The organism is Paenisporosarcina macmurdoensis (assembly GCF_042658845.1).
Lineage (GTDB): Bacteria > Bacillota > Bacilli > Bacillales_A > Planococcaceae > Paenisporosarcina > Paenisporosarcina macmurdoensis.
Genome location: NZ_JBHSRI010000025.1, coordinates 346,029 through 403,013 on the forward strand (window position 1 = coordinate 346,029; position 56,985 = coordinate 403,013).

60 protein-coding genes and 2 pseudogenes (2 of these 62 running past the window's edge) are annotated in these 56,985 nt (G+C 38.1%); 37 read left to right on the forward strand and 25 right to left on the reverse strand.

Annotated elements, in window-relative coordinates; translation table 11 throughout:
* Positions 1-691, reverse strand: partial view of a branched-chain amino acid aminotransferase gene (locus ACFPYN_RS15345; RefSeq protein ID WP_377735370.1) — the 5' portion only. The gene continues 434 nt to the left of window position 1, outside the view; 691 of the gene's 1,125 nt are visible here — the first part of the coding sequence; its start codon is at positions 689-691; its stop codon lies off the left edge, out of view.
* Between the two features lie 310 nt (positions 692-1,001).
* Here ACFPYN_RS15345 and ilvD point away from each other — a divergent pair, with 310 nt between their 5' ends.
* Positions 1,002-2,687: a dihydroxy-acid dehydratase gene (gene ilvD, locus ACFPYN_RS15350; protein ID WP_377735371.1), complete on the forward strand. Its 1,686-nt coding sequence runs from the start codon at positions 1,002-1,004 to the stop codon at positions 2,685-2,687.
* A gap of 60 nt (positions 2,688-2,747) precedes the next feature.
* Here the strand turns inward: ilvD and ACFPYN_RS15355 are convergent, their stop codons facing one another.
* Together ACFPYN_RS15355 and ACFPYN_RS15360 are read right to left on the reverse strand one after the other, a co-directional pair.
* Positions 2,748-2,903 (reverse strand): hypothetical protein, encoded by a 156-nt coding sequence (locus ACFPYN_RS15355; RefSeq protein WP_377735372.1) that lies wholly within the window; start codon positions 2,901-2,903, stop codon positions 2,748-2,750.
* Between the two features lie 404 nt (positions 2,904-3,307).
* Positions 3,308-4,146, reverse strand: a pseudogene (locus tag ACFPYN_RS15360) (alpha/beta fold hydrolase).
* Positions 4,147-4,383: 237 nt separating this feature from the next.
* Here ACFPYN_RS15360 and ACFPYN_RS15365 point away from each other — a divergent pair.
* The 3 genes from ACFPYN_RS15365 (at position 4,384) to ACFPYN_RS15375 (ending at position 5,820) form a co-directional block, all read left to right on the forward strand.
* Positions 4,384-5,028, forward strand: coding sequence for an alpha/beta hydrolase (locus ACFPYN_RS15365; RefSeq protein WP_377735373.1), 645 nt, complete (start codon positions 4,384-4,386; stop codon positions 5,026-5,028).
* A 16-nt stretch (positions 5,029-5,044) separates the two neighbouring features.
* A complete protein-coding gene (gene lepB / locus ACFPYN_RS15370) occupies positions 5,045-5,572 on the forward strand; it encodes a signal peptidase I (RefSeq protein WP_377735374.1) in 528 nt (175 codons plus the stop codon).
* Between the two features lie 65 nt (positions 5,573-5,637).
* Complete coding sequence (locus tag ACFPYN_RS15375) at positions 5,638-5,820, forward strand: hypothetical protein (protein ID WP_377735375.1); 183 nt, start codon at positions 5,638-5,640, stop codon at positions 5,818-5,820.
* 28 nt (positions 5,821-5,848) lie between these two features.
* On the opposite strand, the gene ACFPYN_RS15380 is transcribed toward ACFPYN_RS15375, so the two are convergent.
* The 3 genes and pseudogenes from ACFPYN_RS15380 to ACFPYN_RS15390 all read right to left on the reverse strand — a co-directional run bounded on the left by ACFPYN_RS15380 (position 5,849) and on the right by ACFPYN_RS15390 (position 7,801).
* Positions 5,849-7,132: an S-adenosylmethionine decarboxylase related protein gene (locus tag ACFPYN_RS15380; protein WP_377735376.1), complete on the reverse strand. Its 1,284-nt coding sequence runs from the start codon at positions 7,130-7,132 to the stop codon at positions 5,849-5,851.
* A 165-nt stretch (positions 7,133-7,297) separates the two neighbouring features.
* A pseudogene (locus tag ACFPYN_RS15385) lies at positions 7,298-7,636 on the reverse strand (YhcN/YlaJ family sporulation lipoprotein); the annotation flags it as partial.
* An 18-nt stretch (positions 7,637-7,654) separates the two neighbouring features.
* Positions 7,655-7,801 carry a hypothetical protein gene (locus tag ACFPYN_RS15390; protein ID WP_377735377.1) on the reverse strand — a complete coding sequence of 49 codons (147 nt, stop codon included), beginning with the start codon at positions 7,799-7,801 and terminating at the stop codon, positions 7,655-7,657.
* A gap of 551 nt (positions 7,802-8,352) precedes the next feature.
* On the opposite strand from ACFPYN_RS15390, the gene ACFPYN_RS15395 reads away from it, so the two are divergent.
* Both ACFPYN_RS15395 and aceA read left to right on the forward strand, forming a co-directional pair.
* Positions 8,353-10,518, forward strand: coding sequence for a malate synthase G (locus tag ACFPYN_RS15395; protein WP_377735378.1), 2,166 nt, complete (start codon positions 8,353-8,355; stop codon positions 10,516-10,518).
* A gap of 405 nt (positions 10,519-10,923) precedes the next feature.
* Positions 10,924-12,231 (forward strand): isocitrate lyase, encoded by a 1,308-nt coding sequence (gene aceA / locus ACFPYN_RS15400; RefSeq protein WP_377735379.1) that lies wholly within the window; start codon positions 10,924-10,926, stop codon positions 12,229-12,231.
* Positions 12,232-12,290: 59 nt separating this feature from the next.
* On the opposite strand, the gene ACFPYN_RS15405 is transcribed toward aceA, so the two are convergent.
* Genes ACFPYN_RS15405 through ACFPYN_RS15415 form a run of 3 tightly spaced genes read right to left on the reverse strand, consistent with a single transcriptional unit; the run spans position 12,291 to position 14,508 of the window.
* Positions 12,291-13,013 (reverse strand): amino acid ABC transporter ATP-binding protein, encoded by a 723-nt coding sequence (locus ACFPYN_RS15405; protein ID WP_377735380.1) that lies wholly within the window; start codon positions 13,011-13,013, stop codon positions 12,291-12,293.
* On the reverse strand, positions 13,000-13,665 hold the full coding sequence (locus ACFPYN_RS15410; RefSeq protein ID WP_377735381.1) for an amino acid ABC transporter permease: 666 nt from the start codon (positions 13,663-13,665) through the stop codon (positions 13,000-13,002). Before ACFPYN_RS15410 ends, ACFPYN_RS15405 begins: the two co-directional genes overlap by 14 nt.
* A gap of 60 nt (positions 13,666-13,725) precedes the next feature.
* Complete coding sequence (locus ACFPYN_RS15415; protein ID WP_377735383.1) at positions 13,726-14,508, reverse strand: transporter substrate-binding domain-containing protein; 783 nt, start codon at positions 14,506-14,508, stop codon at positions 13,726-13,728.
* A 364-nt stretch (positions 14,509-14,872) separates the two neighbouring features.
* Here ACFPYN_RS15415 and ACFPYN_RS15420 point away from each other — a divergent pair, with 364 nt between their 5' ends.
* The 3 genes from ACFPYN_RS15420 (at position 14,873) to ACFPYN_RS15430 (ending at position 16,780) form a co-directional block, all read left to right on the forward strand.
* On the forward strand, positions 14,873-15,235 hold the full coding sequence (locus ACFPYN_RS15420; RefSeq protein WP_377735384.1) for a rhodanese-like domain-containing protein: 363 nt from the start codon (positions 14,873-14,875) through the stop codon (positions 15,233-15,235).
* 122 nt (positions 15,236-15,357) lie between these two features.
* Entirely contained in the window at positions 15,358-16,026 is a 669-nt protein-coding gene (locus ACFPYN_RS15425; RefSeq protein WP_377735385.1) for a peroxiredoxin, read from the forward strand.
* Positions 16,027-16,501: 475 nt separating this feature from the next.
* A complete protein-coding gene (locus ACFPYN_RS15430; protein ID WP_377735864.1) occupies positions 16,502-16,780 on the forward strand; it encodes a YqhV family protein in 279 nt (92 codons plus the stop codon).
* A gap of 96 nt (positions 16,781-16,876) precedes the next feature.
* Here the strand turns inward: ACFPYN_RS15430 and ACFPYN_RS15435 are convergent, their stop codons facing one another.
* A complete protein-coding gene (locus tag ACFPYN_RS15435; protein ID WP_377735387.1) occupies positions 16,877-17,611 on the reverse strand; it encodes a BsuPI-related putative proteinase inhibitor in 735 nt (244 codons plus the stop codon).
* A 224-nt stretch (positions 17,612-17,835) separates the two neighbouring features.
* Here ACFPYN_RS15435 and ACFPYN_RS15440 point away from each other — a divergent pair, with 224 nt between their 5' ends.
* A complete protein-coding gene (locus tag ACFPYN_RS15440) occupies positions 17,836-18,501 on the forward strand; it encodes a GNAT family N-acetyltransferase (protein ID WP_377735389.1) in 666 nt (221 codons plus the stop codon).
* A gap of 46 nt (positions 18,502-18,547) precedes the next feature.
* Here the strand turns inward: ACFPYN_RS15440 and ACFPYN_RS15445 are convergent, their stop codons facing one another.
* The 3 genes from ACFPYN_RS15445 to ACFPYN_RS15455 all read right to left on the reverse strand — a co-directional run bounded on the left by ACFPYN_RS15445 (position 18,548) and on the right by ACFPYN_RS15455 (position 19,189).
* Positions 18,548-18,676, reverse strand: a complete 129-nt coding sequence (locus tag ACFPYN_RS15445) for a YvrJ family protein (protein ID WP_081697192.1) — start codon at positions 18,674-18,676, stop codon at positions 18,548-18,550.
* 63 nt (positions 18,677-18,739) lie between these two features.
* A complete protein-coding gene (locus tag ACFPYN_RS15450; protein ID WP_377735390.1) occupies positions 18,740-18,949 on the reverse strand; it encodes a DUF2922 domain-containing protein in 210 nt (69 codons plus the stop codon).
* 21 nt (positions 18,950-18,970) lie between these two features.
* On the reverse strand, positions 18,971-19,189 hold the full coding sequence (locus ACFPYN_RS15455) for a DUF1659 domain-containing protein (protein WP_377735391.1): 219 nt from the start codon (positions 19,187-19,189) through the stop codon (positions 18,971-18,973).
* Positions 19,190-19,439: 250 nt separating this feature from the next.
* Between ACFPYN_RS15455 and ACFPYN_RS15460 the strand changes: the two genes are divergently transcribed.
* Positions 19,440-20,600, forward strand: a complete 1,161-nt coding sequence (locus tag ACFPYN_RS15460) for a DUF2268 domain-containing putative Zn-dependent protease (RefSeq protein ID WP_377735392.1) — start codon at positions 19,440-19,442, stop codon at positions 20,598-20,600.
* A gap of 14 nt (positions 20,601-20,614) precedes the next feature.
* Here ACFPYN_RS15460 and ACFPYN_RS15465 read toward each other — a convergent pair whose 3' ends face one another.
* Positions 20,615-20,944 (reverse strand): CHY zinc finger protein, encoded by a 330-nt coding sequence (locus ACFPYN_RS15465; RefSeq protein ID WP_377735393.1) that lies wholly within the window; start codon positions 20,942-20,944, stop codon positions 20,615-20,617.
* Between the two features lie 748 nt (positions 20,945-21,692).
* On the opposite strand from ACFPYN_RS15465, the gene ACFPYN_RS15470 reads away from it, so the two are divergent.
* From ACFPYN_RS15470 to ACFPYN_RS15495, 6 genes are all read left to right on the forward strand, one after another.
* The gene (locus ACFPYN_RS15470; RefSeq protein ID WP_377735394.1) at positions 21,693-22,559 is read left to right on the forward strand and encodes an AraC family transcriptional regulator; all 867 of its coding nucleotides are present in this window, start codon (positions 21,693-21,695) and stop codon (positions 22,557-22,559) included.
* A 123-nt stretch (positions 22,560-22,682) separates the two neighbouring features.
* Positions 22,683-22,979 (forward strand): DUF3817 domain-containing protein, encoded by a 297-nt coding sequence (locus ACFPYN_RS15475; RefSeq protein ID WP_377735395.1) that lies wholly within the window; start codon positions 22,683-22,685, stop codon positions 22,977-22,979.
* A 271-nt stretch (positions 22,980-23,250) separates the two neighbouring features.
* Positions 23,251-23,580, forward strand: coding sequence for a PadR family transcriptional regulator (locus tag ACFPYN_RS15480; protein ID WP_377735396.1), 330 nt, complete (start codon positions 23,251-23,253; stop codon positions 23,578-23,580).
* The gene (locus tag ACFPYN_RS15485) at positions 23,577-24,698 is read left to right on the forward strand and encodes a DUF2812 domain-containing protein (protein WP_377735397.1); all 1,122 of its coding nucleotides are present in this window, start codon (positions 23,577-23,579) and stop codon (positions 24,696-24,698) included. Before ACFPYN_RS15480 ends, ACFPYN_RS15485 begins: the two co-directional genes overlap by 4 nt.
* Before the next feature lie 193 nt (positions 24,699-24,891).
* A complete protein-coding gene (locus ACFPYN_RS15490; protein ID WP_377735398.1) occupies positions 24,892-26,079 on the forward strand; it encodes an exonuclease SbcCD subunit D in 1,188 nt (395 codons plus the stop codon).
* Positions 26,076-29,168 carry an AAA family ATPase gene (locus tag ACFPYN_RS15495; protein WP_377735400.1) on the forward strand — a complete coding sequence of 1,031 codons (3,093 nt, stop codon included), beginning with the start codon at positions 26,076-26,078 and terminating at the stop codon, positions 29,166-29,168. The genes ACFPYN_RS15490 and ACFPYN_RS15495 overlap by 4 nt, the downstream gene beginning before the upstream one ends.
* Before the next feature lie 62 nt (positions 29,169-29,230).
* Here the strand turns inward: ACFPYN_RS15495 and ACFPYN_RS15500 are convergent, their stop codons facing one another.
* A complete protein-coding gene (locus tag ACFPYN_RS15500) occupies positions 29,231-29,896 on the reverse strand; it encodes a GGDEF domain-containing protein (RefSeq protein ID WP_377735401.1) in 666 nt (221 codons plus the stop codon).
* Positions 29,897-30,104: 208 nt separating this feature from the next.
* On the opposite strand from ACFPYN_RS15500, the gene ACFPYN_RS15505 reads away from it, so the two are divergent.
* The 3 genes from ACFPYN_RS15505 (at position 30,105) to ACFPYN_RS15515 (ending at position 33,084) form a co-directional block, all read left to right on the forward strand.
* Positions 30,105-30,644 carry a GNAT family N-acetyltransferase gene (locus tag ACFPYN_RS15505; protein ID WP_377735402.1) on the forward strand — a complete coding sequence of 180 codons (540 nt, stop codon included), beginning with the start codon at positions 30,105-30,107 and terminating at the stop codon, positions 30,642-30,644.
* A gap of 842 nt (positions 30,645-31,486) precedes the next feature.
* Positions 31,487-31,984 (forward strand): NlpC/P60 family protein, encoded by a 498-nt coding sequence (locus ACFPYN_RS15510; protein WP_449295461.1) that lies wholly within the window; start codon positions 31,487-31,489, stop codon positions 31,982-31,984.
* 107 nt (positions 31,985-32,091) lie between these two features.
* Complete coding sequence (locus ACFPYN_RS15515; RefSeq protein ID WP_377735404.1) at positions 32,092-33,084, forward strand: HNH endonuclease domain-containing protein; 993 nt, start codon at positions 32,092-32,094, stop codon at positions 33,082-33,084.
* 92 nt (positions 33,085-33,176) lie between these two features.
* On the opposite strand, the gene ACFPYN_RS15520 is transcribed toward ACFPYN_RS15515, so the two are convergent.
* Entirely contained in the window at positions 33,177-33,338 is a 162-nt protein-coding gene (locus ACFPYN_RS15520; RefSeq protein ID WP_377735405.1) for a hypothetical protein, read from the reverse strand.
* 131 nt (positions 33,339-33,469) lie between these two features.
* Between ACFPYN_RS15520 and ACFPYN_RS15525 the strand changes: the two genes are divergently transcribed.
* The 4 genes from ACFPYN_RS15525 (at position 33,470) to ACFPYN_RS15540 (ending at position 36,251) form a co-directional block, all read left to right on the forward strand.
* The gene (locus tag ACFPYN_RS15525) at positions 33,470-33,769 is read left to right on the forward strand and encodes a hypothetical protein (RefSeq protein WP_377735406.1); all 300 of its coding nucleotides are present in this window, start codon (positions 33,470-33,472) and stop codon (positions 33,767-33,769) included.
* Positions 33,770-33,927: 158 nt separating this feature from the next.
* On the forward strand, positions 33,928-34,833 hold the full coding sequence (locus ACFPYN_RS15530) for a DNA/RNA non-specific endonuclease (RefSeq protein ID WP_377735408.1): 906 nt from the start codon (positions 33,928-33,930) through the stop codon (positions 34,831-34,833).
* A gap of 172 nt (positions 34,834-35,005) precedes the next feature.
* On the forward strand, positions 35,006-35,707 hold the full coding sequence (locus ACFPYN_RS15535) for a hypothetical protein (protein WP_377735409.1): 702 nt from the start codon (positions 35,006-35,008) through the stop codon (positions 35,705-35,707).
* Positions 35,708-35,879: 172 nt separating this feature from the next.
* Complete coding sequence (locus ACFPYN_RS15540; protein ID WP_377735410.1) at positions 35,880-36,251, forward strand: VOC family protein; 372 nt, start codon at positions 35,880-35,882, stop codon at positions 36,249-36,251.
* 105 nt (positions 36,252-36,356) lie between these two features.
* On the opposite strand, the gene ACFPYN_RS15545 is transcribed toward ACFPYN_RS15540, so the two are convergent.
* On the reverse strand, positions 36,357-36,761 hold the full coding sequence (locus ACFPYN_RS15545) for a DUF2177 family protein (protein ID WP_377735412.1): 405 nt from the start codon (positions 36,759-36,761) through the stop codon (positions 36,357-36,359).
* Positions 36,762-37,057: 296 nt separating this feature from the next.
* A complete protein-coding gene (locus ACFPYN_RS15550; RefSeq protein ID WP_377735866.1) occupies positions 37,058-38,422 on the reverse strand; it encodes an aspartate kinase in 1,365 nt (454 codons plus the stop codon).
* 127 nt (positions 38,423-38,549) lie between these two features.
* Between ACFPYN_RS15550 and ACFPYN_RS15555 the strand changes: the two genes are divergently transcribed.
* Genes ACFPYN_RS15555 through thrB form a run of 3 tightly spaced genes read left to right on the forward strand, consistent with a single transcriptional unit; the run spans position 38,550 to position 41,802 of the window.
* Positions 38,550-39,842: a homoserine dehydrogenase gene (locus ACFPYN_RS15555; RefSeq protein WP_377735413.1), complete on the forward strand. Its 1,293-nt coding sequence runs from the start codon at positions 38,550-38,552 to the stop codon at positions 39,840-39,842.
* Positions 39,839-40,900, forward strand: coding sequence for a threonine synthase (thrC, locus tag ACFPYN_RS15560; protein WP_377735415.1), 1,062 nt, complete (start codon positions 39,839-39,841; stop codon positions 40,898-40,900). The genes ACFPYN_RS15555 and thrC overlap by 4 nt, the downstream gene beginning before the upstream one ends.
* Positions 40,897-41,802, forward strand: a complete 906-nt coding sequence (thrB, locus tag ACFPYN_RS15565) for a homoserine kinase (protein ID WP_377735417.1) — start codon at positions 40,897-40,899, stop codon at positions 41,800-41,802. Before thrC ends, thrB begins: the two co-directional genes overlap by 4 nt.
* Positions 41,803-41,886: 84 nt before the next feature.
* Here thrB and ACFPYN_RS15570 read toward each other — a convergent pair whose 3' ends face one another.
* Positions 41,887-42,513: a YfbR-like 5'-deoxynucleotidase gene (locus ACFPYN_RS15570; RefSeq protein WP_377735418.1), complete on the reverse strand. Its 627-nt coding sequence runs from the start codon at positions 42,511-42,513 to the stop codon at positions 41,887-41,889.
* Positions 42,514-42,815: 302 nt separating this feature from the next.
* On the reverse strand, positions 42,816-43,019 hold the full coding sequence (locus ACFPYN_RS15575) for an alpha/beta-type small acid-soluble spore protein (RefSeq protein WP_377735419.1): 204 nt from the start codon (positions 43,017-43,019) through the stop codon (positions 42,816-42,818).
* A gap of 238 nt (positions 43,020-43,257) precedes the next feature.
* Here ACFPYN_RS15575 and ACFPYN_RS15580 point away from each other — a divergent pair, with 238 nt between their 5' ends.
* Positions 43,258-43,680 (forward strand): hypothetical protein, encoded by a 423-nt coding sequence (locus ACFPYN_RS15580; RefSeq protein ID WP_377735420.1) that lies wholly within the window; start codon positions 43,258-43,260, stop codon positions 43,678-43,680.
* A 54-nt stretch (positions 43,681-43,734) separates the two neighbouring features.
* On the opposite strand, the gene ACFPYN_RS15585 is transcribed toward ACFPYN_RS15580, so the two are convergent.
* Complete coding sequence (locus tag ACFPYN_RS15585; RefSeq protein ID WP_377735422.1) at positions 43,735-44,652, reverse strand: S-layer homology domain-containing protein; 918 nt, start codon at positions 44,650-44,652, stop codon at positions 43,735-43,737.
* Positions 44,653-44,848: 196 nt separating this feature from the next.
* Positions 44,849-45,823 (reverse strand): proline dehydrogenase family protein, encoded by a 975-nt coding sequence (locus tag ACFPYN_RS15590; RefSeq protein ID WP_377735423.1) that lies wholly within the window; start codon positions 45,821-45,823, stop codon positions 44,849-44,851.
* Between the two features lie 400 nt (positions 45,824-46,223).
* On the opposite strand from ACFPYN_RS15590, the gene ACFPYN_RS15595 reads away from it, so the two are divergent.
* Together ACFPYN_RS15595 and ACFPYN_RS15600 are read left to right on the forward strand one after the other, a co-directional pair.
* Positions 46,224-47,183 carry an aldo/keto reductase gene (locus ACFPYN_RS15595; RefSeq protein ID WP_377735425.1) on the forward strand — a complete coding sequence of 320 codons (960 nt, stop codon included), beginning with the start codon at positions 46,224-46,226 and terminating at the stop codon, positions 47,181-47,183.
* 94 nt (positions 47,184-47,277) lie between these two features.
* Entirely contained in the window at positions 47,278-48,285 is a 1,008-nt protein-coding gene (locus ACFPYN_RS15600; RefSeq protein WP_377735426.1) for an LLM class flavin-dependent oxidoreductase, read from the forward strand.
* Positions 48,286-48,548: 263 nt separating this feature from the next.
* On the opposite strand, the gene ACFPYN_RS15605 is transcribed toward ACFPYN_RS15600, so the two are convergent.
* A complete protein-coding gene (locus ACFPYN_RS15605) occupies positions 48,549-49,610 on the reverse strand; it encodes a saccharopine dehydrogenase family protein (RefSeq protein ID WP_377735427.1) in 1,062 nt (353 codons plus the stop codon).
* Positions 49,611-49,865: 255 nt separating this feature from the next.
* Between ACFPYN_RS15605 and ACFPYN_RS15610 the strand changes: the two genes are divergently transcribed.
* Positions 49,866-50,051 carry a Spo0E family sporulation regulatory protein-aspartic acid phosphatase gene (locus ACFPYN_RS15610; protein ID WP_377735867.1) on the forward strand — a complete coding sequence of 62 codons (186 nt, stop codon included), beginning with the start codon at positions 49,866-49,868 and terminating at the stop codon, positions 50,049-50,051.
* A gap of 297 nt (positions 50,052-50,348) precedes the next feature.
* Positions 50,349-51,467, forward strand: a complete 1,119-nt coding sequence (locus tag ACFPYN_RS15615) for an NAD(P)/FAD-dependent oxidoreductase (protein ID WP_377735428.1) — start codon at positions 50,349-50,351, stop codon at positions 51,465-51,467.
* A gap of 643 nt (positions 51,468-52,110) precedes the next feature.
* Here the strand turns inward: ACFPYN_RS15615 and ACFPYN_RS15620 are convergent.
* Entirely contained in the window at positions 52,111-52,437 is a 327-nt protein-coding gene (locus ACFPYN_RS15620; protein ID WP_377735429.1) for a winged helix-turn-helix transcriptional regulator, read from the reverse strand.
* Positions 52,438-52,717: 280 nt separating this feature from the next.
* Between ACFPYN_RS15620 and ACFPYN_RS15625 the strand changes: the two genes are divergently transcribed.
* Complete coding sequence (locus ACFPYN_RS15625; RefSeq protein ID WP_377735431.1) at positions 52,718-53,923, forward strand: MFS transporter; 1,206 nt, start codon at positions 52,718-52,720, stop codon at positions 53,921-53,923.
* Between the two features lie 136 nt (positions 53,924-54,059).
* Entirely contained in the window at positions 54,060-54,236 is a 177-nt protein-coding gene (locus ACFPYN_RS15630) for a YfhE family protein (RefSeq protein ID WP_377735433.1), read from the forward strand.
* A gap of 224 nt (positions 54,237-54,460) precedes the next feature.
* Here ACFPYN_RS15630 and ACFPYN_RS15635 read toward each other — a convergent pair whose 3' ends face one another.
* A complete protein-coding gene (locus tag ACFPYN_RS15635) occupies positions 54,461-54,640 on the reverse strand; it encodes a hypothetical protein (protein WP_377735435.1) in 180 nt (59 codons plus the stop codon).
* A 228-nt stretch (positions 54,641-54,868) separates the two neighbouring features.
* Between ACFPYN_RS15635 and pxpB the strand changes: the two genes are divergently transcribed.
* The 3 genes in view from pxpB to ACFPYN_RS15650 are tightly spaced (at most 3 nt apart) and all read left to right on the forward strand, a layout consistent with a single transcriptional unit that may run on beyond the window.
* Positions 54,869-55,567 (forward strand): 5-oxoprolinase subunit PxpB, encoded by a 699-nt coding sequence (gene pxpB, locus ACFPYN_RS15640; protein WP_377735437.1) that lies wholly within the window; start codon positions 54,869-54,871, stop codon positions 55,565-55,567.
* Complete coding sequence (locus ACFPYN_RS15645) at positions 55,554-56,564, forward strand: 5-oxoprolinase subunit C family protein (RefSeq protein WP_377735439.1); 1,011 nt, start codon at positions 55,554-55,556, stop codon at positions 56,562-56,564. Before pxpB ends, ACFPYN_RS15645 begins: the two co-directional genes overlap by 14 nt.
* 3 nt (positions 56,565-56,567) lie before the next feature.
* On the forward strand, positions 56,568-56,985 hold the 5' portion of the coding sequence (locus ACFPYN_RS15650; RefSeq protein WP_377735440.1) for a LamB/YcsF family protein. The gene runs 353 nt beyond the window's last position; the window shows 418 of its 771 coding nt (coding positions 1-418); it begins with the start codon at positions 56,568-56,570; its stop codon lies beyond the right edge, outside the window.

Consider the following 56,985-nt stretch of genomic DNA (forward strand, 5'->3'; position numbering starts at 1 on the left):
TATATTTACGCTCAACACCATCAAGCCATAGAACTTGAGAATAACCTTTTTCACCAGATTGTTGTTGTGCTTTTAAACTAGAGGCATAGTTACCACCCGTTTTTGCTGTTCCGGTGCCACCTGCAACTGCGCGAACAAATTCATTTTCAACAGAAATCTTAATAGGTGAAAGTCCCTCTTTGTAATATGAGCCTACAGGAGACAGGATAATAATGAATTGATAATGTGTAGATGGTGCTACGCCTAAATAGCTTTCAGTTGAAATGATAAATGGGCGAATATATAAAGAGGTATCTGCTGCTTTAGGAATCCATTCACGATCAACTTGAATGAGCTGCTTTAGTGCTTGTAATGCAAGATCTTCATCAATATGAGGAATGCATAAACGATCATTTGATTGATTAAATCTCTTAAAGTTTTGATCAGGTCTGAATAATAGTACTTGCTCTTTTTTTGTCAAATATGCCTTTAAGCCTTCGAAAACCGACTGTCCGTAGTGGAAAATAGCTGATGCAGGATCTAATGAAATATTTTGATATGGAATGATACGGGCGTCATGCCAACCGATGTCAACTGAATAATCCAATATAAACATATGATCGGTAAATGTTTTACCGAATTGCAGTTTCTCAGCTTGCGGTTTTTCCTTTTTCGCAGTGCTTAAAGTTACATTAATATTGTAAGTCGTCATAGTGCCATCTCCTTGTTTTTGTAATTACGGGGATTCAGATAACCCACAATAGTTAAACTGTATTATACATCTTTTCAGAATATTTTCACAAAAAATTTTTTTGAAATAAAATGGACAAGTTTTTGCTGGATTCTTTCTGAGTAAAAACTTGTTAAAACAAAGATAAAAATGATTAATTCGAGTGAAATAAGAAAATTTAGTTAAAAAGAACTGTTTTTCATGAAACCCACATGTGAAAATTAAATTTTAAATTAATTGAATTATAGGAAAATACCTTTATAATGGAAAAAACGAAAGGACAGGATGCTGTATGAAAAAGGATTTGAGGATTAATAGTAAGGTATTTAGTGAGGGCGCGATGAAGGCTCCAAATCGTGCCATGTTAAGAGCAGTGGGTGTAACAGATGAAGATTTTAAGAAGCCGATGATTGGTGTCGCTAGCACTTGGAGTGAAGTAACACCGTGTAATATACATATTCATGATTTAGCTGTCAGTGCCAAAAAAGGTGCTAGGGAAGCGGGCGGCGTACCGTTTATCTTTAATACAATCACAGTATCGGATGGCATTTCTATGGGAACGGAAGGTATGCGTTATTCATTGCCTAGCCGGGATGTTATCGCAGATTCTATTGAAACGGTAGTCGGAGCAGAGAGTCTCGATGGACTCGTGGCAATTGGAGGCTGTGATAAAAATATTCCTGGCTGTTTAATCGCAATTGCGAATGCAGATGTGCCATCGGTATTTGTTTATGGAGGAACCATTTCTCCAGGTATACATAATGGTGAAAATATTGATATTGTTTCCGTTTTTGAAGGCGTTGGTCGTCATAATAATGGAGACATAAGTGATGATACACTTCGGAAAATCGAATGCAATGCATGTCCTGGAGCGGGTTCTTGCGGTGGGATGTATACAGCAAATACGATGGCATCTGCTGCAGAGGCCATGGGTATTAGTCTCCCAGGCAGTTCTTCGAATCCTGCAGAGTCCGAGTTAAAGCTACAAGATTGTGCCGCTGCTGGAGCTGCTGTTTATAACTTGCTAGAGAAAGAGATTTATCCGAAAGATATTATGACAAAAGAAGCTTTTGAAAATGCAATTACCGTTGTTATGGCTCTTGGCGGTTCAACGAATGCTGTTCTGCATCTACTGTCCATTGCACACGCCATTGAAGTGGATTTAGACATTGATGATTTTAACCGAATTCAAAAGAAAACACCTCATATTGCTGATCTGAAGCCAAGTGGTAAATACGTCATGGAAGATTTGCACAGGGCTGGCGGGGTTCAAGCCGTGATGAAAGCGTTGTTAGAAGCTGGCTATCTTCATGGAGACTGCATGACCGTTACCGGTAAAACAATGGCTGAAAACTTGAAGGATGCACCAAGTCTGACAGAAGGACAGCAAGTCATTTTACCGTTTGATAAGCCATATAGAGAAGATGGACCACTGATTGTTATAAAAGGTAATTTGTCTCCTAGCGGTGCAGTAGCAAAAGTATCTGGCGTAAAAGTAAAACAACATACGGGACCAGCTCGAGTTTTTAATACAGAAAAAGCAGCAACAGCTGCAGTTATGGCCAATGAAATTAACGAAGGGGATGTTTTAGTCATCCGCTATGTAGGTCCAAAAGGTGGTCCAGGAATGCCTGAAATGTTGTCCATATCGGCCATTCTTGTCGGAAAAGGTATGGGTGAAAAAGTTGCCCTCATAACTGATGGTAGATTCTCTGGTGGAACGCACGGGCTGGTAGTTGGCCATATTGCGCCGGAAGCCCAAGTTGGAGGACCTATTGCGTTATTGATAGAAGGCGATATCATCACGATTGATTCTGACAAACAAGAGATTTCCGTAGATGTATCAGATGCCGTACTTGAAGAGAGACAGAAACAATGGGTAGCCCCTCCACTTTATAAAAAAGGTGTACTCGGGAAATATGCTCACAATGTTTCATGTTCATCAAAAGGCGCGGTTACGGATTTTTTAAATAGATAGTTACTGCAGTGGATTCTAGAAAAATCATAAAGGAGCTTGGAGATTTTTATCCAAGCTCCTTTATTTCATTTTTTCATAGAGCCAAGGAATACCTTGAAAGAAAATGATACCTAGAATAACTGCGAAAAATAGTGATTTCTCAATAACATCTGTTAAATATAAACAAACCAAAACAAGTATAAAGAAAAGTCTCCAATACAAAACCATGTTGTTCAAAATATCCCTACTTCCACTGCTATATAAGAAGCTACTTCTTACTTGAATAAAAAAGACATTCCACTTTGATTAAGTTAGCTCGCTTAATTTCCTTCAGTTTGAATTTCATTTTTTCATTTAACATATGTGTAGAGTAATTGAACAATAAGTATGACAAATAATGCTGTAACCAGAATTAAGGTAGGTTGACTAGCATCCCCGACATTAACATTTGTATGGTTAAAAAAATAGTTACAGGTACCATCCATAAAGTTCTAATTAATTTCTTTTTATAATTCAACTTCCAATATATAAAACCACCATCACGACCATTTTTCATTGCAACAACTCACCTTATTATTAAGGATGTATATTCAGGTCATTTCATATTCGACTACCTAACCCGTTTCTGATTTTCCTATAGTTTAGGATTTAATCAAATTGTTAACCATGCATGCAAACTTGTCGGGTTCTTCTGTAAACGGGAAGTGGTTACTGTCGGTGAATATGATCAGTTTTGCATTAGGAATGGCATAGGCAATTTGTTTTGAAAAGACAAGAGGACATTGTGCATCATGTTCCCCACAATAGACTGTAGTTGGTATCGTAAAGTGGAGAGGTATGCAGTTAAATCATAGGTAGGAAGTTCTGTATAAGAATAATAATCAAGTCTAGCTGATACGACACTTCCACTATTAGGTACATTAAAATATTGGTCATACTTTTCAGGTTGATAAATTGACATTTCGGTCCATTCACGTCCAACTGCTCTTTTTATGTCTGTAGGTGTGTGAGGATTATTTAATAGACCAAATATTTCTAGCAGTCGTTCGTTATGAGGATTTTCTTTACAATAGATGCTGTCAAGGTGATTCATATACTCGTTTGAAGCTGCAGCTCCACCAATGACGATTTCACTGAGTGATTGTGGTAATTGAATCGCGTAAACGAGCCCTAACATACCTCCAGTGGAATGACCTGCAAATGCCCATTTTTTAAAATGAAGAGCTTCACGAATGGCATCCAAATCTTTGATTGATTCCTCCATACATAAATCATTTTTATGTAATGATTTTACCGAATTCCCAGCTCCTCGTAAATTAACGAGATAGACTGAGTATTGATTCGTAAATGAGTTAGCGAAAGTATTTCCATTTGAATTGAAGGCACTATATAGGTGGGTTACACAGATAGGTTCGCCTGATCCTTTCACAAAAAATTCAAAAGAACCTCTTTGCGTTTCAATAAAATGTTGAGTCCACATATTTATCCTCCTGATTGCTCTAAATTTTGAAGAAAGGTTAGATCTGTTTAAATTCAGTAGTCTTTTCTGTGTGGAGATGGTAATTCTTTTGTTCTCATCCATTATGCCATTTTATTACAATTATACGTTAAACTAAGTTAAAGTGCAGGTGAAATTATAAAATTCTAAATATATCCATTTTTTAGTTGAAAACTCATTGGGATATTATGTATAATAAAGAAATTGGAGGAGTTTAAATTGAAAAGCACAGGTATGGTTGTGGGATATAGAGATATGCAAGTGCCGTTTTCTTTAGTAAGTGAAGAAGAGAACTCAAAGAATTTAGTTGTATTTTTACCTGGCGCCGCGTATTCCGTTCAAAGCCCTGCGTTTCATTATTCACAAGAGATTTTCTTAGATCACTCCTTTGATGTACTACAGGTTAATTATCGATACAACGATAAAGCCTATAATGAATTCAGTAAAGAAGAGCTAAGTGAAGCTATTAAACATGATGTAAGAACAGTGTTGGATAAGGTTTTAACAGATATATCTTATGAGAAATTTTATTTTGTAGGTAAGTCACTTGGTACCATTGCGATGAGTTCGGAATTAAATCGGGCCATTTTTAGAGAAGCTCATGCGATTTGGTTAACTCCATTACTACATCGAGACGATGTTTTTGCAGCAATGGTAAATAATGAAAATCGAGGATTATGTATTATCGGAGACAACGACCGCTGTTATGTTGAAGAGAGATTCGATCAATTAAAAAACAAATCAAATCTCGTGGCGAAGTTGCTTCCAAATGTTAACCATAGTTTGGAGTACGACCACAATATGGTTGAATCTATCGATATATTGAAAGAAGTTATAAAAGATATTCAAGAATTTGTTGTTTAGTTGAGGGGATATTCTTATGAGTGAAAGCAGTAAAAAGGAAGTGTGGTCTTGGGTTAAAGCGGTTTTGTTAGGTTTAGCCATCGCTTTTATTTGCCGTGAATTTATTTTAGCGCCAGTAAAGGTTGAGGGGAAGTCTATGATGCCTACTTTTGAAGATAATAACCGAATTATTGTTTCCAAAATGAGCAAGGTTGAGCGCTTTGATATGATCGTCTTCCATTCTCCAGTTTCAAATGAAGATTATATAAAACGAGTCATCGGACTCCCAGGAGATATCGTCGAAGTGCAGGATGATGTTTTACATATTAATAACATCATATACGATGAACCTTACTTACAAGAGAATAAAGAAATGCTCTCAACACAAGAACAATTAACTGACGATTTTAAGGTGACAGTTCCTGAAGGGGCATTATATGTAATGGGAGATAATCGAAAGAAAAGCAGTGACAGCCGAGAAATCGGATTTATCACAGAAGATGCAATAGTGGGTGAAGTAAAGTTTCGATTTTTCCCTTTTACTGAATTTGGTACACTCGAATAACATGAGCCTTTTGTGATTTTGACAAGCAACATTAAATAATTATCCTCAAACAATGGAGGGGAAACATGAAAACGTCAACTGGATTATTAATTCTAATTGCCATTATGCATTTCATTACGCTTTCCAATATCACTCTTTTTGACGGGAGATGGAATGGTATAGCTATGTGGTTAAATACTGGACTTTTTATTGCAGCCATTGCGTTTTATTTTATGGAAAGAACAAATAGCAAAAGCCAAGTTCTTTGAGCAATAGTTCTATCTCCTCAATTCACATTTATTCCGTTTCTGTTTCACGATGATTTTTCATTCGATTGTGCAACAGGCCATCTGTCTGTTCATTTTCTCCAGTGATAAAATCAGTCATATAGTATGTTAAATACTTTCCGTAGTTGTTTTCAGTTTTCAACAACAGTTCATCGACATAATAAGCACCTTTTGGTAATTGATCTAAAAGCAATACAGAAAGAGAAGCATATACGCCACAAGCTACTTGAAAGTAAGTGGCATTTGTTTTGTATTTAGAAAAGGTGGCTTCATTGCTCAACACATTATACATGTATCGTTCTTTGTCTGAATATACGAGTAGGACACCTACTAAATCCTCCCCATCCAAAGCTGCATCTTGCGGGTCCAGTACCTTCTTCTCAAAATTCCACAATTTATCCACATCATCTAAATTGCTACGAATCAAATTAGTTGTATGGTCATTCACTTTGTACAAGAATCCGCCTTCCATATCAAATAGTTTGCCTAGCGTATACACTTCTTCATGTGCCATTAAACAACCATGAAATTTTATGTTGCCTAATGTTACCTTGAATTCAAGATCATAGACTTTTTCATATAAGAAGAGGGGGTTCTTGTGCTTCATAAACATTGGATAGCCCAGTATAGCTTCATCTAGGAAACATTCGGGTGCCCATGTGGTATAGATGACGTTCTTCTTAGCAAATTGCTTTTTCTTATAAAACGAGTTGTCATGCTCTACGATATAACAACCAATGGGTTGATTTTCTGTTGAATCTGTCTTTAAAAGTTCAAGAGCCATCCATTGCACAACACCTGGATTCATTCCCGACCCGATAATAGCTGTTGAATTTAAAATTTTGTCTTTATGTTTTTCTAGTTGCCTTAACCTTTCTAATAAGCCAAATCCTTCATAGAGTTCTTCATTTTCGTCAATCATCGTATTCTCTAATGCGGTATTGACATAGCTGATGCCAAGTTGATCGCAACAGTGAATCATCTCGATTGTGTCTGCCCAGGAAAGGTCGATGACAATGGATGTCTGGGTTTGTATTAGATGATTAGTAAAATGCGTAGTGTCTTTTAAATCGAATTCATGGTAAATAAATTTATCTTGTATATGTGGATAAGATAATGAATAGATCGATACGTCTTTCTGTTGATTGTCGATTAAATGTATGATGCAATTATTCACTTGACGATGAATTGGATCTTTCGCATCTTGTGCGGAGGTATTTAAGATAGATAGTATTCCGTTCGCCACACCACCTGCACTACCAAGTATTGTTATAATAATTTTATTTTGATTCATTACAAAACCTCTTTTTAGTTTTATACATAATCTATGTAATAAAAGAGGAATGCTATAGGTAGTTTATTAAAAATGAATGATTGCTATAGAAACGAAAAAACCTACAACTATGTGTAGGTTTTTCGTTTCTATAGGATTTCGTATTAGTATAAACAGGGAGTGGGGTTATTTAGCGTCAGGGAATATTCGTTGAGTAAGTTCACCAAATTCTTCAAATAATCCTTCAACAGGTTCACCTTGATCAACCTTATCACGATATTCGTTCATACGACTGACGAAATCGGGATTTACAGAGACATAAACGTTATCCACGGTGTCGTTTGTCTCTCTTACTTGTTCTCCTATTTTTTCTTCAATTTGTTCAAGTTCATCTGAACCCTCTGCTATTTCGGATCCATCTGAGTTTTTGTTTAACACAACTGCTACATATGCGTTGTTCTCTGTAATGATAACGGTGGAGCTATCTACTTCTTCTAATTCATCAATCTTACCCGAAGCTTCATCAGCAAGCTCTAAACTCTCTTAATCTTTTGCTTGAGTATCATCTTTTTGCTCGACTTCGTCATTTTTTTCCGTGTTGGTAGCAGTATCATTGTCTTCTCTATTGCCACATCCCGTTAATGCAATAAATAGAAGTGTAGCTGAAAGTAACATCCATATTTTTTTCATGATTTTCGATTCCTCCTAGGTTTGGCTGATGTATTAGCATTGTACATAAACATTTATTTTATTCATTTCATATTCAAAAGTATTACTGATTACCCTTGTAGCATTGAATGTTTAAACCGATTATTTGCTGTGTTGACTAGTTATTTTAAAACCCAACTATTTCAATGATTGCTATTTTTATGATAGAACAATCCATCTTTAAAGACAGTTGAGTCAATTTTATAATTCGTTAAGCAGTCTGGAATTACAATATTCTAAAATCTGATATTGTGTCGATACCCTTTTGGGGAGGACGCTCTCAGCGGGGGCACACCTGAACACAATTTTTTGACTATAATCGCCGCCTTCCGTTCCAATCAAATGACCGAGATTTTTAAGAAATTCAAAGCAATACACTTCAACTATTCGTGTATCATTTATCACAAGCATTTATGAAATTGACTCAGTTATGAGAATAATTAAAATTCTTTTTAAATTTTTCACAAAAAGTATTGTGTTGTAATACAATGTAAGATATAGTAACTGTTATATAACAACTAAGGGGCGATAAAGTGATTGAACGTAACGATTTAAAAATTGCCAATGAATTTTATCGGTTTGTTGAAGACGAAGCTTTACCAGGCAGTAATGTTTCCAATGAGGATTTCTGGAAGGGGTTCAGTCAACTAATTGTAGATATGGTTCCAAAAAACAGAGACCTGTTAAGGCAAAGAAATCTGCTTCAAGAAAAGATTGATCAGTGGCATGAGCATAATGACTGGTCAGAAAATCGAGTGGAATATGAAGTGTTTTTAAGAGACATTGGGTACTGGGAACCAACTGAGGAGCCGTTTAACATTACAACTTCAAATGTTGATGATGAAGTTGCCATTCAAGCAGGACCTCAGCTAGTCGTGCCAGTTAATAATGCTCGTTATGCACTTAATGCAGCTAATGCCCGATGGGGAAGTTTATATGATGCACTTTATGGAACTGATGTAATCGAAGAACAACATGGTGCTGAAAGAGGAACTACTTACAATCCACTAAGAGGCAAGAAAGTTGTTGATTATGCCCGTCATTTTTTAGATCAAATTGCACCATTAGAAAATGGCTCACACGCTACTTCAACACAATATCGAATTGAACAAAATCAACTTGTCGTTGTTCAAGGAACGAATCAAACCGTTTTAAGTACTACATCAAAATTTATCGGATTCACTGGAGACCCATCTTCGCCAACTGCGATTCTCCTTCAAAACAATGGGTTGCATGTAGAAATCCAATTTGATCGACAACATCCAATTGGCATGACTGATCAAGCAGGAATAAAAGACTTACTAATTGAGTCGGCTATATCGACAATTATGGATTGTGAGGATTCAGTAACTGCGGTTGATGCAGAAGACAAAGTAATCGTCTATCAAAATTGGCTTGGTTTGATGAACGGAACTCTACAGGCAACATTTAAAAAAGGTCAACGTGAAGTCGTGCGAACATTAAACACGGATAGAAAGTATCAAACGGTAAGTGGAGGAGAACTGACATTACGTGGTCGTTCGCTGTTGCTTGTACGCAATGTGGGTCACTTAATGACATCGAATATGATACTAGATCAGCAGAATCAAGAAGTACCAGAAGGAATCATAGATACAGTCATGACGAGTTTACTTGCAAAGCATGACCTCTTAGGAAAAGGCGATATACGCAACTCTGAAAAGGGTTCTGTGTATATTGTGAAACCCAAAATGCATGGATCAGCTGAAGTAGCATTTGCCAATGAACTGTTTAATCGAGTGGAAGATTTACTTGGGCTAGAACGCTATACGTTAAAAATTGGGGTTATGGATGAAGAGCGAAGAACTTCTCTTAATCTTGAAAACTGTATCCGTGAAGTAAAAAACCGAATTGTTTTTATTAATACAGGCTTTTTGGATCGAACGGGTGACGAAATTCATACCTCAATGCTAGCGGGTCCTGTCATTCGGAAAAATGAAATGAAAGATTCAAAATGGCTACAAGCTTATGAAAAATCAAATGTTGATACAGGATTAAATTGTGGTCTACCAGGTCGTGCCCAAATTGGTAAAGGGATGTGGGCAATGCCTGATCGTATGAAGGATATGATGGAGCAAAAAGTGGGCCATTTGAAAGCTGGAGGAAATACAGCATGGGTACCATCCCCAACGGCAGCAACTTTGCATGCTCTGCATTATCATCAAGTGTCAGTAACAGCAGTTCAAGAAATCTTGAAGCAGGAGACTCTAGACAGAAATGCGGACATCTTAACATTACCAATATCCACTGAAAAATGGTCTGCAAATGATATCCAACGAGAGCTCGACAATAATGCACAAGGGTTACTAGGATATGTGGTTCGGTGGGTTGAGCATGGTATAGGTTGTTCAAAAGTGCCTGATATTCATAATGTAGGGTTAATGGAAGATCGGGCTACGTTGCGGATTTCAAGCCAGCATATGACAAATTGGCTTCACCACGGGATTTGCACAGACAATCAACTACTGGAAACGTTAAAGAAAATGGCCAAAGTCGTGGATGAACAAAACAGTGAAGATCCATTATATCAACCTATGTCTTCAGATTTTGATCGCTCGATTGCTTTCCAAGCAGCTTGTGAACTTATTTTTCAAGGTAAAAACCAACCAAATGGTTACACTGAGCCTATTTTACATCGTCGTCGTCAAGAGTTTAAGAATCGCTTGTATGCAAAAAATTAGACCATGGCTTTTGTAAGAAGTTGTTGTTTAACATCAATTTGCGCTAGCAACTCGTTCCATATGAGCCAACAAGTATGAAAACTACATTCTTGTTGGTGTCGAGCATCAACAGCATTCTATAACGTGGCTTAATAAAAAAAAACAAAAAAATGGAGGGATTTACATGCAGGAGAAAAAAAGAGAATTCAATTCAAAAGATGATTCACAAGGAGTGTTTTTCAATTCGAAGAGTGACATAAGACTACTGAATACATGTCTAACATGCGGGCAAGATTTTACTAGTTTCAAAGAGTGCATTCAGTGTTGTGCAGATATCGATTAAATTTTTTTGGTCTATCTGTTATATAACAGGAGTATAATGTGTATGTGTATTAATACAATAAAATTAAAGGGGAGATTGAAAAAATGGGAAATCGCAAACAGCAAGCTGAAGCATTAACGAAAAGTTGGAGTGAGGATCGTTGGAATGGTGTAGAACGACCGTATACAGCTGAAGAGGTTATCAAATTAAGAGGTTCAATCGTAGTTGAACAAACACTGGCTACTTTAGGTGCTAACAGACTATGGGTTCTTGTGAATACAGAAGACTATGTAAATGCACTTGGCGCACTGACTGGAAATCAAGCGATGCAACAAGTAAAAGCGGGATTAAAAGCCATTTACTTGAGTGGTTGGCAAGTAGCTGCAGATGCCAATCTTTCAGGGCATATGTATCCAGACCAAAGCTTATATCCAAGCAATAGCGTACCACAAGTGGTGAAACGAATTAATCAAACATTGCAACGTGCTGATCAAATTCAGCAAGCGGAGGGTAAGGGCGATACATATTGGTATGCCCCCATTGTAGCGGATATGGAAGCTGGGTTTGGTGGAACACTGAATGTATTTGAATTAACTAAAGCGATGATTGAAGCGGGAGCAGGTGGAGTGCATTTAGAAGACCAACTTTCCTCTGAAAAGAAATGTGGTCACCTAGGAGGCAAAGTATTACTTCCTACTCAAACTGCCATCCGCAATCTGATTGCTGCAAGATTAGCAGCTGACGTAATGGGTGTACCAACCGTAATTATTGCGCGTACAGATGCAAATGCAGCTAATCTAATTACGAGCGATGTGGATCCATATGATCATTCATTTATTACAGGGCAACGCACGCCAGAAGGTTTCTATCATACGAATGACGGCATCGATCAAGCTATCTCTCGAGGTTTAGCTTATGCACCTTATGCCGACTTGATTTGGTGTGAAACGTCTGAACCGAATATTGATGAAGCTAGAAAATTTGCTGAAGCCATTCATGCGAAATTCCCTGGCAAACTGCTTGCATATAACTGCTCACCTTCATTCAATTGGAAAAAGAAACTGGATGAAGAAACAATTGCAAGCTTCCAACAAGAGCTTGGGAAGATGGGCTACAAATTCCAATTCGTTACACTTGCTGGCTTCCATGTATTGAATTACGGGATGTTCGAACTTGCGAAAGGCTATAAAGAACGTGGCATGGCAGCCTATTCTGAGTTACAAGAAGCGGAGTTCGCAGCTGAACAAGATGGCTATACAGCCACCCGACATCAGCGTGAGGTCGGAACTGGTTACTTCGATGAAGTTTCACTCGTTATTTCAGGTGGAACATCGTCTACAACAGCCTTGTCTGGATCAACGGAAGCGGAACAGTTTCAACAAGTGGAAGTAGCAGCAACAGAAGCTAAATGAAAGCTAAATTAGACTATGACAAAACCCAGTGGCACTTAGCCACTGGGTTTGTTTTCGAATTATAATATTTTATCCAGAAAGTCTTTTGCTCGAGCCGTTTTAGGGTTACTAAAGAATTCAGCTGGTTTGCCTTCTTCTAGTAAAACGCCATGATCGAGAAATAGGATGCGGTCTGCAACTTCACGTGCAAAGCCCATTTCGTGTGTTACCACGACCATTGTCATCCCTGACTTTGCAAGGTCTTTCATAACGTCCAATACTTCTTTTACCATTTCGGGATCTAAGGCAGACGTTGGTTCATCAAAAAGCATAAGCTCTGGTTCCATCGCAAGAGCACGAGCAATCGCGACACGTTGCTTTTGGCCTCCAGAAAGGCTATTTGGAAAGGCCGTTTCTTTCTCCGATAAACCTACTCTTTTTAGCAATTCGCGAGCTTTTTCCACGGCAACTTGTTTATTGACGCCTTTAGCTTTCATGGGTGCATATGTTAGGTTTTCAATAACCGTTAAATGAGGGAACAAGTGAAAATGCTGAAACACCATGCCAATGCGTTGACGCATTTTGTTTACAGGTGTTTTTGAATCGGTTAAGTCCTGATTATCAATCACAATCTTTCCAGACGTCGGAGTTTCCAACATATTTATGCAGCGAAGAAATGTAGATTTTCCTGAGCCTGAAGGACCAATGATAGAAACGACTTCTCCCTTTGCAATTACTGTAGAAATATTACATAACACTTCGTTTTTGCCGAATTTCTTGGTGAGATGTTCAACTTTGATCACTAACCTTCAACCTCCTTTCAAGCACTTTTCCAATCGTTGAAAGACCGAAAACCATTACCCAGTAAATCAAACCGACGAAAAGCAATGGTTCGAAATTCCGATAAATATCCGCACCGACCACTTGTGCACGACGCATTAAATCTAACACGGAGATGGTAGAAACAAGTGCCGATTCTTTTGTTAGTGTAATGACTTCATTCATAAGTGCTGGGAGAATATTTTTCAAAGCTTGCGGTAAAATGATGTCTTTCATCATTTGTCTATAAGGAACACCTAATGCCATGGCAGCTTCCGTTTGTCCTTTATCCACAGCTTGAATTCCAGCGCGAATAATTTCAGAAATGTATGCTGCTGAATTCAAACCAAAAGCGAGAACCGCTGATAAGAATGGTGAAATATCATAGCCGGTCAGCTGAGGGATGGCAAAGTAGAATGTCATTAACTGAAGAATTAATGGCGTTCCGCGAAAAATGGAAGTATAAGCAATAGCAAACCAATTTAATATCTTTATATTACCGATTTTAAACAGGGCCAAAACAGTTCCTAAAATAAATCCAACGATTAATGCAACTCCAACAAATTTTAACGTAACCCAAATTCCTTCTAACATAAAAGGAATATAAGGCGTGATTTGACCAAAGTCTAAATTCAAACCTTACACCTCATTTCATTTTTATATTCACAGTCATTCATTCGAAAAACGTGTGACTTCCTATTCTTCCGATAACCACTTGTCTTTTAGTTCTTGAAGTTTTCCACTTTCTTCTGCTTTTTTCAGGACAGCATTTACTTCTTCTACCAAATCACTGCCTTTAGGGAAAGCGATCCCCATTCCTGGTGAGCTAGAAGTCGGATCATCAAACCCGGCAAGATCTTGTTCAGCCATATATCCTTGTGCTACAGCTTTATCCATATAGGCAGCATCAATGCGGTTAGACAATAACTCTTGGATTAAAACGTTCGCGTTATCAACAGCTTTAATTTCAAAATCAACTGTATCTGCTTTGATTTTTTTCGCACCGTCTTCTTGAATTGTACCAAGCTGAACCCCAAGCGTTGTGCCTTCTAAGTCTTCAATAGTTTGAAGTTTTGAATCTTTTAATGTAATGAACATTTCCCCAGAGTGGTTATATTCAGTTGAGAAGTCGACGTTTTCTTTACGTTTATCGGTAGCGGACATTCCGGAAAGAACCATATCAACACGATCATTTTGCAATGCGCCAATCAACCCATCAAACTTCATGTCTTGAATTTTAAGTTCATATCCTAACTCATCGGCAATGTAGTTAGCTAAGTCAATATCAAAGCCTTCAAATTCGCCAGCCGTGTCCCTTGATTCAAATGGAGGAAAATCTGCTGAAGTTGCCATTTCTAACACTTTTTTATCCTCAGTGTCTGCTGTTTCTTTATCTGTGTTTTTCGCTGAATCATCTCCACATGCAGCAAGTAACATTGTTCCTAAAGCAAGTGAACCAATTAAATTCCATTTTTTCATAATGTATAATTCCTCCTATATGTGTATGTTTATGCGTTAAAATGAGTGTATCATGATATTTATAAGCTGTGAAGCATTTTTATACAAAAATATAAAAGTTTTATTTTTCTGAATTGTTTTGTGTTTTTGTACATATAAAGTAGTTTATAGAGGTGAAGGAGGGGGATTACTATTTACATTACTTTTTGTTTAGCAAGAGGAATTGCATGTTTATGCGATTATTTATGTATACTTATAAGATCTAAGCAATTTTATATTATTTTTAAACCCGTGGGGGTATAATGTTGGAAGGGAAATATTCCGCGATTTGATTAGTGTTGAGACTTAAAACAAAAATAGTAAACTACAGGAGTTGGCAGAGTATATGAAAAAGTTATTGGGATTGCTAGTGATCGCCATGTTGGTACTGACTGCATGCGGATCAGAAGAAAGTTACGAAACAATAGATATAGATGATGTACAAACGAAAATGGATGAAGGATATAAGGTTCTTGATGTACGTGAGCCTTCTGAATTTGAAGCGGGACATATTCCAGGAGCAGCTAACAAGCCCTTGTCTGATTTACAACAAGGAAACTTCGAAGGATTGAATACCGACGAGAAATACATTGTCATTTGTCAGAGTGGAAACCGTTCGAAACAAGCTAGTGACATTTTATTTGAAGAAAAACACACTATAGTCAATGTATCTCAAGGTATGTCTTCATGGACAGGAGAAATTGAATAAAGCATTTTCCGATTTACAGTTTAACCCTTTTCCTTTTTAGAAAATGTGAACAGCACGGAACCGTAACCATGAGCATATACATGAGAAGGAGTGCAATTCATGTATAGGGAGGAAAGAGAAGGTTGAAACAATCAGGTTGTCCACCTCTTTTAGGCGAACGGTTTCCCAGTGTAGAGGTTGATACTACATTAGGGAAAAAGAAGTTACCAGATGATTACGCCGGGAAATGGGTTGTGTTATTTTCACATCCAGGCGATTTCACACCGGTTTGCACAACCGAGTTTATTGCGTTTCAAAATAAAATAGAAGAATTTAAAGGGCTGAACACAGAGTTGATTGGGTTATCACTCGATGATGTCTTTGCTCATATGAAATGGATAGAATGGATTAGGGATCATTTCAATGTATCAATCACATTTCCCATTATTGCTGATCAACTTGGAAAAGTTGCCCTACAATTAGGCATGGTTTCACCTGAACTGGGATCTTCAACAGTCAGGACAGTATTCATATTAAATCCGAACGGCGTTATTGCATTAACGCTAAATTATCCTCCATCTGTTGGTAGAAATATCGATGAAATCCTGAGGGTTTTGAGTGCCCTCCAAGTTAGTGTGAAAAACAGTGTAGCAACGCCAGTAAACTGGCCGAATAATGAATATTTAGGTGATCAAGTCATCATTCCACCACCAAGAGATGTCATGGCAGCACAAAAACGTATGGAAGAAGCGGAACAAGGCGATGTGCAATGCTTAGACTGGTGGTTTTGTTATAAATCATTGGAGAAATAGCTCATCACGCAAAAAGCAGCATACTAGTAGAAGAAAATTCTACTCACAATGCTGCTTTTTACTGCGTTCATTTAGGAGGTAAATGGGTGAAGCGGAATAAACAGCAAATGAAGCGGAATAAATCAAGCTTGAAGCCGAATAAAACTAGTATCAAAGCATAGATTGATTTGATAAAACAGTTTCTGTCCATTCATTTGATGTTTTCGTCCATTCAGTCGGTCTTTCTGTCCATTCATTTTACATTCTGACCATTTAAAAGAGTTTCTGTTCATTTAAGTGTTGTTTTCGTCCATTCGCCTGGAGACGGACATTTTTTCTTCTCCAAAAATACAGACCGCTATTTAGCGTGGGATGAACTACTGATATAACAAGATAAGCATACATATACTTTACAAAGAGACAAGCTAAAGGAGGTTTTGGAAAGAAGGTAATAACGTTTGAGTTACATAGAATTTCCGAATAATTGTAGAGGGTGATCGTCGTCTTTAATATAGAAAAGGCACTTCTATTTATGATTGTATTTAGGCTTATTGGGGGGAGTATTGAGGTTACAGCAGCAATGTTGATGCTGAAGTTTAACGATTTAGAAAAAGCTTTTTATATTAACACCCTATTGGCCTTAGTGGGTCCTTTTATATTAATTGCAACAACTGGAATCGGAATGATAGGTCTTGCTGAAAAAATCTCATTAACAAGAATGATTTGTCTCTTTAGTGGTATCGTGCTCATTCTCATTAGTATGAGAGTGAATTGAGTCATGGGAAACTTTCCTATATATAAAATAAGGGCCACTTCAGTTGAAAAACCTGAATGGTCCTTATTTTTATACATGTAATATACAGCCCTGATGTTATTCGCTTGTCGCAAATTGGATGACTTTTTGTCCGTCGATGATGACGTAAGAAACAGTGATTTTTGTTCCTTCTACTAATTCATCAAAGAAAGGTTTTGCTACATCAGCTAATCTCATGGCTTCAGGTTCATTTTGTTCATTTGTGACTTCAATCGAGTTTAGATCTTGTCGTCCTACATAGGTAACAGTAGTTTCCTCTACTTTTAATTTACCGTTTGTTGTGGCTGAATCACTCTTTGCTGCTCCGTCCCATGTCACTTCCGTTGATGCCTTCCAATCCTCTGCTTCATTGGCAGTTGACCACGCCTCAAGCGTATAAGTTCCTGCTGGCAATTTAGCTAGTCCTTCTGTGGCGTCAAATTTCATTTCTAAGACTTCACCTGGTTTAAGTGTTTTTTCCTGCAACATTTGTGTATACATTTTGTTGTCTGAATCCTTGTAAACGCCCGTTCCTGTTGAGTCAATTAAGTGATAATCAAAAAACATGGAGCTATTCATCGTCAAGGTGACATTTTCTGCTTTGTCATTTTTAAGTTGAAATACATATTGGTGATTTCCATCTGTTACTTCTTCCGTAAGACTTGGAACGATAGAGCCAGCTACAATTCCACTGTTTTCATTGCCAGAGCCTGTGTTGGTATCTTCTTTTTCATTTGTGTCTGCCGCTGTTCCGCAACCTGCTAAAGCGATGGCGATAACTGTTGTCGATAGTACTTTCATCATCTTTTTCATCTGTAGACCACCCTTCATTTACCAAATTAGACTGTTCAATGTGTTGAAGAGTTACACTTTATGATTTAATAAATTATAGAGAGTGTTGCTGGAATTGCATCTTCAGTCGTATCTCATGTAAACCAAGTGAGTACTTTTTGAAAGTATGTCTGTTGAAGTTTGGTCCGTCGCTATTCTATAGTAGGTATATGGTGTAACAAATATCGAATAGAGGTGAAATGTCGATGTATCGAAAATCGCAGTATGTTGTTCAGGAAGGGAAGCTGATTTTAGCAACTTTGCGTAATTATAATGTGAATGATTTTGAAGGCTTGATTGAGATACAAAGGGAAAGTTTCCCGCCACCTTTTCCTTCCGAATTGTGGTGGAATCGGGAACAGCTGATGAGTCATGTAGAGCTATTTCCGCAAGGGGCGATTTGTGTGGAAATAGATGGCAAACTTGTGGGGTCGATCACAAGTTTACTGGTCGATTTTGATCCAGAAAACCCGCAGCATACATGGGAAGAAGTGACAGATTCAGGATATATTCGCACGCATCTGCGGGATGGTAAGACTTTGTATATTGTAGATGTTAGTGTAAAGCCTGCATTTAGAAAGTTGGATCTCGGGAAGCTTTTGATTCAGTCGATGTATGAGCGAGTTATTGAGGATAAATTGGATCGTGTGCTAGGAGGTGGGCGAATGTCTGGATATCATCGACATGCAGACGTGCATTCGCCAGAAAGTTATGTGGAGGCAGTCGTAGCAGGAGAGTTGCGAGATCCGGTCATTTCATTTTTACTCCGTTGCGGTCGGACACCAGTTGCGATTGTAGCCGATTATTTGGATGATGAAGAGTCTTTGAATTACGGGTTGTTAATGGAATGGAAAAATCCTTTTAAAGAGTGAGTACAGTAACAAAAAGGACCTTCCCGCTGAGGAAAGGTCCTTTTGGCTATGTGGTCTTCAACGAAATCAAGGCTTCATGAATCATTTGAAGTTTCGTTTCGACGCGGTGCATTAAATAGAATGACACGAAAATCGGAAACCCTACTTCTTGGATTACTGTCAGCCACTCGTTCATAAGTGGTCCCTCCTTTCCAAAAATGGCTGCACACAATGTAACTTGTGGCAGCCATTTTTCTTTTTATAATTCAGTTACGGTACGTTCAACAACACGAGCTTGGTAAGCGGAGACAAGATTCGCACCGTCTACGAAGAAAGCGTTGCTTGCGAGTAATGCCTGCATACCGCTGTCTACTTCAGCACCAGTCAAGTCTGCACGAGGCTCGTCCACAGAAATCGTGTACTTCTTGCCTTCTGCTGTATCAAACAGCATTTCTAATACTTTTGCCATTGGTCATTTCCCCCTTTCTAATTAGTTTTGGATGTCGCCTGTTTCAATCTTTTCAGCAGCAAGTATTGGTCGTGAAGAGAATCCAGACAAAATACTTACTACATCGCCCAACTGATCACTAGTTGCGCTTTGTTTCACATTTCGGTACGTTGAGGATTTCTTGATCACCTTGCCATCAAGTGTATAACCTGCCTCAAACGTCAAACGAACCACAGCTTGTTTAAAGTCGATGATTGCCATGTTTACCACCTCCTTTCAATGCTTATATAGAAAGGGGGTGTGGGAAAGTGGACACTCTTAGGGAACATATTACAGAGTTTTGAAAATAGTGAGGAATAATCCATGGCATTGAGATAAGATTATTAAAATCGCATTTGTATATTTATGGATTTAAAGGTAATTCCTCAGCTGCGATTTAACAGTTTCAATATCAGAATCTATGAAGAACTAAAGTGATAAAGCAAGAGTAGGGCCTTTAAAGGAGGCGAATATGATCAAGAAGAAAATTTTTTGGATTTCGGGGATTACATTAAGTGTACTAGCCATCTGCTTAGTAAGTGGATGGGTATTGGTTAAACAGAATAAAGATACATTGTTAAGTATTTATTTTGATACCGATCAAGAAAAAAACATGGGTTTCTTCACAGTGCATTATCAAAAGGGTGATGAAGCACTTGTGAAAAGATTGGAAGACTCGTGGCCTGAGATAGCAGCCCAGCAAGAACGTTGGTTTAATCAAGCTGAATTGGAATTGGCTAAAGCGGATTTAGATATTTACTTGTCTAATGAAATAAAGGAAGTAGACACTTCATCTGATGAGGGGAGTCTCTATTTAAAGATGTCTGAAATGATACACCTTAATAAAAATTATACGAATTCACAATTGGAGAATCTTTTTAGTCACGAAATGGCCCATTTTTATTTCGTGAAATACATAGAGGATCTCAAGGTAGACGTAGATGATATTCCTAATTGGGTTCATGAGGGGGTAGCGATGTCTTTTGCACAACGAGTATTTCCTGAGCACATTGAGCAAATAGCTGAAGTACAACCATTGATGGAGTTGGAAGTAATGGAAACTGAAGATGGTCACAAAGGCTACACGGAGGATAATTATCTCCAAATGTTATATGCAATAGAATACTTAATTTATAAACATGATGAAAATATCATCACAGATCTCGTATCAGAGACGAAAAAAGAAAAAGGTTTCACATCTGCATTTACCAAATTAACTTCACTAGATTTAGATACATACCATGAAATATTCGAGACTAATATGGAGGATATTAGTGGGTTTGAGAATCTGATGCTGGTAGATGAAGCAGAAGCGGAAAAACAAATGCTTTTATATATGGAAGAGAGAGGTGAATATTTTAACGAAGCTTCCCTTTTATATACGTATTTAGGGAATATGTATGTGAATCAAGAAAGATATTCAGAAGCCTTGGAAATATTAGAAAGACAACTCTTATATCATTTCGATCCCACAATGTATAAACATTTATCAGAAGTTGCCTTCCACGTCGATAAAGAAAAATCACTGGCCTATGCCAAAGAAGCTGTAGAGTCGGCAAGGAGAAATGAATGGAATGTAGAAGCATTCGAACAGTTTTTAAAGGAACAAGAAGCACTCCTTCAAAATAATTAAATTTGAATGTGACATTACACATCAAAATATAGATGTTTATGAAGGTTGCAACCTGGATTGAATGCCTTATGGCAACGAGAACAAACGGATTTGCAAGACAGATATTCATCAATGGTCAATTCATGTCCGCAAGAACCACACAAAACTGCCTTTTGATGGAATTGATCCTTTGGCCAAACTTGTGCAGAGTTGCAACCTGATTCTTCATGACAAGAGAAACAAGGATAATATGTATCGCAACAATAAAACTTGATGGCGATACGATCGATTTCACTATGATAGTGTAAGCAACGAGTTTCTTGGTCGATATCGTTTCCTTTAACTAGGTGTCCGTGAATGAGCATGGGTAATCTCCTTTACAAAGCTGTTGATGTCATTTAACCATAATTTGAACAAAGTGTCACACCACCTAAAAAGGGTTTTCAGAAGTCAAAGGCGAAAAGTCAGACGTGAACCGCTATTTTTCAGACGTCGATGCCCAAAAGTCAGACGTGAACGCTAAAAAGTCAGACTAAGATTCGATTCACTGACAGAAACGCCCACAGAGCATAGCGAGTGGGGCAAGTATTGAATGAAAGTGATTTAGAAACTTTATAATAGGGCTGCCAAAGAGTTGGTAGCCGTTTCTGTTAGCATAGGAGGAACTTTAATATGATTTTCAGACGTCAAAGGCGAAAAGTCAGACGTGAACCGCTATTTTTCAGACGTCGATGCCCAAAAGTCAGACGTGAACGCTAAAAAGTCAGACTGAGATTCGATTCACTGACAGAAACACCCACAGAGCATAGCGAGTGGGGCAAGTATTGAATGAAAGTGATTTAGAAACTTTATAATAGGGCTGCCGGAGAGACTGGCAGCCGTTTCTGTTAGCATAGGAGGAACTTTAATAGGGTTTTCAGACGTCCAAGGCGAAAAGTCAGACGTGAACCGCTATTTTTCAGACGTCGATGCCGAAAAGTCAGACGTGAACGCTAAAAAGTCAGACTGAGCATTCGCTCATACTGAAGAAATCTGTGCACCTGTCCGCAACGAGCAGGAAAAGACAGGATTCAGTGTCGAATTAGAAGTAAAGTAGGTTTACGAGGTGAAGAAATGAGTTGGATGGATTCATTACAACGGTCGATTGATTTTTTGGAGAATCATTTGGAATCCGCGTTTAAAATGGAGGATGCAGCAGCAGAAGCCAATGTATCCGTATTTCATTTTCAACGGATTTTCATGGTTCTGACGGATATGAGTGTGATGGAGTACGTGCGTCGCCGTCGGTTGACACTGGCTGCGCAGGAACTCGCTTTGACAGATGTCCGAGTAATCGATATAGCATTTAAATACGGCTATGAGACACCGGAATCTTTTGCGAAGGCTTTCAAGCGACAGCATGGGATGTCCCCTTCTGAAGCACGATCTTCGAACAAAGGGTTCACTTCCTACAATCGTTTAGTCATCTCTGTACAATTGAAAGGGGCATTACCGATGAAGGTGCGAATTGAAGAAAAAGAGGCTTTTCCGATTATTGGTGTGAAAAGAGAGTTCTCATGTGAGAACGGAGAAAATACACGCGAGATTCCAAAGATGTGGCAAGAGGTTCATCAAAACGGAGTGAATGATCAATTAACCTCGTTGAATAATGGCGTAGTGAAAGGGATGCTAGGGGTCTGTCGCATGATAGATACAGCAACAAGCACCATGGAGTATTGGATTGCTGCGGCTTATGAAGGAAACGAGATACCTGAACGTTATGAACGTTTGGAGATTCCCGCAGCGACTTATGCTGTATTTGAAGTAGTGGGACCGATGCCGCATGCGATTCAATCGATGTGGGAGAAAATCTATAGCGAATGGTTCCCATCGAGTTCTTATCGCCCTAGCGGGTCGGCTGAAATGGAAGTATATTCGAATGATGATGCTGGAAAGTCCGATTATTATTCAGAGATTTGGATACCTGTCATAAATAAGTAGAAGGCAAACTGTGACAAATCATTGAAGGCAATGTGAATAATAGCTACTAAACTCGACTGTTTGACTGTACTCATACCTGTAGGCTCTCTATAATGAAAAGTGTAGAAAGCAGGAGGGGTTATAATGTCTGAAAAACCACTTAAGCGGTTTCGATTTATGGGATTATTGGAAGGAAGCTCGCTATTAATCTTGTTATTCCTGGCGATGCCTTTAAAATATTTCTTTGGAATGCCAGAAGCAGTCAGTGTTGTTGGTTCGATTCATGGGTTCCTATTTGTCAGTTACTGCCTAATGATTGCATATATGACTTTTATCGTAAAATGGCCGTTTGTCTATAGCGTGATAGCTGTTATTGTTGCTTTTATTCCATTTGGTAATATCATTTTTGATCGAAAACTTGATAAGTTAGAAACAGTGTAAACACCTTAGGAATTGAATTCCTATAGGTGTTTTTTTGCATTTAACAGCAGGACACAAAGCAGATCATTATTGAAGTTTTCATGCCTACGGTAATTGATATTCAAACTTGATACTTGAAATGTATATATATTAACCTCCTCTCAATGTTGAATACCGAGGTTTTTTTGTGCCTTCAATAGTTTGTTGATTATTCCGAATACTAATTGACCATATATGTCACGTCGTGATATAGTCATGGTGTGACATAGTAAATAATTAAGCGGTGATACAGATGAAAATCGAAAAAATATTAAAATTATATATTCCAATGACGGAGACGGCATTTTATATTCTCTTGTCATTAACCATACCCCGCCATGGTTACGGCATTATTAAACATGTAGAAGAATTAACGATGGGACGGCTAGTACTTGGATCGGGAACAATTTACGGTACATTAACGAAAATGCAGCGTGATGAAATCATAACGGTCTATGCAGATGAAAAGAGAAAAACAATTTATGAGATTACAGATGTAGGAAAAGAGTTAATGCGCCATGAAGTAAACAGATTAAAAGAATTGCATGCAAGTGCCTTATTGTATGAGGGGGAATTCAAATGACGACCAAGAAGTGGAGACCGTTATGGAGTTACGATACCGAGAAGACAGAGCCTTGGCTTTCGAAACTCTCATTGCAAGGGAATCGGTTAATTAACGTCAATCGCTTTACTCGAATATTTACATTTGAACAAGGTCCAGCTGAGGAAGTTCAATTTCAAGTTGTTTTTGATAAATCCAGAACTCCCTTATCTAAAGTTATAAAGGAATCAAACTGGCAAGATGTATTCTCTACAGGCAATTGGAGATTCTTGAAGAACGACAGTAAAGGAATCTCCATATATCCTTCACGTGAAGGACTTCTGAAAAGGAATCGGGTTCACTTCTATATTCTGGCTGGGTTAGCAATGTTTTGTGTAATGCCATTCCTTTCGATGTTTCTTTTAATCTGGGCATTACTAACAGATATTAATTCTGTTGAACCAAGTCCTTACTGGTGGATTGCGACCGTATATTTCATGTCGGTAATATCCATCCTAGTACTTACTATTTTCATTACAATTAAGTTAAAGGCGTTTGAACGGAAATACTTCAATTCAGCTGTAAATGAGAATAAAACTTTAGGTAAGACATTTACGAAGTGGAAAGTTGGCTGGATGTATGCGCCGGATTTATTGGAAAAATGGTTGTCTGAAATGGCTGCTGAAGGAAGCCATTTGATCCGAGTCGGGAAATCTGGTACCAATTTCATATTTGAAAAAGGAACACCAAGTCATGTTTCCTTTGTTTGCGATTATCAAATCAAAACAACACCGTCTTATGCTGATATTCATAAAAGCGCAGGATGGCAACTGAAATTCACTTCACCGTATTCGTTGACCAAGCACTCTTTATGGTCTCAAGAGTATGCGGAGGGAGAAGAAATCCCAAGATTTACATATGACGTTGCAGAGCAGAATGCGCAAGTTCGAAAAGTTTTATTAGCTAGTACGGGAGTTATTTTATATACGTTTGCAATTGTAGTCTTCTATCTTTGGATGAGTAGTTCGTTCGAACAAGAAGGCGGTTGGAATATGTTCAATACATTTATCGAGTGGGCACTGGTTATCTCGCTACTGTCTCCATTAATGATCCTGATCAAAACCATAAAATATGCCTTGCGAATGAGAGCAACGAATTAATACAATAAAGCCATTCCTATTTTTGTTTAAAAATAGGAATGGCTTTTTCACATGACCATATTCCTTCTTCCAAGGGAGTTATCATGTATACTTATACTTATTTTGGAAATTTCATTTAGCTTCATATAATAGTAAAATATAAGTAAGATATCTATTGAAATACAAGACCGGATGAATACGAGAGGAGCTTATTATGAAATTATTTCACACTGCCGATTGGCATTTAGGAAAGCTTGTTCAGGGTGTTTCGATGACAGACGAACAGCGATTTGTGTTGCAACAATTTACTAAGGCGATTGCTGAGGAAAAACCAGATGCAGTTATTATTGCAGGGGATTTATATGACCGAGCGGTGCCACCGACTGACGCAGTAAATTTGTTGGATGAGGTACTTGAAACAATCGTCTTGAAATTAAAAACACCAGTCATCGCAGTTTCTGGTAATCATGATAGCCCTGGTCGTTTGAATTTTGGTAGCCGCATAATGAAATCGAATGGTCTTTATATTACGGGTCAACTGAAAAAGGATATGGAACCAGTTGTGATTCAAGATGAGTTTGGGGAAGTTCATTTCCATTTAGTGCCTTACGCTGATCCGTCTCAAGTTCGTCATGAATTAGAAGATGAAGAAATTCGTACGCATGATGATGCAATGAAGAACATAGTTGCACACATTGAGTCTTCTATGGATTCATCGAAAAGACATGTGTTGGTAGGACATGCTTTTGTGACACCTCACGGAGAAGAAGAGGAGAATACGAGTGATTCGGAACGGCCGCTCGCAATTGGTGGAGCTGAGTATGTAAGTGCTTCACATTTTAAAAACTTTCACTACACGGCACTTGGGCATTTGCATCAAGCACATTATGTTTTGAATGAGACCGTTCGCTATTCGGGCTCTCCCTTAAAATACTCAATTTCAGAAGAACATCATCAAAAAGGATTCCATATCGTTAAAATGGACGAGCTAGGAAACGTCACTGTAGAAAAACGTTTACTGACATCTAATCGAGATATTCGAACGATTGAAGGGAAAATGGAAGACATTTTACTTCAAGAGATGAATCACGATTTTGTGTTTGTGAAACTGCTAGATGAAACGCCGATTTTATTTCCAATGGAAAAGATACGTTCTGTTTATCCAAATGCGATGCATGTAGAACGTAAACTAGTGTCTGCTAAGAAGGACAATGAAGAAAGCACGGTTGGATCACGCCGTAAAATGGACGACTTAGCGTTATTTAACGCCTTCTACGAAGAAGTAAAAGGGGTACAGGCATCTGAGGAAACAGAGGGCATTTTTAAAGAAGTACTTCAAGAGTTTTTACTTGAGCAACAGGAAATCACAAGCCCTTATAAGAAAGAAGGGCTGAAAATATGAGACCCATCACCTTAAAGATGACCGCTTTTGGCCCTTATAAATATACAGAAGTAATTGATTTTAACGAGCTACAGGGAAACCAGTTATTTGTTATATCAGGTAGCACTGGAGCTGGAAAAACAACCATTTTTGACGGGATTTGTTTTGCCTTATATGGATCAGCAAGTGGTTCAGATCGTAGTGAATCACGAATCATGCGCAGTGACTTTGCAGAAGACAATGTCCATACAGCTGTAGAACTAGAATTCGAAATTCATAATAGGACGTATCGAATCCTTCGTCAAATGGGGCATGTGAAAAAAGGGAATAAAGGATCAACCGGCGAAAAATATGAGTTTTATGAAAAGCTAATAGACCGTGAAGTTCCGTGTGTTGAACGACAAATTGTCTCGGAAATTAATGTGAAAGTGGAAGAAATTATTGGATTAACACAAAATCAGTTCATCCAAATTGTCATGCTTCCACAAGGTGAATTTCGAAAACTGCTAACGTCTGAGACAGAAAACAAAGAAGATATATTGCGGAAAATTTTTAAAACAGAGCCATATAAAATGATTAGTGAGCGTCTTAAGAAAAAGAGAACACTTTCTGAAGAAGAACTGAAAATTGAGCAGCGTACGACTAATAGTTACATTCAGAATATCGGTGCATCGTTTCCACAAAGGGAATCCACCATATTTGAGGTGCTTACTCAAGATCATTACAATATTCACCAAGTCATTTCGGGGTTGGAAGAAGAAGCTTCCTACTATGAAGAGAAAATTCGCCAAGATCACTCTAAATACGAAGAGGCTTACCAGAAACACACAAGCAAGTCGGCTGAATTTCATCAATCCAAGAGCTTAAATGAACAATTTGATGAATGGGAAGCAAAGGAACTGAAACTGGCTACTTTGACGGAGCAGTTGCCTTTATTTGAAGGCAAAGAGAAGCAACTTGAAAAAGCAGAGCGTGCAAGTGTAATCGAAGGAATCGAACGACACTACAGAGAACTTCAAAAAGAAGTTCTTGAAAAGCAGCAGCTTTGGAATGGAGCAGTTACTTCAGAGGCTAAAGCGAAGATAAAGTTGGAGCAAGTCAACCTTCAATATAATGAAGAAGAGAACAAGCAGGAAATTCGTGAAAAACTAAGCGAGTCGCTCGTACGTTTGAATGATTTCTTGCCAATTGTAAAGGATATGACTTCGAGAGAGTCGGAGTTAAAAGTATTAGAACGTGAAGTGGTCAAGTTAACTGCAAACGTTCAGGCCATCGAGCAACAAGTAATCGCTAAAAATGTATCTGCTAATTTGTTAAAGCAGGATATGGATAGGCTCGATCTTCAATTGATTCCTTTTGATGATAAATTGCAACGATTAAGCGAGTTAAATGAACAATGCAGGGTGTTAAATGAGTTTCTTGCAATTCATCAATCGATGCAAGCGCTAGAAGCTGAAACACTTGAGAAACAAGTGCAATTTAATGCGGTGAAAACAGAATATATGACGCTTGAAAATGAGTGGTTTACGAATCAAGCCCGCGTCTTGGCAGCCCATTTACATGATGGAGAAGCTTGTCCCGTATGTGGTAGTAAGCAACATCCAAATAAGAATGAGCAAGATCAGACAGTTGCTCCTTCAAAAGAACAGTTAGAACAAGCTAAATCGACTTTGGATCGAGTGGACAATGACTATCGAAATGCATTAGCAAAACAAAACGCTTTGATGGGGCAACTCTCGAGTAAAAGTTTAGAGGTCGCTAGATTTGGTGTTGATATAGAGCAGGTTGGTGAAACTTATAATAAATTGGAGCAATCTCGACTTAATCTAGATGTTGAAGTCGCTCAAATGCGAAAAGGTAAAGATCAACTTCGTAAAATAAAGCAACAACACCAAGAGCAAACACTTATGGTGCAAGAACTAGATGCAAAAAAAGTAGAGATAGCAACAACTCATCAAGAAGCGCAATCCACTTATGAAAAAAACAAAGCGATCTATGAAGACAAGTTACAATCGATTCCGACAGAAGTACGCGTTTTATCGCAATTAGAGCAACAAATTCGCGAGACAAATGAACGTAAAGCAAAACTAGAGAATGCTTGGAGAGTGGTACAACAGCAACTTCAAGAAGCTAGGGAACAACATTCTTCTTCGATGTTGACCATAGTGCACACGGAACATGCTTTTCAAGAAACAAAGGCTAAACAAGATAAAGCGGATGTCGCATTTAGAACGGCACTCAAGTCCTCGGCTTTTGAGTCTGAAGAAATGTACCAACAAGCGAAGTTAAGAGATTCAGAGAGACATTCATTAAAAGAGCAAATTATGGAGTTTAAACAAGCTCGACATACACTGATTGAACAAGTAGCTGACTTGGCAGTGAAACTTGCAAACAAAACGAAAGTGGATTTAAACGATTTGCACAACGAACTGGCCACTTTAAAGCTTATATATGAAAAGGCTTTACAGGAAGTCAATCAATCAAATGATTACAAAAAAGCTGCTAGTAATCTAGTTACTAACATAATGGACTCTAGTAAAAAAGCCATTGTGAAAGAACAACAGTTCAATCAAATAACCAACTTATATGATGTGATTAGAGGACAGAATAGCTTGAAGATATCATTTGAGCGATACTTGCAGATTGAATACCTCGAGCAAATTATTGTATCGGCGAATGAACGATTAAAGAACTTATCGAATGGACAGTTCCATTTAATTCGAAGTGAACGTCAAGAATCAAGAGGGAAACAGAGTGGATTAGGATTAGATGTCTATGATGCTTATACCGGTCAAACACGCGATGTCAAAACACTTTCTGGTGGAGAGAAATTTAATGCTTCATTGTGCCTGGCACTAGGTATGGCGGATGTCATTCAAAGCTTCCAAGGCAATGTATCCATAGATACCATGTTTATTGATGAAGGCTTTGGATCATTGGACGAGGAGTCGTTGAATAAATCCATTGATACACTAATTGATCTACAAAAATCAGGTCGTATGATTGGTGTCATTTCTCATGTTCAAGAATTAAAAACAGCCATTCCTGCTATTTTAGAAGTGACAAAGTCAAAAGAAGGCTATAGCGAAACTCGATTTGTTATTAAATAATTTACCTTTGTAAAAAAATATCAGTAAGCCAACTCCTTTAGGGGAGGGCTTACTGATATTTACTAGGTAAGTACAGTTTCTAATGAATTATTTTTCATAGCTTTTTTAGAATTATACATTTCAATGTCTGCGGCATTGATTAACGTTTCAAGTGTTTCTCCATTTTTAGGGTAAACAGCAATGCCAACAGAAGCTTTAATGGTAGTAGATTCAATAAACTGAACTTTTTTAAATTCGTTATGTAGACCTGCTATATAGGTAGTTTTAAAATTTTCTGTAATGTTTGGAACTATCAGTAGAAATTCATCTCCACCCCAACGGGCTACCAAATCATGTTTTGAAGCATGTTGCTTTAAAAGTGCTGCAAATTCAACTAATAATTGATCACCTTTGTCATGTCCATATGTATCGTTATATCCTTTGAAGTTATTAATATCAATCATCACAATACCAATTCGACCATTTTCCTTCTTAACTTTATTTTCTAGCCTTAGAAAATGTTCTTTAACTATTCTTCGATTATACGTATTGGTTAACGGATCAATTTCAGAATAGAATTTTGCGAGATCATATTGTTTTCCAGCCCACCACGGGATGAGTAAAAAGAGGGGTGCTAAAATCAAGTAATTAAATTGATTAGGGAAATCGAAATATTTCTGATAATAATAGCGAAGAATATTAAACAAGATGACAATTCCAAGTGCATAAAATCTACCTTTGTATTGCATGAAACCACCCCTATTCTCATGGTTTGAAGATTGAAGTACTTTAGTTTCTAGGATACATATGAAGAGAAGTTTATTAAAAATTAACGGCTTGGCCTTCCTTATCACTGTTAGATGGTAGTTAAATAATAATAGATATAAATAGCATACTATAGTGTTACTTTTGACTCAAGAATGTGTATACATATAAATTTCAAGAGGGGGCTAACTGATGAATTTTACACCATTTCCGACGATTGAAACTGAGCATTTACTATTAAGAAGAATTACTCTTGATGATACTAATGATATGTTTGAAATGAGAAAAGACCCCAGTATGTATGAATATTTAGATACTAAAGTAGACAAAAATCCCGGTGAAACAAAAGCGTACATCAGTAAAATGAACCATGGAATCGACGAAGAGAAATGGATTATTTGGGCAATTGAACATATACAATCAAATAAAGTAATTGGCACTATTTGTATTTGGAATCTTAATGAGGAAGAGGAAAGCGGAGAATTAGGCTATGGGATAATTCCCGATTATCAAGGCCAGGGCCTAATGAAAGAATCATTAGTAAGTGTTATCGAATATGGCTTTGAAGTGATGAAGCTAAAAGTGCTAGAAGCCTACACAGAAGAGAACAATGAAAAATCGATCAACCTATTGGAGACATGTGAGTTTGTTGAGGTCAATAGAGTTGATGAAGCTGGAGATTCTACTAACAGAGTATACCGAATGGTAGTATTTCGATTATTGGCCGAATAAGTTACGTCAAACGAAAAAGGAACTAGCCTAAAAGTTACGATATATGACTAAGGGCAGTTCCCTTTTTATATGAGTAGAGGCAGATTTCCGTTTCAACGCACTTCCATGTTTCGAAGCTAGCGAAGCGATGCAGCTCACTTCCATGTTTCGAAGCTAGCAAAGCGATGCAGAAACAGAAACAGACGGACGCTTTCTGCGGGCATGTCCTCATACTCCCCGACGAGCAAAAAAGATCTGTTCCTGCAGTTACTCGTCGGCGCTTACCACTCCAACCATTATCATCATGTTCAAATGTAAGTGCAGATATAGGGCTCATTTTTCTCCACAGATTTTATATTCGGGGCTTGTTAGACGTCCACTTTTTGCATGCAATTTCATTTTGTATGATTGATGTAATCATACAAAATTCTAGCTTAACGACTGCCACCATCACTAACTATTGATGGTGGCTAATTGTAATTATTGGAAAAAGTGATTTAGCCATGAGGAATTATAGTCGGTAATAATTACCACCATTTCTAGTTGAGTAAGCATGCTATACTCGAAAAATGTTAGGACATTCATTTGATAGAGAATGTTATGAATATTTGTAGATGTCAATTTTTATAAAAAGAATTACATATTGCAAACGCTTACCTACATAATTTTTATGCGTTACATAGTAGACCTTGCCAAAAAGTTTGTCGGATTTTGTACCAAGTGAAAGAAAAATATACAAATCAATCACAAGGAGATGAAATACCATTAAAAAGTTTACAAAAATTTTGGTTCTATCATTTACTTTCGCCCTTTCTTTTTCAGGCGTCGCAGGAGCAACATATCCAGTACATAAAGGTGATACATTGAACGGCATTGCCTACAAATATAGAATGGGCTATCAAGATTTGCGATCATTAAACCCGCAAATCGGAAACCCTAATCAACTCTATATTGGACAATCTATTGTTGTAAGAACTCCAGACAAAGCATCAAATCTTGTAGATTATGCCAAGGTTCTTAAGTCACAAACGAAATATGTGTACGGGGCTGATTATAGCCTTGCACCGTACAAGGCAGATTGTAGTAGTTGGACAAAGCATATTTATGCGAAATTTGGCGTTCAACTACCTAGGACTAGCAGGGAGCAGGCACACGTTGGAACTTCGATTTCATTTAGCAATATGAAAAAAGGGGATTTAATGTTCTTTGCGAACAACGGTATAACTATTTCACATGTTGGTATTTATATGGGCAATGGACAATGGATTAGCAATCTAAACACGGCAAATAGTGTACAGACTTTTTCTATCTGGGGATCATGGACACAACAAAAATTCATGTGGGCACAGAGAGTATTATAATATTCATCCTTTCGTTATAAAAACTAGCACAACTAGTTTATGTAATATGTTACCATTAGGGCAATTGGAAGATTGCTTACAAGTAACGATAAATTGGATGAAGAGAGATGATAATAATGACCCAAGGGTGGAAACTAAAAGAAGGAACAGCTAGCTATCACCATGTTTCTGAAGATCAGTTGTGGTCTATTATCATGAAAACTCTTTCATCCCAGTCAATAAAAACGACTTCTTATAAGTTCGCTTTGTTAAGAGCAATTTTGGAAAATCTGTATAAGACGAATGAAGTACTAGAAGTGAGCTTCGGTCAACTAGCAGAATCCTTTGCCAAGCTGTATTGGAATCTAGTCATTCGAAATGGGTATTCACAAGGGCATCAAGCACAAATTGAAAAAGAATTAAAGGATTTTCAATTAGAATTTCTGATACCAAGTGGCGTGTCATTTGATTTGCTTCAAGAAATACGGCAGCACGAATTGATAAAACGCATTGAGAGTAAAGTGATTGCAAAGTATGTAGTCGGTGCTTTATTTTCTGATACAGAAGGTCTGGTTTACGGGTTTTCAAAAAAACAGCGCAAACTTACTATCACAGCATCATGCTATGAATTTTTATTGAAATACCAAACGAATATTTTCAAATTAATTAACTATGAGTTAGCAAAGTTTCTTCAGAAAAAGAACCCTGACTTAACTCAAGGGATTCTTCTAGAAGAAATTGAAAACATAACACAACGTGAATCGCTGCAGCAATTTCAGAAAATGATTGTGGCTCATTCAGGAAGCACATGTTTTTATACGGATAGACCATTACAAGTCGCAAAACGAGCAATTGCAGTGGATCATTTTGTTCCCTGGAGTTTCGTCCATAGTGACGAGTTATGGAATTTCGTCCTCACATCTTCTGCACTCAATTCCAGCAAAGGTAGTAAATTGCCAGCTGAGCGTTATCTCAATAAATTGGATGAACGAAACCAATTGTTTAAGAAAACAGGTGACGTGTATGTTAAACAATACATGGAGACTTACGACTTCTATCAGTTTGTGAAGTTGTATGAGTATGCCGAGTTGAATGGTTTTGAGAAGGGCTGGGCCCCTTGAACAATGGAAACCCAAATTTAAAAAGAAATCCAGTAACTCTTAGAGTTACTGGATTTCTTTTTGTTCAAAGGAGAATAACTGATTTTTATCAATTAAGTAGAACTTTCTTTATTATCAGAGACTGGTTCAACCGCTGATTCTTCTGTATCCAGATGATAAATGGGTGAACCTTCACCGACCATATCTAGAGAAGCCATAAAATCCTTGTTTTGACGCAATTCCATTTCCTTTGGGTCCACATGTTCAGGTTTCATCGTCAAAAACTCCTCCATATAGGTTTTTAGAAATAGTATATGAAAGTTGTCAGAAAATAATTACGAACTTATAAATTGAAATGATATACTTTTAGTAATGATTTCCATAATTATCAAAAAGGAGTGTTTATATGTCGATGTCTTATGAGCAGGTTGTATGTGTACTCGAAGAATTTTCTGAGCTAAAAAGAAAAGAAAGCACCCAGAATCGTGCGACATATTATTATCCTAATAGTCCGATCCGCAGACAGAATGTGCTACAAGAACTTTATTTAACTGGCAATGGTTATTTGTATGTTGGCTATCTACCTGAATACCATGATCGAATGGATAAAAATAAGTTAATAAACATTAAAAAATTTTCGCAGCATGAATTTAAAAGCGTATTAGAAAAAGTATTACAATCATACCGAACTACATCGAAGGGATAACTACGTTAACAATGAAAGCATGCAACTTGAAATTTGAACCTTCATTAATCACCGACAACATAAATGGGATCAATTTAATATAAGAAGGAATTGGTAATCAGTTGTAGAATACCAATACAAAGAGTAATGGGGCGGGAACATTTAAGGAGGACGCAACTTTGAAAGATGATCAGAAATTGTTAACTACTGAACTTGTGCAAGGTCTAGGAGTCGTCAAAGATCATTCTGATGAGATGGAAGTTGAGGTATTAAGTGACTCATGGTATGAGGGGGCGGTGGGTTATGACACTAAGTTTCTTGGTGATAATTACGAACTCCCACATCCGACATTGCGGTGCGATATTGAACAAGATATTGCGCACTTAAAAGACGGGAGCAATGTGCTTCATTACACGCATTTTTCGATTGTTATGAGTAAGTCACGTCGTTTAGCGTATTATACCGTGGTAAATATTGATGGAAATCAATTGAAAAAGATTGGACGTAATGATAAATGGTATCTGGATCCGCGCATCGAAATAGAGTACCAGTGTGGTCCTGAATTATATATAAATAATCCACTTGATCGGGGACATCTTGTACGCAGGAACGATCCTAATTGGGGAGATGCAGCCAATAAGGCGAATAAGGATACGTTCCATTTTACAAATTGTGCTCCCCAGCACAGCAATCTTAATCAAAAAATCTGGTTGGATCTTGAGGATTATATTTTAGACAATGCTGAAAACTGGAATCTGAAAGTGACAGTGTTTACAGGGCCAGTTTTTAAAGCGAATGACATGATTTATAGAGGAGTTCAGATACCTGAAGAGTTCTGGAAAATTGCTATTATCGTTAAGGAAGATGGGAACCTATCCGCAACTGCTTATATGCAGACACAAAAAAATCTTATTGAGAATTTAGAATTTGCCTACGGTGAATATAAAACGTATCAAGTACCAATATCGAGAATTGAAGCGATTACAGGTCTGGATTTTGGTTGTTTGCGGAAACACGACCCAATCAAACAGTTAGAATCGATAGAAGGACATGTTATTGATGCGCCTGGGGATATAAAACTCTAATATTGTGGTAATTAGAATACAAGATTTAAGCCGATTCATTCCTTAGTACAAGGAATGAATCGGCTATTTGTATCGTTTAAATTCTCGAGGAATCGTTGCAAAAATAATTATGATAGTGTTTTTGGTATACTATCTTAAGTAATATCCACTAACAGTTATGGAGGCGTTTAGATTGAACAAAGGTGAAGAAAAAATATCTGCAAATATGCCAAAAGTCGAAGTAATGGATAGATATCTAGAATCAACTGGTCAGTTAAAAGGGAAAGAAATACGTGAAGCTATAAAGGACGTTTTTGGTGCGGATTTAAATTACATATCAGAAAAAAATTATGGTAGCAAGTTGTCTATTTACCATGTATCTGTAATGGAGAGTTTACGTATTTCATTAAGCGTTGATTGTAATTCAACTGAATTAGATGCTCAAATTATGGCTATGACAAAAAATGAAGTTATGGATCGCTTCATTGAGGTTCATGATTTTTCTCTTACAGGAGCTCAGATTAGAGTGTTAATCAATCAAATATTTGGTGTGAATTTGGATGGAATTTCTGGTTTAGAACATTTAAGTATATCTATTTATTCTAAAGGGCTATGGATATTACAAGGCGACACGGATTTATTTGTTGTTTCGTCTAGTCTTGATGATGTTGAACTTTATGTAGCTTCAACAGATTATTTGGAGAAAACTTCTGGGTCAAATCAGTTACCTGATTCTTTAAAACAAAAATTAACCAGCATTGGATTTAGTTATGACGCTGACCTAGATCAATTCGTTTATAGAAATCCTACAAATGAGTCTGTGCCAGATGCTTTTAAAGGGCAAGTTATCGGAAGTGTAGTGGGAACAGTAATGGAGTTTAATAAAAATAAATAAATTCATTCTTACTACAAAAGGACCGGGCGCACTTTGCCCGGTTTTTCTTAATGTCCTATAAATTTAAGTGAATGTTGTGTATTTCACAGTATTTATCTATACTTTACTTACACAAATTTTCTTTATCTGTCTAAAAATAACTGAATATTAAGAATTGTTAGAGGGAGGAAATATGAAACTAGGAGCATTTTCTGCAAGTCTAAGTGTAAAAGACATTCATAAATCAAAATCATTTTACGAAGACCTAGGATTTCAAGCCTTTGGAGGGGATATAAATCAAAACTGGCTTATTATGAAGAATGAAAGTTGCGTAATTGGCTTATTCCAAGGAATGTTTGAAAAGAACATACTGACTTTTAATCCAGGGTGGAATCAAAATGCCGACAAAGTCGATTCGTTTACGGACATTCGTGACCTTCAAAAGCAGCTTAAAGCAAAAGGAATCAAAATGCTGACTGAAGCAAATGAATCAAGTGAAGGGCCTGCAAGTTTTACAATTGAAGATCCAGATGGTAATCCTATTCTTGTGGATCAACACGTATGAAGAAGAGATAATAACTGTACAAAGAACTTCAAATGTATTGCATGATGCGACAGTAACTTAAAAAGTTAACAGGCCCCAGTGATATTATCTATCACCGGGGTCTGTCTATTTATTCATTTTACCTACAACATAAAATGTGATGACAGCGGTGGTTGCACTTAAAAAGGTTCCCCACATTAGGTCTACAACAGTAACGAAGATTGGCCATCCTTCTATTGTGGCAAGATTGGTTAAGTCGTATGTGGCATACGTAATTAAACCGAAGAAGCCACCTGCGAATAGAGCATGAGTCCAACTGTTTTTTTCTAAAGCAGGAAGAATAACAAAGAACAATAACCCGACTATATATAATAAGTAGAAAACACCTGCTGCGATCCAATTAACATCAGTCGCTAATAAAAAGCCAATTTGATCTTCGTACAATTTTGTAGAGATGAATGCGAGCCAAACAATGTCTACTAAGAAAAAGACCAATAAAGTGATACCGTAAATTTTTAGATTTTTCCCCATGTTAATCCCCCTCATCTCAATGATGAACTATCCAATTACAGAGATTTTAGCAGATTATTACCTAACATATCGACAAATAGAATTAAATGTAGCACATTGCGTTAGAGTAACATTGTTTTTTCAAAAATGTCTGAATGAAGAGGTTTGAAGAGAGACATTTTTAGTGAACCGCTCATTGGCATGGCGCTTCCACTCATAGTCGACAAGAATCCGCCGATAGCCGACAAAGACCCGTCTATAGAGTGTCACAAATAAATTCCCGATAACAAAAAATAAACAACTAGCGCGCTTTTCATTTATTGAACCAATACTGATGAGAAGAACTCTTTGTATAGTTCTTTCAATATTTTTGTTTCGTCTTGTTTAAGAACACCGAAAACAAGACTAACTTCAGAGGATCCTTGATTAATCATTTCGATATTGGCCCCAGTTCTGGAAATAGCAGCTGTGGCTCTTGCCGCCAAACCTGTTGCATTTCTCATGCCTTCACCCACTAGAACGACCATTGAGAAATTGCTTTGGATATTGACTTCATCTGCATGCAATTCTGTTTTTACACGATGGACAATGCGGTGTTCTATTTCAGTGTTTAACTGATGGCTACGCAAAATGACGGATATGTTATCGATTCCTGATGGAGTATGTTCAAAAGAAATTTTTTCATCTTCAAGAATTTCTAGCAGTTTTCGTCCAAATCCGATTTCACGATTCATTAAATATTTGCTGACAAAAAGTGTGGAGAACCCACTGTCTGCAGATATACCGGTAACTGGACGGAAGGAATGTTCTCGCTCTGCAACAATCATTGTTCCAGGAGCTAACGGGTTGTTTGTATTTTTTATGCAAACGGGAACGGACTCTTTAAAAGCAGGCATCAGTGCTTCGTCGTGAAGAACTGCGAATCCTGCGTATGACAACTCGCGCATTTCTCGGTATGTCATTTTATGAATTTCTTCAGGATTTTCAATAATCCTTGGATTGGCCACAAAGACACAATCAACATCTGTAAAGTTTTCATATAGTTCGGCTTTTACTGCAGCCGCTAAAATCGAGCCGGTAATATCTGAGCCACCGCGTTCAAATGTTCGCAGTTCACCTTTACTCGTATAGCCGAAGAATCCAGGAAAGACGGTAATCGTCGCCTTGTCCTTTAAAGCAGATAATCTGTTGTTGGATTCTGGTAGCGCCTGTACGCGTTGTGAAAAGTCAGTAACAAGCAAACCCGCATCTTTTGGATTTATGTATTCTGCGTGTAAGCCAATAGAAGTCAAATAGACAGCAACAAGCTTTGCTAAGTTATCTTCACCACTCGCTTTCAATTGATCGAAGAATAATCCAGGATTGCCCTTATCAGATTCAAGTCGGTTGCGCAGGTCCAATTCAATAATGTCTAGGATTGCCTGACCGAGGTCAAGACCAATTGCAATTTGAGCGTATCGATCGAGTACTTCACTCAAATAACCTTCGACATCTTCATTACAAAGTGCAGCTTGCGATAGACGGATAAGCATATCCGTTACTTTTACATCGTCGTCAAACCTTTTACCCGGAGCTGAAACCACGACAATTTTCCTTGAAGGGTCTGCTTTTAGAATGGCGGCTACTTTTTTTATTTGTTGTGCGCTTGCTACAGATGTTCCTCCAAATTTACAAACTTTCATCGTCATCAAGTCCCATCTATCTTTAATTGGTAAAGGGTTGTTTTTAATCATAGTATAATACTATAATGTACTTATGGAAAATACAATTGTTTTTTCAGGGCGTACATATACTCGGGGGGAATTATCAATGAAAAATGAAATTTCGATTGGATTATTAGGACTAGGAACAGTTGGAAGTGGAGTAGCGACAATCTTACAACAACACCAACAGGATCTGCATCACAAATTGGGTGTTCCAGTTTCCATTAAAAAGGTATTGATTAAAAATGAAAATAAGGAAAGATTCTCAACTTTAGATCCAAGCGTATTTACAACGAATGCCCAAGAGATATTGAACGACCCTTCTATTGATATCATTGTGGAAGTAATGGGTGGAATTGAAGAAGCGAAGCAAGCGATTGAACATGCTCTTCGTGCAGGTAAGCAAGTCGTGACAGCAAATAAAGATGTCATGGCCGAATATGGACACGAACTATTGAAGTTGGCAGATGCAAAAAAATGCGATTTATTCTATGAAGCTAGTGTTGCAGGGGGCATCCCGATTATTCGTACACTGGAAGATGGACTCGCATCAGATAGGATTTCGAGTTTGATGGGAATCGTAAACGGAACAACTAATTTCATTTTAACGAAAATGAAACAAGAAAATATGAGCTATGAAGTTGCTTTAGCAGAAGCAACGAGACTTGGTTACGCGGAAGCTGATCCATCAGCAGACGTCGATGGTGTAGATGCTGCAAGGAAAATGGTCATTTTATCTTCTCTGGCATTTTCAACAGAAGTTCATCTTAGTGATGTCTTAGTTAGAGGGATGAAAGAGATAAGAGACGGAGATATGGATCTAGCTGAAGGATTTGGCTATACAATGAAGATGGTTGGTTCATCGAAAAAAAATCAAGATGGCATCGAAGTGGCAGTGGAGCCAGTGTTCTTGGCGAATTCTCATTTGCTTGCCTCTGTAAACAATGAATTTAATGCCGTATACATATATGGAGATGCAGTGGGTGAAACGATGCTTTATGGACCAGGTGCAGGTTCTCTACCAACCGCAACTTCAGTCGTTTCAGACATTATCGCAGCATGCCGTAATTTGCTACTTGAAGTAAATGGTAAACGATTGCACGCGGCGCAGCATGATAGAGTCATCAAATCAGCAAATCATCGCTACGCGAAGTATTTCCATCGTTTACTTGTAAAAGATGAAGTAGGAGTTTTGTCTAATTTGACAGCCATTTACAGCAATCATAATGCTAGCCTTCAATCAGTTAAACAGCATCCAGCTGGAAATGAGGGTATGGCCGAAATTATTCTCCTGACACATTCAATTTCAAGACAGCAGCATTTGGACGTGATTGAAGACTTAAAAGATATAGCAAGTGTTATCAGCCATTACCGCATCGAGGGAGATGAGTCAGCATGAATTGGCCAGGATTGATTGAACAATATAAAGAATGGCTTCCGGTGACGGAAGATACTCCATCACTAACATTGCAGGAAGGCAATACACCGTTAGTTCATCTCGGGAAATTGTCTGAGAAATGGGGAATTGATCTTCATGTGAAATTAGAAGGTGCCAACCCAACTGGTTCTTTCAAAGACCGAGGCATGGTGATGGCAGTGGCGAAAGCGAAAGAAGAAGGGAAGTCCATTCTTATTTGCGCATCAACAGGTAATACTTCTGCGTCAGCTGCCGCATACGGAGCGAGAGCCGGTATGAGAACAATTGTGGTCATTCCAGAAGGCCGTATCGCACTCGGCAAACTTGCCCAAGCCAAAATGTATGGAGCAGAGATTCTAGCGATTAAAGGTAACTTTGACGAAGCACTTGAAATGGTTCGCGAAGTGGGCCAAGAAGATGGAATCGCTCTCGTTAATTCAGTCAATCCATATCGTTTAGAAGGACAAAAAACAATCGCCTTTGAAATTATAGATCAGCTGAATAAAGTGCCGGATGTTCTAGCTTTGCCTGTTGGAAACGCGGGGAATATTTCGGCTTCATGGAAAGGTTTTAGCGAATACGCATTAAAAAATAACACGAAACGCCCTTCCTTGCTGGGCGTTCAGGCGGCAGGTGCTGCTCCAATTGTTAATAATCGTATTGTGGAAAACCCTGAAACAATCGCAACAGCCATTCGAATCGGTAATCCAGCTAGCTGGAAACTCGCGCTAAAAGCACTCGAAGAATCAAACGGAACAATCTTGGCTGCAACGGATGAAGAAATTCTAGAAGCGTATCAACTGCTTGCTTCAACAGAAGGTATCTTTGCAGAACCAGCGTCATGTGCGTCAATTGCAGGAATCAAAAAGCAAGTGGAGAGCGGGAAGCTCAAAAAAGGATCGACAGTTGTGGCGATCTTAACAGGGAACGGTTTAAAAGATCCAGAAACTGCGATTTCAGTTAATGAACACAAAGCATTTCTCGTGCCTGAAGATATGGAAAGCTTTTGGGAGGATTTGAAAAAGGGTGTGAAGGCATGAGCTGGAAAGAATTTTCAGTAAGTGTTCCTGCATCGACTGCAAATCTTGGACCAGGATTTGATTCCATAGGATTGGCACTGGACCTTCACTTGTCGATTAGCGTGTCACCGGCACCTGAATGGCTAGTTGAGTATAGCGATGAAGGATATCAACATTTAACAAGTGGAATAGATAATTTAATCGTATCAACAGCCCTTGCAGTAGCCGAACAATTTAATTGTGCGCTGTCACCTGCAAAACTGAGCGTGGTAACGGATATTCCGCTTAGTAGAGGGCTCGGAAGTAGCGCCGCAGCTATTGCTGGAGGCATCGAAATAGCCGATCGTTTACTTGGGTTGGATTTGCCGATGACAGAAAAAGTGAAAATCGGTAGTGCAATGGAAGGACATCCCGATAATGTTTCGGCATCTTTTTTAGGTGGGCTGACGATTTCCTATTTTGATGGAAATGAGCTTGAAGTCATTCATGTGCCTCAAGTGGAAATTGGCGTGGTTATCCTAGTTCCACCGACAGAATTTCTCACAACAGAGTCGAGAGGACTGTTGCCTCAATCGCTCGAGCATCGTGTTGCGACACGAGGAAGTGCAGCGGGAAATGTATTATCTGCAGCGCTGGCGAGTGGCGACTGGGAAACCGCTGGACGCTTAATGGAAAAAGATACGTTTCATGAACCATACCGCAAGAATAAGTTTCCAGATTTTGAAGCCATTCGTCAGGCATGTAAGGACGCGGGGGCTTTCGGTTCGACAATTAGTGGAGCTGGACCATCTCTTTTTATTGCAACGAAAAATGGGGATGAAGAAGGAGTGGCGACTCGGTTGAGAAGCCAGTTCCCTCACTACGAAAGTGTCGTATTGAAGCCTTCATCGGTGGGAATACAATCCAGAGAAACGGTAATTTGATTTCATGCAAAAAAGCTCAGAAAAAATTCTTCTGGGCTTTTTTCATCTGTATTAAGTAAAGGGACGTAATTTTGATCCGCGAGGTTAACTGTTCAGTACTTTTTGTGTAAACGCCTTTACATCAAGTGCGGTATCTTCACGTTTCACATCTTCTAACATGACATTTCGGAAATATGCCACACTAGCTGGCAATGGCAAGTTCAATAATTTTGTTAAAGCTTCTTGATACATTAGCACAAATTCCGGATCGGTATTACCGCGTTTTAATTCTGAAAAGGACTCATAAAACTGGTCTAGTTTATCAGCGAATTCTAATAGACGACCTTCGATGGAAGCATCTTTTCCTTCCTTCATACGGTCAAAGAAGATAGATTGAAATTCAGCGGGAATCTCTTCCACAATAAATTTTTCCATCATTTTTTCTTCTACGTGCGCAATCATTTGCTTAAGTTCGGGAGATGCATGTTTGACAGGTGTTTTAATGTCTCCAATAAACACTTCCGCAAAATCGTGGTTGATGGTTTTTTCATAAAGGGATTTCCAGTTGATGATTTCCCCATTTCTTTCTTCTATGGTTGCAAAAAACATGGCGTATTGAGAAACCTTCCAACTATGCGCAGCCACATTATGTTCCTCAAACTTAAATTTACCAGGACAACGGATAATTCGTTCTAAGTCATTCATGCTCGTGAAAAATCTATGGATACCCATGAAGTATTTTCCCCTTTTAGTGTCATATTTTAATGTATGTCTGTGTTATGAATATTGTTGGTTGATCAAAAAAGATTGTCTGCAAAACTAAATTGCTGTTTATCGTATACTTGCGCTAGGCGCAAATACACTATGGTGTTTGTTGTTAAAAATCAACAGCATTCTATATTAGCAAGTCTTTAGATTACATATACAACCTGGGGTGATTTCTATGTATGAAACAGTAAACAAAATAAGAATCTCACCTATACCAAATAGTGACTGGGCAAGGTTAGTAACAATTTTACTTTGAGATGACTATATTATTTTCTTTCTAATTGTTCTTGAGCCAACTTTACCATCTCTTTCACCATGTTGCCACCAATGGGACCGCCAATTTTTCCTGCCTGTTCGGATGTGAAGTTACCGTTATACTCCTTATTAAAGGGAATCCCGAGTTCATTGGCAATTTCGTATTTAACATCTTCACCTGGAACTGAATTCAAACCGTATCCTTGAGCTTCCATAACTTGGCTCTTAATTGATTCAAAGCTTGTCTCGTTTCGGGAACTAAAATTTTATTGTTTTTAGTCATAATCAATTTACCTCGTTCAGACAGTATTTCCTGAAAGTAGAATAGCATGCTTGTTTAAAGCGGTCGATTGTTAGAAAATATCCCGAAATGTCCTTTGTTAATTACCATAAAGTGGGTTTCGTGATAAGGTTGTATAAATAATTGTTGGAATTGAGGGGAAGAGTTTGGAGTTGAAATATAAAGATAATGTTCAATTTAAAATTACAGGAAGTATATGGCTGTTAGTTTCTTTATTGTACATTGGTTTATTGGTATTTATAGTTACTAGTAATATGGGTGGATTTAAAATAATAATGAGCCCTTTTCTAATTTTATTAATTGTAGCAAGTTCAGTGTTGGCTGTGTTTAATTTTAAAATACCGACTATCGATTATGTGAGAGTGAATGAACATACTCTTTCTACTTTTCGAAGTTTGGCTTTGAAAAGGAAAGAAATAAAACTATCAGAAGTTGAACAGGGTAGAGTCGTGGGAAATAAATTGATTTTAATATTACATAATGAGAAAGAATTTGAGATAAGCTTGAAAAACTTAACAATCAAAGACTCTGAAAAGCTAATTGTAAAGTTAAAAAAGTCCTTCTTAATTAGTTAACAAAATAAAACTCATCCCCTAGTACCATTGGAGGATGAGTTTTATTATTTTGATCTATTTTACTACTGGTTGCTCAATTGGTGTTGCATAGTCAAAATCGATTTCATTTAAACCGTCGATTTCAATTTTACCTTTTTTTCCAGACAAAGAACTTGTTGATGAAAGTTCAACCGTTAATATTGTGCGATCAGCCGATAGAGATGTGCCTACAAATTCTAATGCTTTATAAGAACCATTATTGTAGTAAGCATCGATATAGAACATTTCAGCAAGTTCTTCAGCTGTAATTCCTTCAGGTGAAACTTCTTCCATTGTAATTTCAATTGTCGTTGGGTTCAAAATTTTTGCTGATTCAGCAAATGGAGTGAAGCTGAAGAAAAAGATCGAATTGTATAGAAGGTTCGCGAATTCACCGCGCTTAATTTTGTCATTCGTACCAAATGTAGTTGGTGATTTGCCGCTAGTAATCCCAGAACCATATAAAGCTTCAATATGAGTTGTGAATACGCCAGATACATCAGTGAATGGTGTTTCTTCAGCAAATTCTTCAAGGCCAAAACCAAGATTTAAGAATTTAGCCATTGCACCGCGAGTTAACAAAAGATCAGGACCAAATGTATCTTTTGTTATTCCAGAAACAATGCCTTCTTCAGTTAGGGCATTTACTGCACCTTTAACACGTGCGTTTAAATCAGTAAAGCCTGCAGATTTAGCATTCTCTGTATCAAGTCCAAGAGTATTTGCTAGGATGACTGCAGCATCTCCTCTTGTCAGATTTAAATTTGTTCCAAATGAAGTCGGTGTTTTCCCATTAATTATTTCAAATTCATATAAGAAGCTTACTGCTTCTTCATAGTTTGAGTTTACATCAGTAAATTGATGTTCCGCAGCTGAGGCAGAAGGTATGATAGCCGATATCGCTAAAATTGCTACTAAACTAGTAGCGAAAAGTTTTTTAACACTTGTAAACATTGATTATTCCTCCTATAAATGGGTAGAGCTATAATTTTAGTACATCTAAATTTACCATGGATAGATTTGTATAAATACAGGTAAAAAGAGGTAAATGGAAATAGAGTCAAAAGTATTGTTAAATTGACAAAATAAGGAAGGTGAAACACTTAAAAAATGCTGCTCTCAGAAGAGAACAGCATTACATTTCATGGTATTATTTTTTCTTTTTAGAAGTCAAACGGTTCAGTGCGATTGCACCTGCAAGTACGCCGATAGCAGTGTTAGTGCGTTTATTGAAGACTTGCTTTACAACAAGGTTCAAGTTTTGTGGGCGTTCTGCTAATCTTCTCATAAAGTATGCGTACCAGTCGTCGCCGAAAGGAACGTATGTGCAGAAATTATAGCCTTGTTTAGCTAAATCAATTTGCATATCTTTACGGAAACCATAAAGCATTTGGAACTCGAATTTATCGTTTGGAATTTCATTTTCTGCGACAAATTTCTTCACATGGTTGATTATGTGATGATCGTGGGTTGCGATTGAAGTGAATTTACCATTAAGTAAATGATACTCAATTAGTTTGATGAAGTTTGCATCAATTTCTTCTTTCGTTTGAAATGCAACTTCAATCGGCTCTTTATATGCGCCTTTAACAATGCGTAAACGTAAATGTTTATATTTTTCGATGTCGTCTTCCGCTCTATCGAAGTATGCTTGAATTACTGTACCAACATTGTTGTATTCTTTTAAAAGAGTATCCATTAAATCAAATGAAGGTTGTAAATGTCCGTAATCTTCCATATCAATATTGATATGCATATCGTATTTACTTGCAGCAGCTACGATTTCGAGTAAGTTTTCATAGCAGAAATCATAATCAATATCTAGACCAATTTGAGTAGGCTTTAATGAAATATGAGCGTCCACACCATTTGTATGAATAGCTTCTATCACTTCAAGAATACTGTTTTTGGCTTTTAATGCTTCAGATCTTTCAATCACGAATTCACCTAAGTTATCAACGGTAGCACTAATGCCTTTAGCATTCAATTCACGAATACTCTTAATTGTATCTTCGACATTTGTTCCAGCTACTACTGTTTGTGCACCTAACTTCAAACCGTATTTTTTTGCTGCACTAGTCAACAATTGGTTTTTTGATAAAGCCATAAATACATCTTTTAACATGATTATTCCTCCTGAAAGTGTTTCATTCTATGTTATCTTACATCGTGCGTAAATAGTAAGCATCACTAATAGTATCATGTGAATCATGACTACATTTTATTATAATTCTTTTTAACGAACATGCCTACTAAATGAGGTAAGAATGTACGGGAATTGTTTCATTAAAGTGTCATTATTCCCATTGCAGGTGTGTATCTATTCTAAAATAAGAACGATTTCAGAAAGTACTGAATTCTCCTTGCGTAATAAAGGGATATTTTTCAAATTTTTATTAGCAGAATGGTAAAATGATGCAAATTTTTATACGTTGTATAATAGAAATATCTCTAATTTAAAGGTTCTAGCATACCTAATAGTGAATAATACAAGATAGAAATTACATATTTGAAGGAGGAGTTAGATGATTTATTCAAAATTAGGGTTTAGTGGCTTACATGTTTCAAACTTGAGTCTTGGTACTATGGCATTCGGAAGATGGATTGATGAAAAAGCTTCTGTTCAAATTTTTGATACGGCACTTGATGTAGGGATTAACTTAATTGATACAGCTAATTTTTATGGCAAAGGTCAAGATGAACAATTTTTATATGGAACTGGAGAATCTGAAGAGATTATTGGTCGGGCATTAAAAGGACGAAGAGATAAAGTTGTGTTGGCCACAAAAGTAGGCTTGCCTATGGGGAAAGATATCAATGATGCCGGACTGTCGAAGTTTCATATCATGCGTGAGGTAGAGAATTCCTTACAAAGACTTCAAACAGATTACATTGATCTTTATCAAGTCCACCGTTTTGATGATCAAACACCTCTAGAAGAAACTTTGTCTACTTTGACATCGTTGGTTAACCAAGGGAAGGTTCGTTATATAGGTTGTTCCAATTATGCTGCTTGGCAGATAGCTAAAGCAAACGGAATCAGTAATTTGCATGGGCTTGAGCACTTTGTTTCATCTCAATCTCAATATAATTTATTGTCACGTGAATTGGAAGAGGAAGTAGTACCGTATTGTGTATCTGAAAAAGTGGGGCTCCTCGTATATAGTCCTATGGCTCGAGGGATGTTATCTGGAAAATATACTTCGCACAACGACGTTCCAGAGGGAAGTCGAGCAGCACGAGGTGAAAAGCTTATTCAGAATTATTTCAAGGATGAAAATTTCGGGAGAGTTGAAGCATACAAACAGGTTGCAGTAGAACATGATGTGAACTTATCTCAGTTTTCTTTAGCTTGGATACTTAATCAACCAGCGGTTACGTCGGCTATTATTGGTGCAAGCAAACCTCACCATGTTACTGATGCAGCTCAAATAAGCGATTGGATTTGGTCTGATGAACTGAAGCAACGAGTAAATATTTTATAAATAGACTCCTTTCGTAAGCAGATATCTTGATGATTAGTTTTGCTGGATATACGATAAACAAGTAGATATTTTGATTTGCGAAAGGAATTATATCATGACAAACGAATATAAAAATGTTCCCGTCTCCGTTTTGGATTTAGTTGCCGTACGAGAAGGCGATACACATAAAGAAGCGATTGGCGATATGGTCAATTTAGCTCAACATACAGAAAAACTAGGTTACCGCCGGTATTGGCTAACCGAGCATCATAATATGCCTACCGTTATTAGTTCTGCTACATCTATTTTGATTGGACATGTATTGGAAAATACACAATCTATTCGAGTGGGTTCAGGTGGAATTATGTTGCCGAATCACGCACCTCTTGTAGTGGCTGAACAGTTTGGAACACTTGAAGCAATGTATCCAAAGCGAGTTGATTTAGGACTAGGACGCGCACCGGGAACGGATATGCGAACTGCTCATGCTTTACGTCGGACAACGCAAGAAACAGCTTTTGCTTTTCCGCAAGATGTTGTAGAATTGCAAAATTATTTTAAATCGATTGAACAACAAGGTGCTGTTCGTGCTTTTCCGGGTGTAGATGCTCACGTACCAATCTACATTTTAGGTTCAAGTACCTCTAGTGCTTCACTAGCTGCACGATTAGGCTTGCCTTATGTATTTGCAGCTCACTTTGCACCTACACAATTAGAAGAAGCCTTGCACATCTATCGCAATCAATTTACACCATCTGAGTATTTAGCTGAACCGTATGTCATGGTTTGCGTAAATGTTGTTGCGGCGGATACGAATGAAGAAGCAGAAAAACTTTCTACATCAACGAATCGATTTTATTTGAATGTCGTTAGACGGACAGAGGATTTATTACAGCCTCCAGTGGATTCAATGGATGGCCTATGGAGTCCCTTTGAAGAAAGTGCTGTCCGCGGCATGTCTGTCTTTTCGTTTAAAGGTGATAAACAAGCCATTCAAGGACAAGCGAAAAAGTTCTTCGACAAATTCCAAGTGGATGAGTTAATAGCAGTGACGTACATTTATGATCAAACTGCAAGAATGCGCTCATATGAAATACTAAAAGAAGCAATAGATGAACTTTAATAGAGAAAAGGAAACAGGCCGAGAGATATCTCTCGGCCTGTTTTTTTAGTACCTAGTAACTCCATTGAACATGGAAAATGGTTTCCGACCAGTTAAGTAACGTTTCCGACCAATTAACATGGCTTTCCGCCCGAATAAATGACGTTTTCGACCAATTACCTTGGTTTTCCGACCAAATAAATGACGTTTCCGACCATTCGCTTGCAGGCGGACACCAATCCTCTGCAGAAAGACACCGCTTCCGATGTTTCAGTGGCCTAGCATTAGAAAATTTGAAACTTCCCTGACCCAGGCAATTCTTCAATTAATTTAGCTCCAAACAAAGTAGCGGGTGTATAACTTCCACCACTAACCTTCATATCAAGTAAGCGACTGACCACAGCTAGTGAGCCAAAAACTGTAAGGCTGTAGACATTAGCGGTTTGAATGCGGACAGTACGTGTCTCACCATCAGCATTTCTTGCTTCACCCCAAATATAAGCAGGGGAATTTTTTCGAGCTAGTTCATCAGGTCCACTAACAGAGCGATCTACCCATTTCTGTAATGCATGTTGGATTGAAGAAGATGCTAGTAGTGGACGTAGCCACTTCAAAGAGCGTGCACCAACAATTTTATACGCGGGCATCGGAATCCATGTGTTTATATTTGGAATACCGGTTGTGTGAAACGCTGTAGACACGTCACCCCACGGAATGGCCATGGCAGTTTTAGGTCCTCTACCAAAGTCTATTATGCGCTTTGTTTTGCCGAGTTGGACTTCCGTAATAATCCCTTCTCGACGCTCTGAACTTGAAGCTCCAAGACCTTGAATCATTGTTTTGGAAGTACCTGGTGAGATACCTGAATCGGAATCAAAGCCAAGAGAAAGATGTGTAGCATTTGGTAGTAATTCCTTTAATTTAAGCGCGATACAATCAGTTGGAATAACATCAAAACCAACACCTGAACAAAGGACTACGCCAGCTTTAGCAGCACGTTTCGCTTGCTCAGCTGCATGAACATGCTCAAACACACCAATTTCCCCTGTAATATCAAGGTAATGTGCGCTAACTGCCAGACACCCTTCAATCATGGGAGCGCTGGTGATTGAAAATGGGCCTGCACAATGAAGGACCAAATCAATTTCTCTAAGGCCGGTCAATACTTGATTGGGCTCATCTAATGAAAATACACGTGCTTCAAGACCCAGTTCATTTGCCAAAGAGTGAATTTCTTCATGTCGGCGACCTGCTAAAATTGGTTTCAATCCTTGAACTACTGCAGTTCTCGCAATTAACGCTCCGGTATATCCGTTTGCACCATAAATCATCCAATTCTGTTTCATTTAACATTCTCCAATCTTGAAACTAAACCGTCAATGTACTTGTGAGAGCGTACTATTTATCTTGTGGTTTGAAAAATATTTCTCAAATTGCGTTTAGTGTAGTAAATTTCTGGATAAATAGGTAATACTTAAATCTGGAAATAACTTTTTCAGATGAGTGAACGATCGTGTAACTAATCTTTAAGTGAACCCTGTTATCAATAAACTAAGTAAATCAACTATAAAAGCTACTAAACCAATTGGAGGTCTTAAGTGATGAGAACTAAAATGGTCTATAAACAACATGTATTGCTCAAACAAATTACGATAAAAAAGAAAGACATGTATAAAAAGGCAAAACAGTTGGGCTATACCCATGCTCTAGTAATAGCGTCGAGCCAAGAGTTGGATACGTTATTAAATTATTATCAAGGTATATTTCCTTATGACGAAGTAGGATAATCACTAACTTGTTTAATTAAAAACTGACGAATATGTTGCTTGTAGCAAATTAATTTGTTCAACACTTATAGACTACCTCATCAGCCTTCGTTATCGCTACTCATTCATAAGCAGTGAAAGTTATATATAGATAAAACAACCTAGTCTCATCGCGTCTTTATAGGGAAATTCTATAACGACACGTAGTACTGGGTTTTTAGTTGTGTTTAATCTGCGTTCGATTCTCCCATTATTCTGAATCTGTAGCTTATATTGTGTAAGATAGAAGGTAGAAATCTATTTGAAAAAGGTGCTTATATGAAAGAGATACTAGTAATTGGCGCAGGAATTTTAGGTGCTTCGACTGCCTATCATTTAGCGAGATCTGGTGCACGAGTAACTATTGTGGATAGGCAAGATCCAGGACAGGCTACGGATGCTGCTGCAGGTATCATTTGTCCATGGCTTTCTCAAAGACGTAATAAGGCGTGGTATTCTCTAGCGAAAAATGGAGCAGCCTATTATGAAACGCTAATTCGACTTCTTGAAGAAGATGGAGAAGCGGATACGGGTTATAAGCGAGTCGGCGCTATCAGTCTCCATACAGATAAAGAGAAACTCATTAAGATGGAGGAACGTGCAGTAGTAAAGAGGCAAGACGCTCCTGAAATCGGTATAGTCCTTCAAACTACAGCAACTGAAACGGCTGCACTATTTCCGCCACTAGCTGAAGAATTCGCTTCAGTCTTCGTTAGTGGAGCTGCTCGTGTAAATGGCAGAGCCCTTCGACAAGCACTGGTCAATGCCGCGAAAAAGTATGGTGCTACTTTTATTTACGGATCAGCTGAGATTGAGCATGATGATTCGAAGGTTACAGGAATTCGAGTCAATGAGGAGATTTACGTTGCAGACTGTGTAATTGTGACCGCGGGTGCTTGGGCAGATGAACTTTTATCTCCTCTTGGAATTGACTTGCAATTGACTGCACAGAAAGCGCAAATTGTTCATCTCCAATTACAAGACGTGGAAACGAATAATTGGCCAGTCGTAATGCCGCCAAATGATCAGTACATACTTGCTTTTGATAATGGTCAAATAGTTATAGGTGCAACACATGAAGATGATAAAAACTTCGATTTACGTGTCACTGCAGGAGGGTTGCATGAAGTGTTTAGCAAAGCATTATCAGTTGCTCCTGGTTTAAGTGACAGTACGTTTGTTGAAACGCGAGTAGGTTTTCGTCCATTTACTCCAAACTTTCTTCCTATCATCGGAGAGGTGCCTGGCTACAAGGGACTTCTTCTAGCAAACGGACTTGGAGCTTCAGGCTTAACAGTGGGACCGTTTCTAGGTGCTCAACTAGCGAAGCTGGCACTTAATGAAGATCTTGATATCGATTTGGAATTATATGATGTGGCTGGTGCAATTGGTAAATAAAAAAAAGGAACACTCCCGTAATTTTCTTTACGGGAGTGTTCCTTTAGTTAAAGATAAGAAATTATATAATTTTAGTTTCATAAATCCACTGTTTCAGGGATAAAAGATTGATTCATTAATAGTGCTGATTTCCGTTTCAAGCGGACGCTTTCCGCGGGGCGGGCGGTGAGCCTCCTCGGTCGCTTCGCAATCTGCGGGGTCTCACCTGTCCCGCTAATCCCGCTGGAGTCGCCGCCTTCCACTACAATCTATGAAGTGAGTAGTAAGCAACAAGAAGATCTATCAATTGTTTATTGCTAAGACACAAAAAAATTCTAAGTTTAAGCTAGAGTTAGAACCAACTTATAATCGTAGATGCCATCTATATTGGGTGATTGAAGCGCAGGTGGCGACTTCTGCGGGAATAGCAAATGTTTTCTGCACAAAAAGCGAAGCGGCAGGTGAATGAGCTGAAGAACCCACAGGAAAGATACTGGCCAAGTGCCAGTATCTTACCGACGAGTAACCACAGGAGCACATGTTTTCGCAGTGACTAGGAAACTGAAGCCATGCCTGCGAAAAGCGTCCACCGTAGCGAGAATCATCAGGCTACTATGGTTACTCTTCTTAAAAGGACCGGGCGCACTTTGCCGGTTTTTTCGTATTATATTTTTTCAATTTCCTCAACTACCTCAATATGATGTTCTCCCCAAGCACACATAGCATCCAATATAGGACGCAGTGACCAGCCGTAGTCAGTTAAAGAATAAATTACTTTCGGTGGAACTTGATCATAGACCATACGATTGACAACACCATCTCGCTCGAGCTCACGTAATTGCTGAGTAAGCATTTTTTGTGTAATGGTCGGCATGAGCTTTTTTAATTCACTTGTGCGTCTTTCTTCTTTAATCAAATGACACATGATGACTACTTTCCATTTGCCACCAATCACATCAAGCGTCGCTTCGACTGGAATATTGTAAGCCATATTGTTTCCTCCTCTATTAGTAATGAGTTCGAAAAAGGTTCTATCTATTTTGAGTGTCTGTACATATCGGAAAAACGAATTAAATGTATGTTAACATACACCACTTTACATCTGCCTCTTTTAAATAGCTATAGGTACTAAAAAGTGCCTACATTACTTTAAAGTGCGTACTGTTCATTATTTATCCTCGAGCGCATAATAAGGTTTGCAAGGAAGACTGGTTAGTGATTGCCGAATTTCTTGAAGACTATTTATAGGAAAAACTGAGGAGGAACGATAAATGAATCATTCACATACAGCTGATGACTCAGCGAAAAGAGGAAGACTAGCTTTATGGGCGCTTGCCATTAGTGCCTTTGGTATCGGAACTACGGAATTCGTTCCAGTAGGATTATTAGCTTCGATTGCAAAGGACTTTGACATAGGCATTACATTAGCTGGCTTATTGATTTCAGGCTATGCCATTGGTGTTGCAGTTGGTGCACCAATTTTAACGGCATTAACCAATCGAATGAGTAGAAAAACCCTGTTAATGGTTTTAATGGTCGTATTTATTATAGGAAATATAGTAGCAGCCGTAGCGCCTACTTTTGAGCTGCTAATGGTCGCTCGGTTTATTACCGCATTCTCACATGGTGTTTTCTTTTCCATAGGTGCAACAATTGCCGTGCAATTAGTGCCAGCTCATAAAAAAGCAAGTGCAATTGCATTAATGTTTACAGGATTGACTGTGGCTACTGTTACGGGTGTACCACTTGGAACGTTTGTTGGGCAAGCGTTTGGTTGGCGTGCAACGTTCTGGGGTGTTGCAGCACTAGGAGTCATTGCGATAGCAGCGAGTGCGCTATTAATTCCTAAAAACTTAAAACAATCTCCACCTGCTAAATTTAGTGATATGTTCAAACTCGTCACGAATGGTCGTCTCTTACTAGGATTTGCAATAACAGCACTTGGTTACGGCGGAACCTTCGTTGCGTTTACGTATTTAACGCCGATTCTTGAAGATGTCACCAAGATCGATTCGAAATTAGTGAGTATCGTCCTTCTTGTTTATGGAGTTGCAGTTGCCATAGGGAATGCAGTCGGAGGTAGACTAGCGAATCACAATCCGGCACGTGCGTTATTTTGGATGTTCATCATGCACGCCATTATTATGATTGTGATGACATTTATGATTCCGTTTAAAGTAGCTGGGTTAATTGCCATTATCTTAATGGGTCTAGTAGCGTTTATGAACGTTCCAGGACTACAGCTTTATGTCGTGCAACTTGCAGAAAAATATGTTCCTGCAGCTGTAGACGTGGCATCTGCTTTAAATATAGCCGCGTTTAATATTGGTATTGCCATGGGCTCAATTATTGGCGGAGTGGTTATTAATACAATAGGTATCGTTCATACACCATGGGTTGGTGGAATCATGGTTATCGGAGCGGTTCTTCTTACAGGTCTGTCATTACGTCTTGAGAGAGAAACTAAGAATGTTTAACCATTTATGCTTTCAGATATAGGTAAATAGCTATTTGAAATTTAATCTGAAAATGTTTACCTCAATTAGAATAAAGGACGAATGGCAAGGGAAAACTTAGTTATTCAATACTTAATCTTGAGAGGAGAATACGTAAATGAGTGAGAGAAAACCTCCACATCAACAAATGGCTGAAGAGAACAACGGTTTGAGCGCTGCGCAAGAAGTTTTGTACAACGAGGAGTTTAACAAAGCAGATAAAGCGAGTGGGCTTGAAGGAGTAAAAGACATCAGAAAGAAAGACAAGGAACAAGGCGATAAAAAGCTTCATTAAATTGGTTTTCGTCAATCTGAAATCCCAGTCATAGTAGGTATGACTGGGATTTTTAGTATGCATCCTATTTCTTGTTAAGAGAAACTGGAGGGAAAGGAATAAACGATAGTTGAAGGGGATAAGAGGGATTTCATCGGGAATAAATTCATGGTCATACAAAAGAGGTATAGCCCAAGTGAATGCTTTCACTTTGGAATATGCCTCTTTTGAAGATATGAATTCTTTTATAGAGTAGTCTTTTTCTTATCAACTGTGTTAAGAACTTGATCAAGCAATCCTTTGCCATCTGTACTTTTAGTGAATTCATTTACTTGCCCTTTAAGTTTATCGCGAGAGTCTTTATTGCGCATAAGAAATGCTGCGCCAAGTCCTAGTGCTGCCATTGCTAATGTATTTCGTTTCATAATAAAACGCCTCCTGTTTGTGTTGTAATTGTTTAATTCCCTTAACATGACCAATTAAACGTGCTGAAATGAAATTTTTGCACGGTTTAAAATGTATTTTTGTTCTATCAGTTGTAGCATTATTGGACTTCATTAACTATCTTGCATGTTTATTAATAAAAGGTTGTATACATACATTATCTTCTTTATAATTACCGTATATTTCAGAAAATGTTTGGATGTGAAATGATGGAGATAACATATTCACCACTTGGTGATGAAGCGATTGTGATGGAGGTTGGAAATGAGATTTCAAAAGAAGCAACAAACCTTGTCCGATCAATAACCAAACGACTAGAAGAGACTTCGATTGATTCGATAATAGAAGTGATTCCTGCCTTTACAACGGTGACTGTTTTTTACGAAGTGACAGCGGAATTTCAATATATAGATGTGAAGAGATTAATTGAGAAAACTTTAGAAGAAATGCAAGATTTCGATTCAATAGAACAACGAACGATTGTGATTCCGGTTTGCTATGGGGGAGAATACGGCCCAGACATTGAGTTTGTGGCAAAACATAATCAACTCAGTGTGGAAGAAGTGATAGCGATTCATTCTTCAGGAACATATGAAGTCAATATGATTGGTTTTGCACCTGGATTTCCATTTATCGATGGAATGTCTGAAAAGATTGCAGCTCCACGTCGAACGACTCCAAGGCTCCGTATACCTGAACGTTCTGTTGGGATTGCCGGGTTGCAAACTGGCGTTTACCCAATTGAAACACCTGGTGGCTGGCAATTAATTGGGCGAACACCCAAGAATCTGTTCCTTCCAAATGAAGACATACCAAGCTTGTTGCAGGCAGGAGACCGAATTGTCTTTAAGCCAATAACAGATGCAGAGTATGCAGAATTGGAGGGGACCATCCATGCTGCAGATTAATAAAGACGGGTTACAAACAACTATTCAAGACCTTGGAAGAAGAGGTTTTCAGAAATATGGCGTCATTGTAAGTGGTGTAATGGATCCGTATGCACATCGAATTGCGAATGTGTTAGTAGGTAATCCAGAAACTGAGGCTACAATTGAAATCACGCTAGTTGGTCCACAACTGACATTTCTTGAGGATTGTTTATTTGCACTGACAGGTGGAGATTTGTCACCTTTATTGAATGAGGTTCCTATTAAAATGTGGCGCCCGATATTCGCTAAAAAAGGCTGCAAGTTAACTTTCGGTAAGCCTCTTTCAGGATGCAGGACCTATTTAGCGGTAGCTGGTGGAATTGCTGTACCTGAAGTAATGGATAGTAAATCTACTTACTTGCGAGCTGGAATAGGTGGCTATGATGGTAGAACTCTTCAAAAAGGAGACGTTGTTCAGATTGGTGAGGTATCCCAAAATAGTAGAAGTTTTATCGAGAAATTAGCCGCAGCAGCGACTGACTCTTCATTTATACAAGTAGATTGGACGTTAATGACTAACGCAATCCCAACTTATCAATCACAGTCAACTGTTCGAGTTACTGAAGGCAGACAGGCACCATTATTCGATGAAAACAGTCAGGATACTTTTTATAAGGAAGTATTTCAAATATCTTCAGATTCTGATCGTATGGGCTATCGTTTGAAAGGGCCACAACTGGCATTAAACGAAGCAAAAGAATTGCTATCTGAAGGCGTTTCTTTTGGTTCGATTCAAGTACCACCAGATGGTCAACCCATCATTTTAATGGCAGACAGACAAACAACAGGTGGTTATCCGAAAATAGGACAGGTCGCGTCAATTGATTTATCAAAAGTAAGTCAATTAAAGCCAGGAGATAGTATTCGTTTTGAAAAAGTCACACTTGAAGAAGCCCAGCAAGCTCTATTAAATGAAAGACGATTGATTGCTCAATTGACCAAATCCATTACTCTGAAATTTAAGGAGGGCATTTAAGAAATGAAGAATTTAGTTGATTTGAATTGTGACATGGGAGAGAGCTTTGGCACGTACAAAATGGGCAATGATGAAGAGATTTTAGATTTTGTAACGTCTGCAAATATTGCCTGTGGATTTCATGCTGGAGATCCATCAACCATGCGTAAAACAGTTAAACTCGCTTTGAAAAAGGGTGTGGGAATTGGTGCTCATCCGGGATTTCAAGATTTAACAGGCTTTGGAAGAAGAAATTTACAAGTTACTCCTCGAGAGGCTTACGAAATCGTGCTGTACCAGATTGGTGCATTATATGGATTTGTTAAAGCTGAGGGTGCCGAAATGCAACATGTCAAGCCACACGGGGCATTGTTTAACATGGCAGCTACTGATGCCGCTTTAGCGGAAGCCATTGCAGAAGCGGTGTATGCCATCAACCCAC

Bases quoted from the DNA above. Each gene is read 5' to 3' on its own strand.
- ilvD (WP_377735371.1), top strand. From the start codon at position 1,002: ATGAAAAAGGATTTGAGGATTAATAGTAAGGTATTTAGTGAGGGCGCG.
- lepB (WP_377735374.1), top strand. From the start codon at position 5,045: ATGAGTGAAAGCAGTAAAAAGGAAGTGTGGTCTTGGGTTAAAGCGGTT.
- ACFPYN_RS15375 (WP_377735375.1), top strand. From the start codon at position 5,638: ATGAAAACGTCAACTGGATTATTAATTCTAATTGCCATTATGCATTTC.
- ACFPYN_RS15380 (WP_377735376.1), bottom strand. From the start codon at position 7,132: ATGAATCAAAATAAAATTATTATAACAATACTTGGTAGTGCAGGTGGT.
- ACFPYN_RS15390 (WP_377735377.1), bottom strand. From the start codon at position 7,801: ATGAAAAAAATATGGATGTTACTTTCAGCTACACTTCTATTTATTGCA.
- aceA (WP_377735379.1), top strand. From the start codon at position 10,924: ATGGGAAATCGCAAACAGCAAGCTGAAGCATTAACGAAAAGTTGGAGT.
- ACFPYN_RS15415 (WP_377735383.1), bottom strand. From the start codon at position 14,508: ATGAAAAAATGGAATTTAATTGGTTCACTTGCTTTAGGAACAATGTTA.
- ACFPYN_RS15420 (WP_377735384.1), top strand. From the start codon at position 14,873: ATGAAAAAGTTATTGGGATTGCTAGTGATCGCCATGTTGGTACTGACT.
- ACFPYN_RS15435 (WP_377735387.1), bottom strand. From the start codon at position 17,611: ATGAAAAAGATGATGAAAGTACTATCGACAACAGTTATCGCCATCGCT.
- ACFPYN_RS15440 (WP_377735389.1), top strand. From the start codon at position 17,836: ATGTATCGAAAATCGCAGTATGTTGTTCAGGAAGGGAAGCTGATTTTA.
- ACFPYN_RS15445 (WP_081697192.1), bottom strand. From the start codon at position 18,676: ATGAACGAGTGGCTGACAGTAATCCAAGAAGTAGGGTTTCCGATTTTC.
- ACFPYN_RS15450 (WP_377735390.1), bottom strand. From the start codon at position 18,949: ATGGCAAAAGTATTAGAAATGCTGTTTGATACAGCAGAAGGCAAGAAG.
- ACFPYN_RS15455 (WP_377735391.1), bottom strand. From the start codon at position 19,189: ATGGCAATCATCGACTTTAAACAAGCTGTGGTTCGTTTGACGTTTGAG.
- ACFPYN_RS15460 (WP_377735392.1), top strand. From the start codon at position 19,440: ATGATCAAGAAGAAAATTTTTTGGATTTCGGGGATTACATTAAGTGTA.
- ACFPYN_RS15465 (WP_377735393.1), bottom strand. From the start codon at position 20,944: ATGCTCATTCACGGACACCTAGTTAAAGGAAACGATATCGACCAAGAA.
- ACFPYN_RS15470 (WP_377735394.1), top strand. From the start codon at position 21,693: ATGAGTTGGATGGATTCATTACAACGGTCGATTGATTTTTTGGAGAAT.
- ACFPYN_RS15475 (WP_377735395.1), top strand. From the start codon at position 22,683: ATGTCTGAAAAACCACTTAAGCGGTTTCGATTTATGGGATTATTGGAA.
- ACFPYN_RS15480 (WP_377735396.1), top strand. From the start codon at position 23,251: ATGAAAATCGAAAAAATATTAAAATTATATATTCCAATGACGGAGACG.
- ACFPYN_RS15485 (WP_377735397.1), top strand. From the start codon at position 23,577: ATGACGACCAAGAAGTGGAGACCGTTATGGAGTTACGATACCGAGAAG.
- ACFPYN_RS15490 (WP_377735398.1), top strand. From the start codon at position 24,892: ATGAAATTATTTCACACTGCCGATTGGCATTTAGGAAAGCTTGTTCAG.
- ACFPYN_RS15495 (WP_377735400.1), top strand. From the start codon at position 26,076: ATGAGACCCATCACCTTAAAGATGACCGCTTTTGGCCCTTATAAATAT.
- ACFPYN_RS15500 (WP_377735401.1), bottom strand. From the start codon at position 29,896: ATGCAATACAAAGGTAGATTTTATGCACTTGGAATTGTCATCTTGTTT.
- ACFPYN_RS15505 (WP_377735402.1), top strand. From the start codon at position 30,105: ATGAATTTTACACCATTTCCGACGATTGAAACTGAGCATTTACTATTA.
- ACFPYN_RS15515 (WP_377735404.1), top strand. From the start codon at position 32,092: ATGATAATAATGACCCAAGGGTGGAAACTAAAAGAAGGAACAGCTAGC.
- ACFPYN_RS15520 (WP_377735405.1), bottom strand. From the start codon at position 33,338: ATGAAACCTGAACATGTGGACCCAAAGGAAATGGAATTGCGTCAAAAC.
- ACFPYN_RS15525 (WP_377735406.1), top strand. From the start codon at position 33,470: ATGTCGATGTCTTATGAGCAGGTTGTATGTGTACTCGAAGAATTTTCT.
- ACFPYN_RS15540 (WP_377735410.1), top strand. From the start codon at position 35,880: ATGAAACTAGGAGCATTTTCTGCAAGTCTAAGTGTAAAAGACATTCAT.
- ACFPYN_RS15545 (WP_377735412.1), bottom strand. From the start codon at position 36,761: ATGGGGAAAAATCTAAAAATTTACGGTATCACTTTATTGGTCTTTTTC.
- ACFPYN_RS15550 (WP_377735866.1), bottom strand. From the start codon at position 38,422: ATGAAAGTTTGTAAATTTGGAGGAACATCTGTAGCAAGCGCACAACAA.
- ACFPYN_RS15555 (WP_377735413.1), top strand. From the start codon at position 38,550: ATGAAAAATGAAATTTCGATTGGATTATTAGGACTAGGAACAGTTGGA.
- thrC (WP_377735415.1), top strand. From the start codon at position 39,839: ATGAATTGGCCAGGATTGATTGAACAATATAAAGAATGGCTTCCGGTG.
- thrB (WP_377735417.1), top strand. From the start codon at position 40,897: ATGAGCTGGAAAGAATTTTCAGTAAGTGTTCCTGCATCGACTGCAAAT.
- ACFPYN_RS15570 (WP_377735418.1), bottom strand. From the start codon at position 42,513: ATGGGTATCCATAGATTTTTCACGAGCATGAATGACTTAGAACGAATT.
- ACFPYN_RS15575 (WP_377735419.1), bottom strand. From the start codon at position 43,019: ATGGAAGCTCAAGGATACGGTTTGAATTCAGTTCCAGGTGAAGATGTT.
- ACFPYN_RS15585 (WP_377735422.1), bottom strand. From the start codon at position 44,652: ATGTTTACAAGTGTTAAAAAACTTTTCGCTACTAGTTTAGTAGCAATT.
- ACFPYN_RS15590 (WP_377735423.1), bottom strand. From the start codon at position 45,823: ATGTTAAAAGATGTATTTATGGCTTTATCAAAAAACCAATTGTTGACT.
- ACFPYN_RS15595 (WP_377735425.1), top strand. From the start codon at position 46,224: ATGATTTATTCAAAATTAGGGTTTAGTGGCTTACATGTTTCAAACTTG.
- ACFPYN_RS15600 (WP_377735426.1), top strand. From the start codon at position 47,278: ATGACAAACGAATATAAAAATGTTCCCGTCTCCGTTTTGGATTTAGTT.
- ACFPYN_RS15605 (WP_377735427.1), bottom strand. From the start codon at position 49,610: ATGAAACAGAATTGGATGATTTATGGTGCAAACGGATATACCGGAGCG.
- ACFPYN_RS15610 (WP_377735867.1), top strand. From the start codon at position 49,866: ATGAGAACTAAAATGGTCTATAAACAACATGTATTGCTCAAACAAATT.
- ACFPYN_RS15615 (WP_377735428.1), top strand. From the start codon at position 50,349: ATGAAAGAGATACTAGTAATTGGCGCAGGAATTTTAGGTGCTTCGACT.
- ACFPYN_RS15620 (WP_377735429.1), bottom strand. From the start codon at position 52,437: ATGGCTTACAATATTCCAGTCGAAGCGACGCTTGATGTGATTGGTGGC.
- ACFPYN_RS15625 (WP_377735431.1), top strand. From the start codon at position 52,718: ATGAATCATTCACATACAGCTGATGACTCAGCGAAAAGAGGAAGACTA.
- ACFPYN_RS15630 (WP_377735433.1), top strand. From the start codon at position 54,060: ATGAGTGAGAGAAAACCTCCACATCAACAAATGGCTGAAGAGAACAAC.
- ACFPYN_RS15635 (WP_377735435.1), bottom strand. From the start codon at position 54,640: ATGAAACGAAATACATTAGCAATGGCAGCACTAGGACTTGGCGCAGCA.
- pxpB (WP_377735437.1), top strand. From the start codon at position 54,869: ATGGAGATAACATATTCACCACTTGGTGATGAAGCGATTGTGATGGAG.
- ACFPYN_RS15645 (WP_377735439.1), top strand. From the start codon at position 55,554: ATGCTGCAGATTAATAAAGACGGGTTACAAACAACTATTCAAGACCTT.